This window comes from Cyclobacteriaceae bacterium, from assembly GCA_030584025.1.
Classification (GTDB): Bacteria; Bacteroidota; Bacteroidia; order Cytophagales; family Cyclobacteriaceae; genus UBA2336.
The window spans coordinates 3,891,714-3,949,384 of the sequence record CP129487.1 but is presented as its reverse complement, the minus strand read 5'-3'; the positions used below and the strand labels follow the sequence as shown (position 1 = coordinate 3,949,384).

The following is a 57,671-nucleotide window of genomic DNA, read 5'->3' as shown; positions in this document are numbered from 1 at the left end:
TAAGAATAGCTATTGCTTCTATCTCAATCAAATATTCCTTTCTGAATAATGAGTAAACCCCAACCAAGGTACTGGCCGGCATATTTGTTTCGCCCATAATTTCCTTACGCACACCACGAAATACATCTAAGTCCTTTTCTTCATACTTCACAATGTACCAGTTCATCTTCACCACATCGGCAAAAGATGCACCGGCCTGCTCCAGTTGCTTCTTCACATTCAACAAGGCCGAGCGTGTTTGCTCCTCCAGGCTCTTGCCTTCGCCCACCTGGCCGGAAACATAAATGGTTTTTACTCCGTTGGCTGTTGCGGTAACAACCTGGGTATAGCCAGGGCCTGGGTTGATGTATTCCTTTTCGATTTTTTGTGCACTGCTCGTGAGTATCATGATGAGGAGCAGACAGTTAATTAAGATGACTTGTTTCATAGTGGAGTATTAAGTAGTAATGATAGGCAAATTTCACGCAAACCTGCCTGTGCAAACAGGTCGTCAAGCGCGAAGTGAAACGCAAAGATGTTAGATGTTGAATTGGCCTACAGAAACAATGCGCAGCACTTCCGTACTACGCATTTTAAACGATTGCCTCGGGGGAGCATTGTAAGTTCTTTACCCGTCCTTCCAACTCCCGCACATTGCGGGAGTGGAGGGTTGGGAGCCAACTAATGTGCGAATACACGCATTCGCTTGAGAGGGTTTTGCGTGGCATGGCATTATGGTCTTACCGCACTGAAATATCAATGCGGAAAATGTTCTCCTACTATTACCGGCAGTTGTTCAGGCATGTCGCGCATGGCCAATGTGCCGGCAGCTTTTAATGATTTGGTCAAATGTTCAGTCCGAACATCTGGTTCATCGGCCAGAAACACTACCGCGGTATTGGCATTAACCGAACTGTTGCGCAGTGAGCGCACCAATTCAAACCCGGTGATCACCGGCAAATCGGTGCCGCATACGATCAGGTCAAACTCCTGCACCTTTGCCTGCAACAAACCGTCAAGTCCGGATTGAAAAAACCGGATGTACGGTTCTGTGCTGCTCAGTGCCAGACGCACCTGGTCGACAACTTCTTTTTGCCGGTGAACCACAAGGACTTTCATAAAACCTAAATAATTAACCTGAAACGCCTTTGAAGATCAGCAATTGAGAAATGATGTTTGTGCCGCATTGAAGTCATGTCAGCACCTCTCAACATACCTGCCCACCTAACAGGCTGAAAATGAGGGGCAAAACGAAGCTTTGGAAAAAACTCGCGGGTAAGAGGAGTAGTAAAATTGTACTATTAAAATGGTAGAATGTTACCAGGTTAAATTTTGCCCATTATTTCCTCAGCGTGCTAACTTTCTGAAGGTTGAGGGAGTGGGATATTCAATCAAATCTTACGTCAACAAGCCAGACTCATACGCAAAACGCACCAGGCCAATGGCGTTGTCGGTGCCAATTTTCTCCATCAGGTTAACCCGATGGTTGCGTACCGTATTTTCACTGATGTTCAGGTGAAGCCCTATTTCCCGAATGGTCATTTCCTTACAAATCAGGTGCAGTATTTCCTTCTCCCGATCGGTAAGGCTGATTCGCGAAAACTCTGGCCGTCTGGCTTCCAATTGTTCACGTATACTTTTGCGCAGCACATTTGCCACCAGGTCGTTGTGGTAAAAATCCTTATCGTGTACGGTATAGATGGCACGCTCCAATTCTTCAGGTTCGGTGTTCTTTAACAAAAACGCATGTACACCCAACTCCACCATGTGCAGAATATATTTTTCGCTGTCGTGCATGGTGAGCATAATCACTTTTACATCCGGGAATTTTCTCACCAGAATTTCGCTTGCTTCTACTCCATCCATGATGGGCATCTGTAAATCTACAACCACCACTTGTGGTGGCTCTTTCTTCACCAGTTCCAGCAATTCTTTTCCGTTCTCTGCATCTTTTACTTCATTCACTCGGCTAAACGTACGCAGCAGGTTCACCATCGCTTTGCGAAAAAGCGTATGATCATCAGCAATGTAAACGTTTATATCGCGGGTAATTTTTTTGTTCATGCTAATGGAACGGTTAGGGTTGCTTTTGTACCGGAAGATGTATTGGATTCTATAATAAACGTGCCGTGTAAAACACGCGCCCGGTTTTGCATGTTGAACAAACCAAGGCCTTTGGGTTGTTCATCAGCTGAAAAACCTTTACCATTATCGGTTACAACAATGGTAAGCTGAGTACCCCAGCTTACCTGTACAGAAATGGCACTTGCGTTGGCGTGCTTCAGCGCATTGTTGATTAACTCCTGAACAATTCGAAACACAAAAATTTCACGCGATTTCTCCATCGGAACAGCCTCTCCTTGCTCAGCATAGGTGATGCCGGCATCCGTTAAACTTTGAAAGCGCTCACACATTTCTTTCAAGGCAACATTAAGTCCGAATTTTTCCAGGGTTGAGGGTAATAAGTCGCGACTGATTTTACGAACCGACTCGATGGTTTCATCCAGCATGGTTTTTACCGGTTGAATGGTCTCTGCACTCACCGATTCGGTGCGGGCCAACGTACCCAAATTCATACGCACAGCCGAGAGCATGGCGCCAATGCCATCGTGCAGGTCGGCTGCCACGCGCTTGCGCTCACTCTCCTGCGACTCGAGGGCCGCCTCCATCATTTTTTGCTGGTACATCACTTCCAGGTTTTGCTCACGCAGGCGTGCTTCGAGCATGCGCTTTTTATAAAAGAGCACAAAAAAAACGATGCCTCCCGCCAGGATGAGCATGCCGGATGTGACGAATATGAAAAGGATAGTGAAATCGGAAAGTGCCTGTTGTTCCACGACAACAAGTATACAAAGCGAACACAAGAGCGCCTAATGGCGTTAACCGGATTTTTGTGCGCGAATGGATTGCAAGTTGAGCCAACCCGCATAGGCCAACACAAGGCAAAACGCAAAACGAAAGAAATTTCTAAAGGTCCAAATATGAGCAAACTGATCCCGCATTACCGTCATGATGTAATCCATCAGGTATGATAAAATAAACGTGCCCGAAAAGAAGATCAGCATAGCCGTGTTGATCCAAAACATCGGAAACTTAAGCAAATCCTCTTCCGGCAGGGTCCGCATTAAATAGATGAAATAACTTATTGACAAAAGAATCATCAACAAATCCCGTGCACCACGAATGATCGAATAAAAATATTCACCAAAGAAAAAAAAAGCGCTGCCATAAATTATCACATAAAACAAAATACCGGCTATGATCCACCTGCGATATGTACGGATTTGCAGTGCATAATAAAACGCAAGTGGAAGAAGTATTCCTTCAAATAAAACAAATGTATCTCCTATTTCATTTACCCACCTGTTTTGAAATAACGAAGTGGCAATTGTCAAAAGGATTTGAAAAAAGACGCTGGTCATTGCATAGAACCCAAGCACCCTAATATAAATCGGTCTTTGACTATAGTAAAAAACACAAACAAGCATTACAATGATACTTCCAAACCATTGTGAATAGATAGAGAATGTGTAGAGGAACAAATTATCCAAACGCAAATAGACTAAACGTGGGTCATCTCATAAATCATTCGGTGGACAATTAGGTGGGCACCTTTGCCCCTCATTCTCAATTGAATACGGATAGCCATCCTCCAACTCGTCTATGAAAGTAATAGTTAAATTCATATTCACCATTTCCCAATCAATTTAAGCTTTGATTTGCGCGAATACTCTTAAGATTAAGCCAACCGCCATAGGCTAATACTAGGCAAAAGGCAAAACGAAAGAAATTACGAAATATCCAATAGTCTGCAAACCTATCACTCATCATAGCAACAATGTATTCTCTGAAATAGGATAATACAAAAGTTCCGGAAAAAAATATAAGCAAAGCAGTATTGATCCAAAACATTGGGAATTTCATCAAATCATCCTGAGGTAATTCACGAAGCAAATAGAAGAAATAACCTAAACAAAAAATTATTATCTGCAAATCACGGACAGACCGGATAATAGCATGTGCTGATTTCGGGAAAAGCAAAAATGAAAAAAGGAAAACAAGAATGTAAAGTGAAATTGAAAAGAGGATAGCCTGCCGAAATCTGCTGAATGGTATTACTAAATAAAACAACCAGGATAGAATGATTGACTCCAACAATACATAGGTATGTCCAATGGTGTTTATATGTTGGTTCTGAAACAAAAGTGAGGAAAGCTCCTGAAGAAGAGAAAATATTACACTATTCAGTCCATAAATACCAAGCACTTTTACATAATCTGGTCTTTTTTTAAAGTCTATCAGGCAGATGATGGAAATAATCAAACTGCCCAACCAAGAAGCGTAATGTGAAATATTATTTAATGACAGTATACTCACAGGTCATTCGGGGGGCAATCTGGCGGACAAGTTTTGCTGTCATTTTCAATCGAATACTCCTCTCCCTCTATCAAATCGTCACTACTTGGAAGCAAGTTATTTCCGTTAGCATCAGTTCCTACTAAAAACATAGTAAAATGCTTCTTGTCTTCATCATATGCATTATATACCCGGATGCCCTTGCAGTTTGATTGCTTTAGTAATGTTTCAAACTGATCTGCGGCAAACATTGCAGAATGCACGCCCTTTCCATTTTTCTTGAACTTATCGGCCATCTTCCTGGCCTTGGCTTTTGAAATTTTCTTGCTCATAACTTTCGGGGTTGGTGTTTGTGGCGAGTAAAGTACTAAAAAAAGGTGAGCCTTTTTCATTCCACAAACAGAAAACACCTCTGCAACATCGCTTCAACCCTTTATCTTTAGCGCAAACTTATCATGCACCATGGCACACGGCTCATCCAAACTGACACAAAGCGTTCATGCAGGCTCACCCGGAGATTCTCTGTACAAAGGAACGGTTAACCCCATCTTCCCGGCCTCCGCATACGACTATGAAGGCACAGGAGAAACGCAGTACCCGCGCTATTTCAACACCCCAAACCAACGAGCCGTGGCTCAAAAAATGGCGGCCCTCGAAAACGGAGAAGATGCGCTGGTGTTCAGCTCCGGCCTGGCCGCAATCATGACTTCCTTCTTTGCTTTTCTTAAACAAGGTGATCATGCCGTGCTCCAAAACGATTTATATGGCGGCACATTTAACGCGGTGGCCGTAGAGTTCCCCAAATTCGGCATCGACTATACCCTGGTGGATGGCACTAACCCCGAAGCATTCGAGCAAGCCATCCGGCCCAACACGAAAGTGATCTATATTGAAACACCCTCCAACCCAACACTTACCATTACGGATATTAAAGCCGTTGCCGCCATTGCCAAAAAACATAACCTCATCACCATCATCGATAATACGTTTGCCTCTCCGGTTAATCAAAATCCAATCGACCTGGGCATTGATGTGGTGACGCACAGCGGAACAAAATACATTGGCGGGCACAGTGATTTGTGTTGTGGTGTGGCCGTGGCCTCAGCCGCACACATCAAACAAATCTGGAACAGCGCGTTTCACTTTGGCGGATCGTTGGATGCGCACACGTGTTGGATGGTGGAGCGCAGCTTAAAAACCATTGTGCTGCGCGTGCGGCAACAAAATGAAAATGCATTGAAACTGGCACAATGGCTGAAGACGCATAAAAAAGTTGGAAAGGTGTATTATCCCGGTTTACCCGATCATCCCGGACACACAATTGCCAAAGCGCAGATGCCGGGTGGCTTTGGAGGGATGCTCTCGTTTGAAGTGATGGGTGATCCACATGCTTTTATGGGCCGATTGAAATTGATCAAGCGGGCATTGAGTTTGGGTGGAGTGGAAAGCACGATTTGTTCACCGGTAAAAACATCGCATGCCAAAATGAGTGCTGAAGAGCGCGCCAAGATTAACGTAACCGACAACCTGATAAGGTTCTCAGTTGGGATTGAAGAGGTGGAGGATTTGATTCAGGATTTGGAACAGGCGCTATCATAATCATACACCAAAAATCCAAAACCACAGAACGCACAAAGTTTTACACGGAGTAGACAGAGAGTCTAGGTTTTTCTCCGTGAACTTGGTGCCATCTTTGAGTTCTTTGTGGTTAATGTCTTTTTGAGATTCCGTTACTTCCGCTCCACACCATGTCCACCAAACTCGTTGCGCAAAGCGGCTACCAGTTTGCCGGAAAGGGTGTCATCGGTTTGGGTGCGGTAACGCATCAATAACGAAAGGGTTATCACCGGTAGCGACACGCCCATGTCCAATGCACTTTCTACCGCCCACTTGCCTTCGCCTGAAGAATGCGCTACTCCTTTAATTGATTCCAGGTTCTTATCCTTTTCGAGCGCACGTTGTGATAACTCCATTAACCAACTGCGTACGACAGAGCCATGATTCCATACACGGGCGACCGAAGCCAGGTCCAGATCGGGATTGAATTTGTTCATCAACTCAAAGCCTTCGCCTATGGCCTGCATCATGCCGTACTCTATACCGTTATGCACCATCTTTACAAAATGCCCGCAGCCGATGGGGCCGCAATACAGGTATCCGTTTTCAACGGAAATGGATTTGAACAATGGTTCACAGTAACTAAATACATCTGGGGCTCCGCCAATCATGGTGCACACACCATGCAACGCGCCATCAACTCCTCCGCTGGTTCCACAATCGAGTAAATGAATGCCGACTTTTTCAAGCTCACGCCCACGCGTTTGTGAGTCTTTATAATTCGAATTGCCTCCGTCAATAATTACATCGCCCGGCCGAAGGTATTGCGATAAGTTATTGATGATGATGTCAACCGTTTTCCCGGCAGGTACCATTATCCAGATTACTTTTCGCGCAGGTAAGTTGTGCACCATTTCTTCCAGCGAAGAACACGTTGACACGCCATCGCCTTTGAGCCGTTCCAAAGCAGCCGAACTGGTGTCGTACCCATACACTTTATGGTTGTTCCGCGTAAAGTTGAGGGCAAGGTTGTGGCCCATTTTACCTAAGCCGATGAGTCCGAGTTGCATGCGAACAGGGTTTGGTGAACGCTAAAATTAAAACATTCTTGCTTAAACCCCGACTCAAGACCGGAACGATTGACTCAATACCTGTAATTTTTTGAATTGCTCCCACTGGATTTTGTATTGCTGATGCACGGATTCGTTTGGATAAATGGTGGTCGTCTGTACTACACCAACATGAGTGGGGATATCAAGGGCGCTGAAGCCCAACAAGGCTGCTCCCCATGCCGAGGCATCTTCGCGCTGAGGAACATGAACCGGCTTGCCGAAAACATCCGCCACAAGTTGCAACCACTTGTGCGAACGCACAAAACCTCCACTTGCAATAATGTGCCCGTATGCTCCGCTGTTGTTTTCAATCAGTGTGGCAATATCGTAGAGCGCAAAAACGATCCCCTCCAGCAAAGCGCGCATAACATGTTCCTGCCGATGTTGCTGGTGCATCCCCAAGAAAATACCGGATGCATCCGGATCATACAGTGGAGCGCGTTCTCCATAGATATAAGGAAGAAAAAGAAGTCCGTTAGCGCCCGGAGGTGCCGTGAAAGCACGCTCAATAAATTCTTCTGTGCTGATTGTTTCGTTCAAAAAACTTTTTTGAAACCAATCGATTAATACCGCACCGTTGTTGGTAGCGCCTCCCTCAATTATAGTGTCTTCATCGAGCAGGTATCGGAACACGAGCGGATTATACGTGTCATTCTTTCCTCTTACCACTCTTCTTACCGCCCCGCTTGTGCCGATGGTTAAGGAAAGTGCATTTGAATCCATCGCTCCGCTGCCCAACTGCGCCAGGCAGCCATCACTTGATCCGATTATTACAGGAACCGCTGAAGACAATCCCAACTCAGTCAATAAGGTCTTGTTAGTAATACTACGATGATGATAAACTGAAACGGGTGATGATAATTTGTCGCTGTTAATGCCAGCCAATTCAAGAGCCGGACCAAACCACGATTTCTTTTCTATATCCAATAAGCCGGTTGCGGATGCAAGGCCATGATCCACTTCATAGCAGCGAAAAAATCTGAACCAGATGTATTCTTTAATGCCAATGAACTTATGCGCGCGCTCAATTATTTCGGGTTGATGCTTCTGCCACCACATAATCTTGCATAAAGGCGACATGGGGTGAACCGGGGTTCCGGTTCGGGCAAGTTGATCAACAAGATGTTTGTTCTTGCGAATGCTGTTACTTTCATCTTTGCTGCGCAGGTCAGACCAGATAATCAACGGAGTAAGTGGATTACCTTCTTCATCTACAGCCATCATGCTGTGCATGGCACTACTCAGACTAATAAACGAAATGTCTTTCTTGATTTCAGTTGGGCACAATTGAATTGCCCGACAAACGTCTCCAAAAATTTTCTCCGGATTCTGCTCTGAAAAACCTGCTTGAGGATGATGCGTTACGCAGGGCAATTGGTTTGAAAATAATTCCCTGCCTTCAGCATCAACAACAAGTGCTTTAATGTTGCTGGTGCCGATGTCGATGGCAAGACCGATTGAAGAATGACTGCGCAAGTAAGCAGAACGCTTATTCCACTTCTACAATCATTTCAATCTCCACCGATATGTTGGAGGGTAACGCGTACATGCCTACGGCTGAACGGGCATGCTTCCCCTTTTCGCCAAACACGGCTACCATCAGGTCGGAAAAACCATTGATCACTTTGGGTTGGTCTTTGAAATCTTCCGTGCAGTTTACCATGCCCAGCACTTTTACAATGCGTTTGACTTTGCTCAAATCGCCTACTTCCGATTTTAAAGTTGACAACAACGCAATGCCGGTTTGCCGCGCAGCATCGTAGCCTTGTTCAATCGTTAAATCCTTGCCCACTTTTCCCTGAATGTTGGTGCCGTCTGCTCGCGTTGGGCCGTGACCGGCCAAGAAAATCAAGTTACCGGTGCGGACCGCCCGAACATAATTGGCCATGGGCGCAGCCGGCTTAAACAATTCGATATTTAGCTCTTTAAGTTTTGCCTCAGGTGTTTGGGCAAACACAGAACCGGAAAGCAGAACAAGGCAAAAGAGAAAGGTATACTTTTTCATAACGATTTATTTACATGTAATTTGGTACTGACACAGGGTTGTCACTCCATTAAACTTACTTTGTTCTGCTAACAATCACAACTTATGCCTGCAAAAGAAAAGACGCGTTGCCCCTGGTGCCTGAAATTCGATCAATACGTTGAATACCATGATACAGAATGGGGCGTTCCGGTACACGATGACCGCACCCATTTTGAATTTTTAATCCTGGAAGGCGCTCAGGCCGGTTTAAGCTGGGAGATTATTCTTAAAAAACGCGAGGGTTATCGAAAGGCATTTGCCGACTTTGATCCGGAGAAAGTTGCCCGATTTACCGAAAAGCGATTGGAGAAACTTTTACTTGATCCCGGCATTGTGCGCAACCGACTGAAAGTGTACGCGGCTGTTAATAATGCCAAACGTTTTCTGGAGGTTCAGAAAGAATTTGGGAGCTTCAATAATTATATCTGGAGTTTCGTGAATGGTAAACCGATTGTAAACAAATGGAGAACCATGAAACAGATCCCAGCTACCTCAAAAGAATCGGATGCGCTGAGTAAAGATTTGCTGAAGCGTGGATTTAAGTTTGTCGGCAGCACGGTAATCTATGCACACATGCAGGCCTGCGGACTGGTGAACGATCACCTGGTGGATTGCTTTCGCTACAGGCAGGTATAAAAACTTTGCGCCTTCACATCGTTGCGGTTGAAAGATTTCACCGCAAAGACGCGAAGGCGCAAAGCGTTAATCAATCCTTTCTTGGAAACAACTCATCGCGGTTAGCGGCCAGCCAGGCAAATGCGGCTGTCATGACTGCGTTGTGTTTTAAATCCTCTTCAATGGCTTTATCGTACAAATCCATGCTGGTGTGGTGTGTACGGGAAAAGTATTCAATCGGGTCCTGAATAAACTGGAAACCGGGCAAATTGATGCCATCAAATGCCAGGTGATCGGTGCCACCTGTGTTACGCAACGTCAATGTAGAGGCGCCTAACTTTTCAAACGGCTTCAGCCACTCGCGAAACACTACGCGCGCTTTTTCATTGCCTTGCATGTACACACCGCGGTATTTACCGGTGCCGTTATCCATGTTAAAGTAAACGGAGAATTTCTCTGCTCCTGGTTTGTAAGCAATGTTTTCACCATCACGAACACCATACACACGTTTCACATAATTACGTGAACCGATCAATCCCTGCTCCTCACCTCCCCACAGGCCAATGCGAATGGTTCTTCTTGGGCTAATTCCCAACGATTTAATGATGCGCATCGCCTCCATCATTACGGCTGAACCAGAAGCATTATCCGTAGTACCCGTTCCGCTGTGCCACGAATCCAGGTGGGCACCAATCATCACCACCTCATCTTTCAAATCCGTACCCGGAATTTCAGCTATCACATTAAAACCTTTTTCATTTGGCGTAAACTCTGTTTCAAGTGCCATCTCGAGTTTCACGGGGATGCCTTGCTGAATCTGCCGCACCATGCGGTTGTAGTGCTCTGCTGAAACAACAACTTGCGGTAAAATTTTTGGCGCATTTGCACTACGTGATTGTAACCGTCCTTCAAAAGGAGCTTCCGGTGGATAGGGAACCGTTGCTGCTGAAGCCATAACAGTACCATCTTCAAGGCGAGAACTCGGACTTGCTTCAAGGATAGCTAATGCTCCCTCCTTCATACACATATCCCACTTCTTGAATGCCAACCGCTGCGGTTCTGTTGGTGCAAAAAATCTCCTGCCACGAAAAGCTTCAGTCGGGCCTGAGTTAGCCATGTCCAACAAATCCTTCTCTTCCCACCTGCGGGCATCGGGTTCAAAACCAGGCTTCACCGGTGTAGGTAAACTGAACAACACAATCTTTCCTTTCAACTTTCCTTTATACTTCTCCAGGTCTTCTTCCTTCTGAATATCCAGGTAAACAGCTTCCGCCTGAACGTTACCTTTTATCCCAGGTGTCCATGCTTTCGGGAATGCAATCACCGGAAAGTAAACCGGTGCCGTAGCATGCAAGCTGAATTTTTTCAGGTACCAGCCTCTGCCAAAGTCTTCATCCCAATAGTCAAAGTGGGCATTTTGCAAACCCCATTTTTCCAACTCAGCCTTGGCATAATTTGCCGCGCTTTTATAACCGGGCGAATTGGTTAAGCGAGGGCCATGCACATCGGTAAGCATACCGAGTATGTTCATGACCTGTGAATTTTCAAAGCCTTCTTTTTTAATGCGTGATACCATTGCGGTATCTACTTTCTCCTGCGCCACGGAAGGCAGTACCAGCAACAGAATGAGCAATGCGTTAAGTAGAATCCTCATAGTTAAAGATTTAAAATTTTGGTTGGTTAAAAATAGGGAAAGCCCGACAGAACAAACCTACCGCAGGTGGAAATATTGAGGTGTAAAAAAAAGGGGCATCTAGTAGCCCCTTGAATTGAAATTAATTTTTCTTCTTTTTCTTCAGTAAGTTCTGGATTGTTTTCACACCTTCATCAACCACCTTCTGCTTTGGATCAGTGGTTTTCGTGCTATCGGTTTTGGTGGTATCTGATTTTGTACCCAACAATCCTGAAACCAACTCGGTTGCTTTTTTCTCTGCTTCTTGCTTCACTGCCGAAGTAACAGCTTGCTGTACTTGTTGCTTTTGCTCACTCATCAACAACTGTGGCTTCGGATCAAGAAATGTTCCATCCAACCCAATGTTCACCGGAATCATCGCATTCGGATCAGATGTGCCCCCGGTGTATTGGCTTACAAAACTGTTCAATTGTGCACCCATCTTCCCGGCCGGCACATCCATTTTCAAGGCATAATCGATCGACCCATCAATACCGGTGCTGCCTGTAACTGAAGTGGTATACTCACCAAACTTTACATTGAATGGTTTAACACTCAGTTTACCATCCTTTATCGATGCCGACATCAACACATCTTTCATGGTCACCTCTTTGGTGTCATCCAATTTGGTAAGAGAGGTGATCCCTGAAATAAGTTTGGATTCTTTCAGGGCCGCCTGTGCCACTTTCACCAAGCCTTCACCATTCACGGTTTTCAAATTCGGCATCATGTCTTGCAACAACTCGCCTGAGAGCTTAAAGTCGGTTGAAAAATTGCCACTCATTAAACCGGCTACCGGTGCATAGTTCTGAACAATTGAAAATGAAGAAGCGGCCTGTGCCAGCGCCATGTTTTCAATCTTTAATGCAAAGTCATACTTCGGATGCTCCATATCCTTTGTATTATACGCTCCGTTTACCGTGAACGCTCCCCCCAATAAATTAAAGGACAACCCACTCAGGTTAGCTACACCATCTTTCACCACGATATCACCTTTGGCATTCGAAATATTGAAGTCCATCATTTTAACCGTAGCAATGCTCGACTTCAACAGGAAGTCGATGTTTTCAGGTACTGGTATAACACCATAAGGTTCTGTTTCTTCTGTTGTTTCTTCTGTTTCGGTCATGAACTCATTCAAATCAAGCAGGGTTGATGAAAAATTCATGGAACCCTTCAGCAACTGATTGGGGCTAAACAGATAGCCCATGTAGTTGGACACCGAACCGTTTACATTGAAATCGCTTTTGCCAATTGTTCCGGTTACTTGTTTCAAATCAATTTTTCGTGGATCAAAACTCATATCCGCCTGAGCCAGTGTAACGGCATAGGGTAAATCAGTGGATTCGTATTTGAATTCACGCAGTGAAGCATTGCCGCTTGTAGGAAGTTTGTCGTAACGCTCCGCTTCCAGGTCCGACATCCTTCCTTTGGTTTGCAGATCGGCCTTAACTTTTCCAGCTAATGTCATGCCCTCTACAGGAAATATCTTTGTGATTTTTTCAAGATCAATGCCTCCGTTTGCTTTCACATCCCAGGTGATGTCTTCCAGGTTTTGAATGAGCATATCAGCAGAAAATTTTTCACCATCCATCACCATCGAAAAATCATTTACCGCAATGAACGTTTCAGCCATGCGGCCTGAGGTATTCTTTACGCTCGAATTGAACTTTAAATCTTGTAGCGGTAATGGGAACTCCGATGTTTTTACATACCCATTCGCCAGCGACATGATGGCGTTGATGGAAGGAATGGTTTTCTTCAAACTGTCATACACACCTTTTGCTGTTAAGTCGATGGCGTAATTGCCGCGCATTTCCATTCCTTCAACCGGAAACATTTTTGAGAGTTCGGCCAGGTTAAGTTTTGCATTGATGTTCGCATCCACTTCCGTGGGATAGAGTTTGCTGATGAGGGCACGCGCATCGAACGGATTGGAACCAAAATCCATATGGAATTTCTTCACATCAATTACGGTGTTGTCGATGTTGCCGTCTCTGTTATCCACCAACATGTTCAGGTTAATGTTATTTACAGCCGTTGGCAGATCAGGATATTGAAACATGGCTTCCATCACATTCAGGTTTACCTGGAAGGCCGGCATTTGAGTTTCACTGTACGTGCCTTTTACAAAACCAGCAAACTGCAACTCGCCATCTGTTTTTATGTCAGTGAAACTTTCAGAATACATACCCGGCACCAACGACAATAGACTTTTGAATGTATTCTTCGGACTGTTAAATGAGATGTCCATGCCATAATCATTCTCATTCATTTTAAACCAGCCATCAAAGCTCATGGCAAAGTCGTTGATCTTTGCGCTGTTTTCCTTGAAGGTATATTTTGTGTATTCTTCGCTGATAGAAATTATGGCATCAATAGCAGCACGTTTATTAGTCAGGTATTCCATGCCATCATATTTTACTGTTACCGTATCCGCTGTAGTGGATGTTTTCAGATCGAAGACATCCTGGGTAAAATCACCACTACCTGAATGATTTACGTTTTTCAATGTTAACAAAAACGGCAAGGAAAGGTCATCGTAAGTAATGTCACCATCGATCACTTCCCAGTGATCGATGCCAAATGAAAAATCACCCGATTCTTCCGTAGTTACTTCCTGCTCCTCCGAAGCAATGGCAATGTCATAGTTTGCTCGGCCATCTTCCAATACCTTAACATTGATCAGCGGGCTGACCAACGTGATGCCCTTTAACCGAAGTTGATCGCCAAACAATACATCCTTTAGGTTTACTTCAACTTCCAGGCGTTCGGTTGCGAATAACACTTCACCGGCAAATGGTTCGCGGTTGATTACGCCAAAGTCGCGCATCTCAACGGTAATGTTGGGGAAATTCCGGAAAAGCGTCAGGCTGAAATTATCTGCATCAAATACCACATCGGCATTGATGGATTTTGCCAGCTCCTTATCAATGGCAGCCTTAATATCATCTTTAAAAACAACCGGAAGAATAAGCGCAGCGGCTAACAGCACTACGAAAACAATTCCAATAACAATCAGGATTTTCTTCAACATAAACGGGTCATTTATAACGTGAAAACGTAAGAGATTACAAAATTACAAAACGGATTGATGTAAAAACGTTCGTTTAACCGGATGAAAAACGTCCTGTCGTTAAATTAATTTTAGCAGCCAGTCCATGATTCTTTTAACGCCCGGGGTATAAGGTGGATACAACGGGCTGATGGAAGTAAGGCCGCTTCGCTGACGTAAAACGGGCTTTTCGTTGGAAAACGCCAGAAAACCAAAATACCCATGCGATTTGCCAATACCGCTGTTGTTTACACCCCCAAAAGGTATGTTGTGATGTAAAAACTGAATGGCACAATCGTTAATACAAACTGTTCCGGCTGATGTTTCCCGTAACACCTGTTTTCTTTCACGGGTATCCGATCCGAAAATATAAAGTGCGAGTGGTTTTGGTTTGCTGTTAATCAGCCGAATGGCGTCATTCAGATTTTTGTAGGTAAGGATCGGCAATAACGGGCCAAATATTTCCTCCTCCATAATCTGTGCTCCGGCCGGTATATCCGAAACAATAACCGGGTGAATGAACTGATCGGCTGCATCCACTCGTCCACCGAGATGAAGTTGTGCGCCTTTCTCCACCAATTCTCGCAGCATGTTGCTTAGCCTGGCAAAATGTTTTTCGTTAACGATTCGGGCGTAGTGTGGCGATTGCTCAAGCGGCTTATCCCCTTCTTGAAATAACGTCTTCACTTCTTCCTTCAGGCGATCGATTAATTTATCTTTAATGGATTCATGAACCAGCACATAGTCGGGCGCAATGCAGGTTTGTCCGTTGTTGATAAACTTGGTTACCGCTATACGCCTGGCTGCATCTTTCAGGTTGGCTGATGGCGTTACTAATGTGGGTGACTTTCCGCCTAACTCAAGTGTAACTGAAGTAAGGTTTTCGGCTGCGGCTTTCATCACCACCTTACCGATGGCCGGACTACCGGTGAAAAAAATATGATCGAACGGAAGTTTTAATAAATGTTGCGAAACCTCAAGGCCTCCTTCGCACACAGCAACCACACGATCTTCAAACAGATCATCGCACATTTTCTTTATCAAGGCAGATGTGTTTGCTGTTGCTTCAGATGGCTTAATAATAACACTGTTACCGGCAGCCAATGCAGAAACCAATGGGCCCACGCATAGGTTGAACGGATAATTCCATGGGGCAATAATCAGGCAAACTCCTTTCGGCTCGGCAACAATTACGCTGCGTGTGCCCAGCATGGTTATGGGCGCATCAACTTTTTTGGGCTTGGTCCACCGATCAAGGTTAGCCAATGCATGCGCGATTTCATCCACCACCGGAAATATTTCGGTGCCATCAACCTCAGCCGCAGGCTTTTTAAAATCGGCATAAACGGCCCGCTGAATCATGGGCCGATGCGACAAGACCCACTGCTTCAGTTTTTTCAGATGAGCCTTCCGTGTTGAAACAGGCTCCTTTCGAAGGGTAGGCAAATACTCCTGCTGACGTTTAAAAAGGTCGTTAATCCAGTCAGAAACCAGCTTTTCTTCGAGGTTGGGCATCATTTCACCAAGGTATATAAAATCCTGAATCCATGCTCATGTTAAGTTAATGTTAAGTCCCTTGCGCATTATTACTGCCATGTTAATTTTGTTAACAATGGCTTAACATTCAGGTAATGTTGTCAAAGCGAATCACAACATATCGAACCTTTTTACTGATCCTCTTTGCCGTGGGGATGAAGTGGTGCTATGCTTCAAATGAAATTCCGCGAGAACGGGCACTATTGGAACCCTACCTGGCCACAGCCGATTATGCTGAAGTTGACCTAACCCGCTGGGAAAACTTTTTGAACAGGCTTTCGTCCAAGCGCGAACAATTTAAAGATGACCGTCAGTTTCTGGAGTTTGTTTTCTATCGTACACATCAATTGTTTTTGAAACGATATTCGGAAACTGGATCTTTTGCAGATGTTTTTGCACGTGGAACCTACAATTGTTTGTCGGGCACCATTCTCTACTCCACTATTCTGAATCACTTCGACATTCCGCACGATGTTATCGAAACAAATTACCACATATTCATTATTGCCCATACCTCCAAAGGCGATGTGTTGCTGGAAGCAACCAATGGCATGAATGGATTTATTCATGAGAAAGAAAATATCGATGCCCATATTGCCCGCTATCAAAATGATACACCGGACAATTCGAGTCGGATTGAATCCTATTACGATTTTTCATTCTCAACCTACAATACCGTAACCGAAGAAGAGCTGATTGGTTTGTTGTATTTCAACTACGCGATAGAGGCTTACAACAAAAAAGATTTACAACGTGCGGCCCTTCAATTGGAAAAGGCTACCGGGTACTACACGTCAGCACGAATTGAAGAATTCGCGTCAGTAATGCTGACAGCACTTGGTACAATTTCGATTAAGGAAGAAGAAAAGGTTAACCTTACAAACCGGTTGCAGAAGATTCGTTATAAAGCCATGCCCACGATGGTTAGCGCTAAAAACTAATCCTGCAAAATCCGAACCTCTACCCTGCGGTTCAGCCGGTGACCTTCCGGAGTATTATCCCGCGACAGCGGCTGCGTTCCACCAAAGGCTTTTAGTTTAATTCTATTCTTGTGGATTCCTTTGCCCACAAGATAATCGCGCACAGCATCCACTCGCTGCTCCGATAATTTCATGTTCTTCCCCGGATCGCCCAGGTAGTCCGTGTGTCCTTCCAATTGAATAACCATACTCTTATGCTCATTCATCATCTTCACCAACAGATCAAGTTCAGCATACGAATCCGGATCAATTTTCGATTTGGCTACTTCAAAAATCAGGTTATCCAACCGCATTACATGTCCAACCGTATGCTTCTTGGACGCACCTGTCGTATGATGTAATTCAATGTCCTTTACAATTCGATTGTCGCCATTCGCTTCGGTTGGGTCAAGCATATATTTGGCAGACGCAAACCCGGAAGCTTCTACCGTTATGGAATAGCGCTCACCATCAAACAAGGGAAATGAAAAGCTGCTGTTATTAATAACGCCCATTCGGTTACCATACGGAAGATTTTGATAGGTGATGCGTGCCACAACAGGCTCTTTGGTTTCGGCATTGATGATTTTTCCTTCTGCAACAACCAGGCTATCGGTTTGCGACCACAATGTGAACGTCATGAAGCAGAGCACACCAAGAATTAAAACTCTCATGTTCATGTCAGTTTATATTTTCACAATTTTAAATTCAACGCGTCTGTTTTTCCGTCTGTTTTCCAGGCTCGTATTCGGAACAGTAGGCTGGGTTTCACCAAAGAATTTCACGGCAATGCGTTCCGCAGAAATACCTTTATCCAATAAATACTTGCTAACGGCTTTTGCCCTCCGCTCAGAAAGACCCATGTTGTAATTGTCTTCTCCAATATCGCAGGTGTGGCCGGTAATCTCTACCTGCATGCCTTGGCGTTCATTCATCAGGGTTACAATTCGGTTTAATTCCGAAAACGATTCTGGCTTCAGAACAGCTTTATCAAAATCAAAGAAGATATTGTTCAAGGTAATGGTTACGTTTTCATCAATACGTGCAACCTGTATAGGTTGCAGCGTAAAGTTCTTATTCTCAATCACCATGTCGGAAGTGATGTTGCGCAAATCCAGGTTTTGGCTTTCGCTGATGTGATCTTTTGCTTCGGCCCGTACGCCATACAAATGACCAGCTGGAAGTTTTACTTCATACTCACCAGTTTCCGGGTTTGACTGCGCTATCCCCACATCCGTGCCATCGGGCAAACGTTCATAAATAATTTTTGCACCAATGGGCTTACCCGTTTCAGCATCAATAAGCTTTCCTTTAACCGTAACCCAGATTTCAGGGCTACGCAAAATCGGCAGCTTTACTCGAAAGATATCCAGGTTGGTTTCGGTTACGCCACGTGAGTAATAGGCGAAGTCACTATTGTTCGGAATGTTAAAGAAAAGGTCCTCCAATGGCGAGTTGATCTCTGGCCCAAGGTTCTCCGGTTCAGACCAGTTCGTCCAGGTATCATCCAGTCTTTTTGTTACGTACACATCGGTTCCGCCATAACCGCTGAAACCGTTTGATGAAAAATAAAGGGTTACATCATCGGGTGACAGAAAAGGTGCCGACTCTTCACCTGCTGTATTCACAATGTTTCCAAGATTCAGCGGTTCGGTCCACACGCTGTCATCTTTCATAAATGAAACATATAAATCGCGATCACCATTGGAATCTTCCCGTTCAACAGAAAGAATCATGGTTTTCCGATTATTGGCCAGAAAGTAATTGGCCTTTTCGTTAAAGTTATAGTCGTTGGTAATATTCAGTGCAACCGGTTTTGTCCACGTTCCGCCCACATTTGTACTCACAGAAACACCCGCCTGCATCTTATCATTATCAAGGTACTTGTTTCCCAACAACATAATGGCGGTGCGGCCATCAGGTGTCATGGAGCTTATGGAGTTAACGAAGTTAGGATATGCGTTATTGAACTGCGGCCCCATATTCCTGGCCAAAGTCCACTTTCCGTCTTCCCCTAATTCCGAATACCAGATGTCTTCTTTGTCATTAACACCTCCAGCATTTTCAGGGTGATTTCTTCTACTGAAGTATAACGTCTTTCCATCGGGTGAAAGAATTGGATTCAGTTCAGCGTACTCGCTGTTTACATTTTCATCAAGCTGTTCAATCACAATACCTGATGCGAGCAAAGCTGGTTTAGGAATAAAGGCTACGATGGGATAATTCGAATCTGAAATTGCCACAGCATCAATACCAAAATAATCCGGAATGGCAGCCCCATCAAATTCAAGTTTTACAGCCACAACTTTGTATGTGGTTTTTTCAATGAAGATATTCCGCATCATGGCTTTGAGCGGCACAGCTCCCGGGTTCAGGGTCATTGCTTCATACTCTCGCCCTGCTTCGTCATACAAGAGTATTCGACTCAAAGCACTGGGGCTATGCGATTCGGCAATAGCAACCTGCTGAATTTGAATCGGATTGTCGAATCCCAATTTCAAAAACTCTTTTCGGTTAGGTCTGTCGGGCGCCCAGGCATTGGGGTTCTGACCGCCAGCAGGCAATACATTGGGTTTGCCCAACACCTGCTGTGCTGAGTATTGAATGGGGGTTAATTCCGAAGAAAACTCGATAACTTTTGAAGCCCACTGAACAACCTGAGCCTGGGTATAAAAGAGGGGCGCGCTAAGCAGGAACAGGATTGCTAAACATCTTCTCATGAAGCCAATATTGGTTAGAATGAAGGGATAAACTTACCTAAAAATTTCAAAATTGATTGAAAACAATACATGCCTTAACCGGATGCATTTTCTAGCAATCTGCCGCAAGGTCGGGAAAATTCTATAAAAACAAGCGATCAGTCCTCCAAGGTGTGCTTGTTAAACATCAAAAATCCTACATGAAATAATACCCCGAATTTGTTCTCCTCATCGTCATAATAGTTGGCGCTGAGACTTATGGGGCCTACCAACGAATGATATACCAGCCCGGCCGTTCCTGCAAAGAATACGGTAGTTAAATCGCCATTCTTAATAGCTTCCTGATTAATGCCTTGTTGAACATAGTCAAGGGGCTTAAAGATGTAGCCCTCCAGCCGTAAATCCAGTTTTCGGGGACGAACAACGATCACATTTTTGGCGCCCAGTGCGAGGTAATTGGGCGAACGAAAGTTTTCAAGAATCAGCGTGCGGCTATCCTGAATGGGAAAAAACCCCGGAGTGTTCACGATTGTTCCGAAATAGTTTTGAAAGAAGGGTTGATTTGAAAACACGGCTTCGGCATAATAACCCGGGCGAAAGGTGCCCCGATTAAAATACTGCTCAACCGTTGCACGCACCCGAAACCATTGATGATTCCGCTCAAACGGAAGGTCGTTAAGGGATGTGGTTCCGGGAACATAATCTTCGTGCACATCAAAATAAAAAGCACTTAACGAAATGCTTTTACCTGCCGATGCATATTGCTTCCTGTCCAGGTTACTGGTGGTAAAGATGAATCCTGTTTTAAAACCACGTAGACTAAGCTCATCCAATGTATCCAAACTATTAAATGCTTTAGTGTTTGAGTACCGATCCTTATTGGTAAACCCATTAAACACAACTGTAGATTTAATTGTATTGCCTAACGGCCAGCCCAGGCGTACGCCAGCCTTCCTGTCGAAACGCCTCAACACCGTTGGCGTTGTTTTTTGTAGAAGATCGGTACCTTCAACATAATCATAATCGCTCAACACTACCTCGGGTTGAACATAAAACCGCCCGAGGTAAGGAAGATCAATACGGGTATTAGCCATGAATGATTTGTAGAAGCTACCTGTTTGTGCGCCTATAAAAAAATGCGTTAACGCATTGTTGAAATAATAGTAATCAAGGCCGAGGTAAAGATTACTAATGTTTCGGGAAGCCATTGCTCCACCAAAATCTACCTGAAAGTTTTTCTGTGGCCGTTGTGTCAGTTGAAGTTGAAAATTAGATTGAGTTGTGTCATAACGAATACTCGGATACATATTACTGAAATACGGTTCCGTAATCAATTTAAAATATCCCTTCTTCGCTTCCTGAATAGTCAATGGTTTTTCCAAACCGTCAGCTTTTACATTAAAAATTCTTCGGATGTATTTGCGTTGCCGCGAATTCAGATTTCTAAACGTAAGGTCGTTGATCGCTAACGGCTGTTTCTTTTTCAAAAAAGCTTCTCGCCTCGACTGAACAGTAGGCTCACCGGATCGGGCAGGCATTTTCATTTTCAATTCATCCAGTTGCCTCAACGTTTGAACGTAACCGCTATCAATCAATGCTTTTGCGCGCACAAAATCAAATGACGTATATCCGTCTAGGTTTGGTTGGATATAAACTCCGTTTTCCGGAATAGCAGCCGGATCGGATTTATCCAAGAGCATATACAACAACGAACGGTTAATCAACTTATCATCGTCCTTATAGGGATACTCTTTAAAAATCTTAGACGATACATTTGATCCAATCAGTACATCGGGTTCAAACTCCTGTTGGGCAACATCTACCGGAAAGTTATTGTACACACCTCCATCAAACAGATATTTATCATCCACGCGTATGGGTGTGTAGAAAAAGGGAACCGTTTGTGTGGCCCGCAACGCATCACTTAACGATCCACGTTTTAAAATAACCTGTGATTGCGAGAATACATCGGCAGCCATTACCCGCAAGGGCACAAACAGACTGTCGAAATTGTTTCGCGATATGGCAGAGGCCTCAGCCATTTTTTCAGTAATCGCAAAATTCAAGGAGGCATCGCTGGCAATACTGGTATTAAACTGAACGGAGAGTGTCGAATCCAATGAGAGATCAAGCCGGATAAACCCCGGGCTTATCTCATCGCTATAATAATGAAAGTTGTATCCTCTTTCGGGCGAGCCGGTTATCCATCGAAGAAAGTCATCGGATAAAATCATTTCTTCAATTTGCTGCGGACTCATGCCTGCCGCATAACAGCCGCCCACAATGCCGCCCATAGAGGTTCCTACAATATAATCGATGGGTATGTTGTGCTCTTCCAGTGCCTTCAGTACGCCTACGTGTGCAATACCTTTTGCCCCCCCTCCACTTAATACAAGGGCTACTTTTTGCGCATACAAGCTTGTCGATGAAAATAAAATAAGAAGGAAGAGGGACTTTCGCATACCAACGATAACGTTAGGTTAGACGAAAATAGTTGAATAAAGTTGAAAGAAAGTTATTTTAATTTTACTTCCGACAACAATACGCCTACAAGGCCGAAGCAAACGTATTCGGAAATACGGAAGGGATCGCATTAAGCTTCTCGATCATCGCATTGCGGGCTGCATTATACGCTTCCAGGTAAGCCTCCGTTATCGGCTCAGATGGTGGAAGTTCTACGCGCAACGCATCAACCTGAACACCATTTTTCCAGAATCGATAGCAAACGTGTGGTCCTGTAGCTAAGCCTGTGCTTCCCACATTACCAATCCATTGCCCTTGCCGGACGCGTACACCCGGCTTAATGCCCGGTGCAATTTTCGACATGTGCAGGTACTGCGTGGTGTAAGTGCCGTTATGACGTATCTTTACGTAGTTGCCATTGTTACGCTTGTATTGTGCTTCCTGTACAATGCCATCACCAACCGATCGGATGGGCGTTCCGGTAGGTGCGGCAAAGTCGGTACCCAAATGTGCTTTGTAAACTTTTTGTACCGGATGTAACCTGCTTCGGCTGTAGCGCGAACTGATTCGGGTAAATTCAATCGGATATTTCAACAATGCTTTCCGTAAACTCTTTCCTTCTTCATCAAAATAATCCAGGCCATTACCCTGATCAAAAGCAATGGCATAGTAACCACTGCCAAAGTGGTTGAAGTAAATTCCGTTAATCTGTTTTATTCCAATCGGCCTTCCATCTACCTGTTGTTCTTCATAAATCAGTTTAAACTGATCGCCTTGTTGCAAGCGCTGAAAATCAACCTGCCAGGCAAAAATATCTACAAACTTATTGGTTAACTCATGCGATAAGCCGAGTTCATTAATCGTTTGTGAAAGTGAGGACATGATTACCCCGGAAATGGATTTTTCAACTACCGTTACTTCGCGTTGGCAAACATCCACAAACAACGAATCGCCAAACCGAAACACCACATAATCTATCGGATTGGGTTCATACACAAAAGCCTTGGGCACGCGCAGCGAATCGGCACTGCGGATAAACGTAAACTTCTTATCGGGAATGATTTTACGGGCATCAAAAACATGGCGCGGAAGTGATGACACCTGGTTGATCAGGTTCACCGGCACATTATATTCGCGCATAATGTCCGAAAGAAATTGATTTCGCTTAACGCGATCTTCAATCACTTCATGATTATCCACCACCATTCCATACAGCATGGTTGGGGGAGTCCAATCAAAATCAAGCGCAACAGGATTTTGAACTATGCCTGCATCATGACGAAATACATAATCGCTATAGATGAGCACGCTCAAAAACAGAAAAACACATGCACGTAAAAGCACCCGCTTTATCATGATTGCTATTTAATCCGTTAAAAAAATCAGCCTAAAGTTTAAAAAATTCAGGTTCAGAACCTGTAATACTCAGGTAAATGTAACAGATTTTGACAAAATGTTCAATTTTGAGGCCTTAAGGCCATATGGAAAAGCATGCACTGATAGAACTCACCACCATGAAAATGCCCTTTGGCAAGTACAAGGGTACATTGCTTTGCGATTTACCCGAGTTTTACCTGGCGTGGTTTCAACGAAAGGGTTTTCCTAAAGGAAAGCTGGGTGAATTAATGGCTACAGCCTACGAAATAAAACTTAATGGGCTGATGCATCTGTTGGAACCGCTGAGAAAGAGATGATGCTTACTTATACAGCTCTTCGTACTTCTTCTTTCCGCTTTCCAAAAACTCTACGAATTTCTCAACGCTACGGTCGTAGCCATACGGCCACGCCAACACACGTTCATCCGGCCCAAGCAGCACATAAAAAGGTTGCGCGTTATTATCCAGGTTTGCGATTTGAAGGTCCGCATTCTTTTTGCCGATCGTCTTTTTCACTTTGCCATCGTAGCGCGATGTAATCCATTCACTTTCCGGGAGTGGAGTTTTGTCATCTACGTATAATGCCACGATCACGAAATCATTTTTCAATCGCTCGAGTACAGCAGGGTCGCTCCACACCACCGCTTCCATTTCACGACAGTTGGTACAACCATGACCGGTAAAATCAATAAACAACGGTTTGTTCTGTTGACGCGCACAAGCCAACGCTTGCTCATAATCAAAGTATCCGTTTAAGCCGTGAGGCAAATGAAGGAAGTCGGTGTACTTCGGTAAATCACAAATTTCATTTGCACGCGTGCTGCGTGTCATCGAAACCAAGTCGAAGTCGTGCGTGTATTGTGGTGGTAAGTATCCGGCTAATGCTTTTAGCGGAGCGCCCCACAAGCCAGGCACGAGATAAATCACGAAAGAGAATACCAAGGTGGCCATTAACAATCGCGGCACGGTAACTTTCTCCACCGGACTATCATGCGGCATGCGAATTTTTCCGAGCAGGTAAAATCCAAGCAACGCAAAAATTACAATCCAGAGCGCAATGTTGGTATCGCGATCCAATAAGCCCCAATGATAAGCCTGATCGGCAATGCTGAAAAACTTTAATGCGAGTGCAAGCTCAAGAAAACCTAAGGTAACTTTTACGGCATTCAACCAGCCACCTGATTTCGGCATGCCCTTCATCCACTCCGGAAAAATAGCGAAGAGTGTAAACGGAATGGCGAATGCAAGCGAGTAGGAAAACATCGCCAGAATGGGTTTTAAAATTTGCCCACCGGCAGACATCACCACCACGTTCCCCACAATAGGTATGGTGCATGAAAACGAAACCAGCACCAAGGTTGCGGCCATGAAGAAGATACCTGCCAGTCCGCCCTTTTCGGCTTTCTGATCGGCTTTGTTCACCAATTGGTGTGGTGCATTGATTTCAAACAATCCTAAAAAGGAAAGCGCGAATACAATAAAGATGATGAATACAAACAGGTTAGGTGCCCAGTGTGTAGCCAGTGCATTCAATCCTTCTGCGCCCAGCAACACTGCGAACAACGTTCCGGCTAATGTGTAAATGGTAATGATGGATATTCCGAAAATAATGGCATTGCGAACACCTTCTCTTCGCGACTGGTTATCGCGAAGGAAAAATGTAACCGTCATGGGTACCATCGGAAAAACGCATGGAGTAATCAGCGAGATCAAACCCAGTACAAAAGCAAAAACCAGGTACCCGAAAAATGAACTGTCGTCCAAACTGTCATCACCTTCCAGAATGGTTTTATCCAACACAGGGCCTGTAAGTGCGCCATATTGAACAGGCGTTTTCGATGCTTCTGTTTTTGCAGTATCTGCAGGAATAGGCTCCTCCTTTATTTCAGGTTGATCGTTTTGCTTTGGCTTTTCAGGTGTTTTAGTTTCAATGGTTTTTCCAGAAACAGTTATTCCGGTAAACGAAAACTCGCCATCAAACGGAATGCATTTTCCGTCTACTTCTGTACAGGTTTGTCCATCATACGTTCCTGCAAGTTTCAGATCGGTTGACAGCACACGAATGGTTTGTCTGAATTCACCTTTGTCTTTGAATATCTTTACATCGCAACCAAAAATCTCATCGTACTTGTCGGTTGGATTGATTGCCCTGAGATCGCCTACCAATTCAAAACTGGCATTTGGTTCAAGTGTGATGGTGGTCAACATGGGTCCGCAATCCGGATCAAAGTCATTGGCATAGACGTACCATGTTTTGTCGGTGGTTACGGTAAAAATCAGGTCGAGCTGATCACCGGTTTTCACCGATGTTTTGGAGGGTGCCCATGTCCATTTTGCAGGGGTTAAAATTTGTGCGTATGCCGCGTTAAAAATGAGCCCCAGAAAAAGTACACCGAAGAATCTTTTCATAAACCTGAATATTGGAACGGTACGATAACGCATTCACCAGCAAAATAGTTGATGGAATGTAGTGTATCGTTTAAAATTAAAGAATTATGACAACCCCCTGACACTTTCGACACAACGAAAACCATCAATTAAGTTTTGGCATAGTGCTTATAAAAGGCCGTGATGGTTTCAATACCCAGCAAAAAGTTTTTCACCCCATAATGTTCATTTGGTGAATGAATGGCATCTGAATCCAAACCAAAGCCCATTAATACGGTATCCAAACCAAGCTCCTTCTTGAACAATGCCACAATCGGAATACTTCCGCCATCGCGGGTTGGAATTGGCTTTTTACTCCACACTTCTTCAAATGCCGCACTCGCAGCTTTGAACGCTATAGAGTCAGTTGGCGTAACCGCGGGCTGCCCGCCATGCAAAGGCGTTACTTTTACTTTTACTGATTTGGGCGCAATGGATGTAAAATGTTTGGTGAACAGTTCTGTGATTTCGGCATTGTTTTGATCAGGCACCAACCGCATGGAAATTTTAGCGTACGCTTTTGACGGCAATACGGTTTTTGCACCCTCACCGGTATAGCCACCCCAAATTCCATTCACATCCAACGTGGGTCGGATGCCTGTGCGCTCTAAAGTCGTGTACCCTTTTTCTCCTTGTATGTCATCAATGCCTAACTCCTTTTTATACTGATCCAAATTAAAAGGCGCTTTGTTAATGGCTTCACGATCGGCTGCACTCAACTCCACCACCCGATCATAAAAGCCGGGTATGGTTACGTGGCCATTCGCGTCATGCAAGGAGGCTATCATTTTGCTCAATACATTTACCGGATTCGCTACGGCTCCTCCATAGACTCCCGAGTGCAAATCGCGGTTTGGGCCCGTTACCTCAACTTCCACATAGCTTAATCCGCGTAAGCCGGTTGTAATGGATGGATGATCCAGCGAAATAATGGCTGTATCCGAAATCAGAATAATATCTGCCTTTAATTTCTCTTTATTCTCTTTTACAAAAATATCCAGGTGCTCAGAGCCCACCTCTTCTTCACCTTCCACCATAAATTTCACATTGCACGTGAGTGTGTTCAGCTTCATCATCGCCTCAAATGCTTTTACGTGCATATACACCTGGCCTTTGTCATCGCAAGAGCCGCGTGCATAAATTTTTCCATCTTTAATCACTGGCTCAAACGGAGGGGAAGTCCACAGATCAAGCGGATCGGGAGGCTGCACATCGTAATGGCCATATACCAATACAGTGGGTAGTGAAGGATTCACAATCTTTTCAGCATACACAATCGGGTGACCGGGCGTTTCACAAAGTTCAACTTTATCCACACCGGCTTCCTTGAATTTATTCACCAGGTATTCTGCTGCTTTGCGCACATCGCCTTTGTGGCGGCTATCTGCACTTACTGACGGAATGCGGAGCCAATCGAAAAGTTCATCCAGAAAACGCTGTTGATGGGTATCAATGTATTGCTTGATCATAAAATAGTATATCGTTTAAGCGAGGCGTGAAATTAAGTTTTATTTGGGCATGACGAAAACCGGATATCAAAATCCGTCATCATCATCTTTCTTCTCTTCCTTCCTCTTTAATACAGATCCGCTGTTCAGGTTGTAGGGCACTTCAATGCCATAGTATTGCTTGCGGAACCCGTTTACAAAAGCAAGTGCTTCTTCTTCCGTACCGGGAATAAATACCATCTCGCCAATTTTTGCCTTACCTGAATTGGTGCGCTTATACACCGTGGTATTGAATTCTTCATTGGACGAATACATCAACAGGCGGTTGTCTTCAAATCCAAAGTAATACCATGAATCAGGAGAGGCTTTAATGAACACATTAAACACGGGCAATCCATCTTCATCTTTCCGGATTTCCATAAAGCCTTCGAATGAACCATTAATATCGTTTCGTCCAATATTCGAAAGACCCAAGTTACCCTCGCTATAAAAAGCTTTGTGTTCAGCCGACCACTTGAGGTTTACATTTGAAAATGTTAGTGGCTTGGCCAAGGCCGGATAAGATGCCAGCGGAACATGACCCTGAGCCGTTCGTGTTTCATAATCCTTTACTGCACGTTCGCCAATGAGATCAGCGATTTTATACAGTAACTCGGTTGGATCACCCAGGCCTTCATCCACACTTTCATTTTGAATAACCAACTGGATGTCGCGTGCCATAATGTCAAATGCTGTGGAAATGGCCGTAGTGTTCACCGCTACCAATGAATTCATTTTAATCTCATTCGTTTCCATGTTGCCTTGGCCAATGGCGCTGGCGGTGATGTCAAAATCCTTATACCCATTAAAGAATTTGATCGGGCCTTCAAAACGAACGCTTGCGGTTTCATCGTTGTACGCAAAAACTTTTCCGGAGAGTTTGTTTCCAGCCGCCTTTTCAAGATCTTCAATCCGGTACTCTTTGCTTTCTACATCGTAGTACAAGGTACCGCTGGGCACAAAGAAGTCATCATCATCGTCAAGTTTTTCATTCAAAAACGAAATGTAAAGCGAATTATCAAGTGCAGAGAAGTGCAGGCCCGCATCCACTTTTCGACCTTCTTCGTTCAGTGCATTATCAAAATCAATGAATACTTCTGTTTCGTCACCGGTTTGCTCGTAGCGTATCCAGGTGTTGTAATCTTTGATTTTCTTAATGTCCAGTTTTATACTTCCGCTAAGCGTCAATGCGGGTTTAGTAGCATACATAATCATGTCGCCCCGGTAAAACATACCTGCACCCAATACCAGGTGATCTTGCTCTGAAACCGAACCCGTAGCAACGGTTTGTTGTGAGGCTGTAGACTGCTTTCGCCCAAAAAGTTTGGATGTTTGCACAGGCGCAACTTCTTCCAAGTGGAAGTCAGTCATTTTAATAGCAAACGTGTCGTTCAAAAAGTTTACATACTGATACGTAGCATAACCCGAAAATTCATTTCTGGAAATAACATCCACTACGCCTTCCGTTAGCCGGTGATAGCCATTTAGCGTATCAATGACGATGGTGGTGTTTTTAAGTGTGCCGATTTTTGCGTTCTCCAAAATAAGCACCTCACCATTTTCTGGGGTGATCTTGGCATCAGCCACAATGATGTATGGAATACCACTCACCTTAAGCTCTTGGGTTTTCAAATCATACTCTGCTTTCTCAGCATTGAAGTTCAGAGAATCCAGGTCTTTTCGGGTGGTATAGAAATAAGAATCTTCCAGCGGAACATTCTCCCCTTTGGTCATAATGATTTTCTGATTTGTGAGATCCCATCGCGCGTTGGGTATTGATGTTTTGAATTGCGCGTATGGAAAATCAATCGCAGCTTCACCGGCAATTTCCGGGCTGATGTCCGCGTAATTCTGCGCGAGATTAAATTTCACCCGCACATCAGTACCATCAATAAGTGGCTTGTTCGGGTCGGCCGACTTTGCGCGGAAACGCGCATGACGTGCTCCAAAATCTTTTCCATTAAAACTCATTTCGCGTGAACGCAACTCGGAACCACGTGTGTCTAACCGCCCGGCACCGGTTACACCATTTTTCGAAACAATCAATTGACCGGTTAATTGCGCGGTGGAATCATAAAGGTTAAATGGTGAGCGTGTGTTCCGGAAGCGCATCTGATCTTGCTTGGGCTTCCATAACATCTGGTAATCGGGCATGGAGGCTTGCGGAAAGGTAACTGCTCCAAATTGTTTCTCTTCAATGAAAGCGCGATCGCCTCGTGTAACTACCGAATCCGGATAAAAAACGAAATCATTTGAGCGAACCGTAGCCGCAAAGAAATTTATCGTGCCGACTGAACGTATCCCACGATTGTCAAGTCGAATGACACCATTTAGTTTTCCATCGCCCTTGTATAATTGATAGCCTCCTTGTGGAACAATGTGCTCAAAACCCAACGATTTATCGGGCATGGTGTGCAGCTTTTCTTTGAAGCTTGGGAACATACCACTCGAAACAAACGTACCCTCAAAGTTGATCGAGGTTGGGTCAGCATCATTCAAACTATCCAGTTTAAACGGGGGTATCGCAAAAAAAATCGATTGATCGTAAACACCATTCAATACTTCCGGCCGGTTGAAATAAATCACGCCACCGGTTGTTGCATCCAGTCGTGGGTAATTCGGAACTCTTTTTCTTCCTGATTTATTATCGGGTCTGTTGATGAATAATGTTCCGGATGATTTTGATAAATCACCCAAGCCACCCTCTGCAGCAGCAAGTGAGTCGGCTCCCACCATGGAATTGTTAATCTTCTTGCGGATCATCTGACCCTGGGCATTGCGCTCCATCGCAAAGAAATTAATGGAGTCAATGTGCGTCAGGTTAATGAAGAAGCTGTCGTATTTAAACGTAAAGTCATGACCGGTAATTTCGAAGTTACCCGCAGTGATGGTTCCGTTGAATTTAATGTCGCGGTTTTGAAGAATGGTGATTACACTGCTATCAGGCTTAATCACCACGTTCAGTGAATCACTCACGCTGAATTCTTCCACACCACGCACTACCATGTTGCGATCGGCAAAGTCGATAGTGGCATTTGAATAAACTGGCTTTTTAATGTCCAGTGTAGCATACGATCCTGCCACAGACTGTACTTTCAGGTTATCGTAATCGGCCTCACCTTTTGCTGCCAGGTATTGCGTAATGGCCTTTTCTTTAACGATCACCAAATCACCATTGGGCCAATATTCTACCAATCCTTTTGAAGCAAGAAATTCAATGGCCTTTTGCACGGCCAGAATATCCAGCCCATAGGTTTGTGCAATATCCCCTGTATGCGTTTCGCGTGTATTGTTTTCAATACAATACTTAGCCACAATACCCAATGGATGAAAGTTAAATCCAACACCTTTGGCCAGTTGAAAATCTATCGGACTGTAGTAATCATACGATTCAATAATCATGGGTGCCTGCCCGCTTCCCAGTTGTGCATAAACATCCAGGCTATCGGCTTTCATGTCCCATCGAATCATGTTGGCGGAAAAATCCATTCCAAAAAAAGTTGCCGTGAATGGCGCGTTACGCATAGCACCTTTTTCGCTCAATAGTACAAGTCTCTCTTTGGCATAATCGTACCGCATTTGCAATGAGCGGTGGTGAATCGAATCGTTTTCCTGAAAGATGGTAATTGTTGCCCGATCAGAACTGATCAGGGAATCTTTGAACACAAACTCCTTTGCACGGGCTTTGAATTTTTTACTATCCAGGCTATCGAGAATGGTAACAGAACCCAGGTCGCCAGCTACGTTGGTACTTTTTATTGTAGCCCCTTGAAGCGAGAAGCCACCCTGATACACGATATTCTCAGGACCAAGTCCATTTATTTTCAAGTTACCTTCATAGGACGTAAACCTCGGATAGGAAGAAGCAACAGAATCTTTTCGCTGTTGTGATTTAAACTCAAAGGTACCAGCAATCAGTCCGGGGGTTTTGCCGGTATAGTTCAGCATTACCAATGATGATGTAAGCTCGGTCTTCTTTGTATTGAAATTGTACTCCTTAAAATTGCAGTACACCTCCTCATCATTAAGTCCGGCAGGCGACCAGCCGAACCGCCCACCTTCACCCACAAAAAGATTTTGCGTGAGTGCGAAAATTCCTTTCGTGTTTCGCAGCAACACCGAGTCGTAAGGGGTTACAAAATTCAGTGACACACTGTTGAACCGGATAACCGGACCTTCCACATAAGGCGGTGGCGGTTGAGTCATCCAATACGGGGTGATTTCTGGCATGTTGGTACTGTCTGGTTCTTGCCAGTCACTCCAGTCATCGTAATTCTCATCTACTGCTGTTGTGTCAATTGGAGGCGGAATATATTCCAGAAACTCAAATGTATAATCATCATCCCTGGCATAGAGCCGGTTCGACTTATCGAAATGCAGCGCATGATGCTTAAAGAATGTATTAGCAGCTACCAGAAAGATGGATGTCTTATCAGATTTGTAGTTTTCTACAACCTTATCCACTACGTTCAAATAATTGTTTAGCTGTTGTGGGTCAATTCCCTCAACACTGATGGCATTAACCAAAGCCCCAAAATATTGTACAAAGTGCGGACGCAGTTTATACCCCTTCTTCTTCATGGTATAAAACTGACGTTGAATACGCTGTTGCTGATCCAAGCCCAGGTTATTCCATGCCGTTGGTAAAGCACCTCCAATAACCATGGCTTCGGTATTGCGTGTATTTTCCAATGCCAACCCAATGCTATCGGGGAAATTCAATACCACCGCGGGGGTTTTGCTTGCCTGGGCAAAGGCAAAAGCAGAGACCAGCATGAGGCCAAAAAACAGGTATGTAGATGTGCGCTTCACAGAAACTTAAACCTTCGAAATTCGCAAATAATGCCGAATAAAGCTAAACGGCCGGTTTGTAAAGGATTAAACGTTGTACCCCGGTTTTCTGTACAAATCAAGCGTTGTTCTTTTGGAGCAGCAGACAGGCCCAGTCATCGCGGGTATCCGACAGCACCGGATGCAGGTTATACTGCGAGGCCTTTTCCGTTAAGTCGGCAATGTCCTTCTCATAAAAACCACTTAACAATAACTGACCTCCGGATTTCAGGTGAGCAGCATAGTGGTGCATTTCACTTAGTAAAATATTCTTGTTGATGTTCGCGAGGATGATGTCGAAAGGCTCTGCAAAAGTAAGCTCATCAATTTTGCCCTGACGGATGTGAATATTGGAACACTGGTTGATCGCTGCATTTTCATTTCCGTTCTCCACACTCCAGCTATCAATATCAAAGGCTTCAATTTTTTTTGCTCCACGTTTTGATGCCATGATAGCCAGCACGGCTGTGCCAGTTCCGGCATCCATCACCATTTTATTTTGATGATCCAGTTGAAGTTGTGCCTTCAGCATCAGGTACGTGGTTTGATGATGCCCGGTGCCAAACGACATTTTCGGAGTGATGATGAGTTCAATCGGGTATTTCTTTTCCGGTTGGTGAAATTCAGCGCGAACGATAATGATGTCTTCAACAATTATCGGCTCATAATTTTTCTCCCATTCTTCATTCCAGTTTTTCTTTTCCACCCGATCGATGTAAAAAACTACGGGCGTGTGTGCCGTGTACCGATCTTTGATCTCCTGCAGTTTTTGTTTGTCGTACTGATTCTGCTCGGCAAAAGCTTCAAAACCGGTTTCCGTTTCCATAAACGTATCAAAGCCAACCTCTGCTATTTCGGCCATGAGAATTTCCGCGAAGTCGGAGTTGCAGATTACCTGGAGGCGGGTGTAGTGCATAAATTTAATTTGAAAATGGTTTAATTTGAGAATGAGTCGATTAGACACCTACTTTAATTCTCAATTTTCTGCAATCTCAATAGTCAATTGGCTATAGCAATTTCTTGAGCTTTACTATCAAGGCTTCTAAAAACGAAATATCTCCCTGATCTTTATCACGGTTAGTTTCGCGCTTCTCTTTCAGTAAATCTTCAGCATTAAGTACAGAGATATCAACACCATTGTAGTTAGCTCGCTGCACACGTGCATAGCACTGATTAAAATCAATTTCTTTGAATGCTTTAAGGTTATGCATTAAGTCAATTTGAAATCCGGTTTCCATTAAGTTGAACACCGTGAACCCGCCTACCAACTGCATCGTATTACGCATGATTTGTGCTTCCGCAACGCCACTGTCCAACAACGCTTGACGCAATTTATCCATATTCTCCGGAGTGTTCTCTATCCAAAAATCAATATCATTCGTTGCCCGCACATGCCCATGAAAAGCCATCGCAAATCCACCAATAAGGATAAACCGAACACCATGTTTGTTGAGGTTACCTACCAATAGGGTAACATCATCTTTGCTGGCCATTGTTTTCATTTCGTTAGCTGGATTTGAATTGTATAATGCCCAGGCGAGTTCATTTACCTGAAAAATAACATCCAGTGAATTTGATTTTGCCTGATTCATCACACATGAAGATGAAGTAAAGTTAACGCATTTAAAAGGAAAGCATACATGTTAGAATCTTCAAATTTTCAACTCCATACATTTTCAAATCGACTTAATAATTTCCACAAACTCCCGCGACTTCAACGAAGCGCCTCCAACCAAGCCACCGTCTACATCTGCGCAAGCGAATAACTCTTTTGCATTGGCTGCGTTTACACTTCCTCCATATAAAATAGAAATGGAATCGGCTACGGGCTGACCATACTTACTAGCCAGGTGCTTACGAATAACAGCGTGCATGTCTTGTGCTTGTTGTGCGCTGGCGGTTTTTCCTGTACCAATGGCCCAAACCGGTTCGTAAGCAATGACAATCTTCTTTATCGTTTCTGAATCCAGATGGAACAAGCTTTCTTCTACTTGTTGTTTCACCAGGACTTCATGTTCATTGCGTTCACGCACTTCAAGCGGCTCGCCACAACAATAAATCGGAATAAGGTTATGCTTCAAAGCCACATCAACCTTCTTTGCCAGCAATGCACCCCCTTCACCAAAATATTGCCTGCGCTCGCTGTGGCCCAGTATCACGTATGGAATATGCATGGACGCCAACATGGGTGCAGATACTTCACCGGTGTATGCACCGGCTTCATGCTCACTGCAGTTTTGTGCGCCCACAGCTATTCGGGTTTGCTCGCCAATCAATTTTTTCACCGGCAACAAATACGGGAAGGGTGTACACAACACCACCTTTACATCACCCCGAACTTCATCGGCTACCATGCCCGCGATTTCCGAGGTTAACGTATTCGCTTCTTCCAGCGATTTGTTCATTTTCCAGTTACCGGCTACAATTTTTGCTCTCATTATTAATTAGTTTAAAAACAAAGATAGCACAAAGGTGCAACCTGAACCCCACCACCGGAGTCTTAGGGCAAACATTACGGTGTGAAACTTCAACTCAACGCGAAAAACCTTTTCGCCTTTTTTCTTTTTGCCATGCTGATGGGTGAAGCCCACGAAATTTCTCATTTCATTGTGGGCAAATTCATTTGTGGCTGCTGGCCCGAATACCGCGACTTTAACGCATGGCGATTGTGTAAATCCTGCAGGGAAGCGACCGCTTATTGGTATTGGCCTACTGCTGCCGGACCGATTTTTTCGATGACCCTGGCGTGGATCGGGATGTTTCTGCTGCGAAGTGAAACAACAAAACTGCAATCGTTTGGATTTGTGCTGATATGGGCCAACGTACCCCAGGCCCGCATCATGACGGTGTTTATGGGTGGCGGAGATGAAACCGTTGTGTTCAGAAACATGACCTTGGGCACAGAGGCAGAACCTTACTTTCGTTGGCTGGCGTATGGCGTTGTACTGCTCATGGCGCTGCCGCCTATCATTGCTTCGTTTCGCGCGGTAAAAAATAAACGGGGCTGCCTTTACAACGTAGGCTTTATGATTTTACCGCTGTTGATTATCGGCAGTTACGGATTTGTTTTGCTGAACGGTTTGCTGGAGCGTGGATTTCTCTCGGATGTATGGATTATGGGCACACCCGTATTCATTACGTTACACACAACCGTGGTGCTTACCGTATTGATACTCTTTTTTAGAAAAGAACTGTTCCGGTTTGTAAAAGAAAAAGTAATTCCGTTGCAGCTATAAGCTTACGCTGATTTCCGCTCAGGCTTGTATTTCGATTCCTTAAACAACTTATCGGCATCCAGCATCTGCATCAATTCCGGAAGCGTAGTTTCCGGGTTTGCCTTCATGTAGCTTTTCACAATCTCCCAGCCAACCCACTGCCCGATTCGGCCAGGACACTTCTCCCCTACTTCAATGGTTACCGGGCGTTCGCCCAAAAACTTTTGCTTGGTCATGTGGCTGGTAGCATACAGTACCTGGTCTTCTATAAGCCGATACCAAATCAAATCCTGATTCTTTTCTGCGCCTTTTATTTCTTCAGCGGTGTACCAGATAAAAATACTATCGGGCACGCAGGGTAACATGTGCTTGGCAAAGTAGTACGACTTACCAAACGCTACCATATCAGCGAGGGTAGTTTGGTCTTCCGGATTGCTGTAGTTGAAGCGGTTCATGCCATACAGCAGCATCACCGAAGGCACAATGTTATCTTTGGTGTATTGGCGCAATAAATATTCATACATGTTCGGACGATACTTGGCACCGGGTCCAATGAAATAATCAAGACTTACCACAATAAGCGAATCAGACATGAGCATATCATTATCCAATCCGGTTACCAGCGTAATGATTTTTGGCGGAACAAAATCCGGATAATAGTATTTCAAGTTGCTGAACGCTTCTTCGAACTGTTGCTTTAAATTTTGTTCATCACCAAATACGCGCTTCACATCCGCACGAAGCGTATCCATATAATTGTTGGTGAATCGTTTGTATAAATCCTCCACAAACTCTGCATCACTTGGGTACATGGATCTACGCAGAAAATTATCGCGGATAATCGGGTAGCGGCCGAGGAAGGCAATGACTTCTTCTTTAGTCTCAAGCTGCACTACTGAATCAGAAAGTTGCAGGTAATCAACAGAAACTTTTTCGGTTACCGGAGGAATAAATACACAAGTCTCTTCTTTATCACCTCCGCAACTGCTTAACAGGGCTGCTAATCCAACAACAAAACCCGTAATGTTAAAATATCTTTTCATAAGCTTCTGAATTTATCAGTCAAACGTTAAAGAACCGGCTTCATTGTTCCGCATCAGCCGCATGCTTCTGGTTTTTTCGCGCACGGTTACGTGTACAATATTCGATTGGTCATCGTACGTTTCCAGCAAAACCTGATTTTGAACCGTAATCGATTTCCATTTTTTTACCGGCTGCACCTGAATAAAAAAGACATGCGCATCCCCATCCTGTTCGTGCCCTAGGTATTTCAGGGTTTGTGCTTTCCCATCCAGTTGAATGTTGATTTGTTGAAGCAGATAAGGCTTCACCAGATCATCAAGCCTGGTTTCTGCAGGCAGGTTCAATAATTCCAATTCAGGATCGTTTCGTTGAGTACGTATGGCCAACTCAAGATCATCTGTAAAAATTCGGGTGATGATCTCCAGTTCCTTTTCGCGCTCATCGTATTCAATTTCGGTTACGGAAATATGAATCGGGTGAACCCAAAGGCCAAGCACATATATAAAGGTGTATAACAAACCGCTCATCAGCTGCCAAAAATAACAAAAACCAAACCACCGGGGCTTCCGCTCATCCTCAAGCCGGCAGGATTGTTTCAAAAGAAAATGTATACTTGCAGCGCATTTTTCTGACTATGAGCGAGTTTCAACTGTATTTCGGATTAGGCAAGGATCACATTCTGGATTATGCCAATGGTTACGATCACATTCTTTTCGTGGTAGCCCTATGCGCCATTTATCTGATGCGCGATTGGAAAAAAATTCTGATTCTGGTAACGGCTTTTACCATCGGTCATTCCGTTACGTTGGCATTGGCTACCCTGAAAATAATTGTGGTCAATGCCGAACTGATTGAGTTTCTCATTCCGCTAACGATTTTCATAACCGCAGTATCCAACATCTTCCGCAGAACGGAAGTATCCGATCGTACAACCTATGTCAATTATGGGTTTGCCCTTTTCTTCGGGCTGATTCACGGCATGGGCTTCTCGAATTACCTGCAAGCCATTTTAGGCAAGAACAGCAATATTGTATCCCCGCTTTTTGCCTTTAATGTAGGCCTTGAGGTAGGTCAGATAATTATCGTTTCCATATTTATGGTGGCTAGTTTTATCTTGGTAGATGTCTTTACCATAAACCGAAGAGACTGGAAACTGGTCATATCATCGGCCATTGCCGGAATTGCGTTGATCTTGATGATGGAAAAAAATCCCTGGTAAAAAATTTTACGACTATACTTTAACTACTATGCTGAGACATCTTCTTGTATTTCTGTTTGCTTGCTGTATCCTTACAGCTTGGGCACAGGAGCCTGCCAAATGGCAAGGTAAGTTTGAACAATTAGGCACCACGTTGCCAACGCCTAATGAATACCGTACAGGCTCGGGCGCACCCGGCCCCCGGTATTGGCAACAAAAAGCCGACTACGTGATTAATGTAGAGCTAAATGACGATAATCAATCCATTACCGGATCGGAAACCATCACGTACCACAACAACTCACCTGAAACGTTGCGGTATTTGTGGATGCAGTTGGATCAGAACGTGATTGCGCAGAACAGTTTGAAAAGCCAGACACGAACCAACACCATGCGCGATTCCATTCCCGCCAAATTCGTAGCCGGATCACTTGATCTGTATGACTTTGATGGTGGGTATAAAATCAAATCAGTAAAAGATGCCAGTGGCGCAACCCTGTCGCACACCATTAACCAAACCATGATGCGCGTGGATTTACCGAAAGCACTTGGCCCCGGTCAAACCTATACGTTTTCTGTAGAGTGGTCGTACAACATTGGCGATCGCATGAAAGACGGTGAGCGCAGCGGGCTGGAATATTTTCCGGAAGATGGAAACTACGTGTATACCATTGCGCAATTTTTTCCGCGCATGTGCGTGTTCGATGATGTAAACGGTTGGCAGAACAAGCAGTTCTTAGGTCAGGGTGAATTTGCCTTGCCTTTTGGCGATTACAAGGTTAAGATTACTGTTCCTTCCGATCACATTGTTGCTTCTACCGGAAGTCTGCAAAATGCAAAGGATGTATTGAGCAAAACCGAACTGGATCGCTTCGAGAAAGCCAAAACTTCGTTTGATAAACCCGTGATTATTGTAACGCAAGACGAAGCCACGAAAAAAGAAAAGACAAAAGCGAAGACGAAAAAAACCTGGGAGTTCCATGCCGATAACGTGCGCGACTTTGCCTTTGCTTCTTCACGCAAATTTATCTGGGACGCACAGGCCGTGAAGATCAATGATAAAACGCCATTGGCGATGTCGTTCTATCCGAAAGAGGGCAATCCGCTTTGGGAAAAAGAATCAACATTAGCAGTAAAGAATACGCTCGAAGTTTATTCCCGCATGACCATCGACTATCCTTATCCGGTAGCGATTTCCGTTCATGCGGCTTCCATTGGTATGGAATATCCGATGATCTGCTTCAACTTCGGTCGCCCGAACAAAGATGGTTCATACAGCAACAACACACGCACCCGCATGATCGGTGTGATTGTACACGAAGTGGGACACAACTTCTTCCCCATGATCATCAACAACGATGAACGCCAGTGGACGTGGATGGATGAAGGCATTAACAGCTTTGTGCAATTGGTAACGGAACTGGAACGCTACCCGAACGACAACTGGAACCGCGGTTTGCCCGAAGGATTGGTGGGTTACATGAAAGGTGATCAATCGTACATGCGCCCGCTCATGACCAACTCGGAACAGATCATTCAGTTTGGTGCGGAGCAATATCAAAAAGCAGCTACCGCGTTGTACATCCTGCGTGAAACCGTAATGGGTAAAGATTTATTCGACAAATCCTTTAAAGAATATTCGCAGCGTTGGGCGTTCAAACACCCACAACCGGCTGACTTCTTCCGTACTATGGAAGATGCATCCGCTGTTGACCTGGATTGGTTCTGGAGAGGCTGGTTCTACACCACGGATAATGTTGACCAAACGGTAGACTATGTGAAGTGGTACAAACTGCGCAACGAGCAAACCAAAATTGAAAAGCAGGTTACTGCAAAGAAAGCCGAAGCGGGATCAGGTTCTGGTAAAAAGGAATTCAATGATTTTTCATCCGGCCCCGAACCGATTAGTGTGTTGCCAACCGATGATCGCTTTTATGGCGAGTTCCAGGGCAGAGTTGATGACAAAGCACTCATCGGAAAACTGCAGGATAAAAATATTTACGAGATCAAGCTTTCCAACAAAGGCGGCCTGATGATGCCGGTAATCATTGAGTGGACATTTAAAGACGGCTCAAAAGAAATTGATCGCATTCCGGCTGAGATCTGGCGTAAAAATGAGAGCACCGTTACCAAAGTTTTTGTGAAGGAGAAAGAAGTGGCAAGCGTAGTGCTCGATCCATTGAAAGAAACAACTGATGTAAACACAGCCGACAACGTGTTTCCGAAACGCACTACTGAATCAAAGTTCGATCAGTTTAAGAAGGGAACGAACTAATTTCGAGTTAGAGAAAAGTAGAAACCCCGGCTGAAGAGTCGGGGTTTTTTATTTGTACACGTTCTACTTATACTCGATAAACAAATTGCACGCCCGTTCCAGATCAACATTACCGCCCGATAGAATAATGCCTACATTTTTTCGCGCGAATTTTTTCTTGTCCTTGAACAAGGCTGCCAACGGAACCGCGCAAGAAGGCTCAATAATTATTTTCATGCGTTCCCACACCATGCGCATGGCCGCAATAATTTCATGATCGCTAACGGTTATAATTTCCTTTACATGATCCCGAATGATGGGAAAAGTTTTATCACCTAATGAAGTAAGTAAACCATCTGCTACCGATTTTGCTTGCGAGGGTTCTATCTTTCCACTCTTCAACGAACGATAAGCATCATCCGCGCCTTCGGGCTCACCAGCAATTACCTGAGTACTTGATGAAAAATATTTTGCAGCCAACGCTGTCCCACTCAACAATCCACCACCGCCAACGGGAGCCAGAATCACATCTAGTTTATCGGTATCTTCAAATAATTCTTTAGCTGCCGTTGCCTGGCCGGCCATCACATCATAATTATTGAATGGATGGATTTCTGTTGCGCCCGTTTGGGCAATCACCTCTGCCAAAGTGGTTTCACGCGCAGCGAGTGTGGGCTCACATTCAAAAATCTTTCCTTCAAAGCCTTTTACGCCACGCTTTTTCACTTCGGGTGCAGTGGAAGGCATAACAATGTAAGCCGGAACGCCTAACAGTTTTGCTGCTCGCGCCAGTGCCTGCGCGTGGTTTCCGGAAGAATGCGTGGCCAATCCCTTTTCCAGGTCTGCTTTACTTAACGAAAGTGCGGCATTCATAGCACCACGTGCCTTGAAGGCACCAATCTTCTGAAAGTTCTCACACTTGAAAAAGATTTTACAGCCCGCCTGCTCATTGATACCAGCCGAGCTGATAACCGGTGTGCGGTGGATGTAGGGTTTAATCCGCTCGTGGGCTTGTTCGATTACTTCCTTAGAAATGCTCATAGTCAATCAGGAATTCCTTTCACTGCATATGTAAGTAACAATTTGTTATTAACAAACTGTTATTACCCTGTTTAATGCGCCTCCAGCCAGTTTTTACCCACGCCCACCTCTACTTCCATCGGCACTTCCAGGCGAACTGCACTTTTCATGAGTCGGGTAACCTGTTCTTTCAGCACGTCCACTTCATCTTTATGCACATCAAACACCAATTCATCGTGTACCTGCATGATCATGCGCGATTTCAGGTTTTCCTTTTCCATCCAACGGTGAATGTTCACCATAGCAATCTTAATAATATCTGCTGCACTTCCCTGAATGGGTGCGTTAATGGCATTTCGCTCGGCAAAACCACGCGTGGTGATGTTGCGCGAATTAATGTCGCGCAAATACCTGCGCCTGCCGAGAATGGTTTCTACATATTCTTTCTCGCGTGCATCCAGTATGGAATTGTCCATGTACCGTTTAATGGCCGGAAACTCTTCAAAATACGCGTTGATAATTTCGGCTGCTTCTGAACGAGAGATGTTCAGGTTTTGCGATAATCCAAAAGCGGTGCTGCCATACAAAATTCCAAAGTTCACTTCTTTGGCTTTGCGCCTCATGTCTGGCGTAACCTGTTCCACGGGAACCTTGAAAACCTTGGCGGCTGTGGTGGTGTGAATGTCGCGTTTGTTCTTAAACGCTTCAATCATAATTTCATCTTTCGCAAACGATGCGGCTATGCGCAATTCAATCTGCGAGTAATCAGCCGACATGAACACAAAGTTTTTGTCGCGGGGAATAAACGCTTTTCGGATTTGTCTTCCCTTCTCCGTACGGATCGGAATATTCTGAAGATTGGGATTGTTTGAACTTAACCTGCCGGTTGCCGCTACTGCTTGTCGGTAGTCGGTGTGAATTCTTCCATCGCGCTTGTCGATCAACCTGGGTAAAGCATCAACGTATGTAGAGCGAAGCTTTTCATATTCGCGATAGTCGAGAATTTTTCGCGCGATTTCGCTTTCGTTAGCCAGCTTCAACAACACATCTTCACCAGTTGCATACTGCCCGGTTTTAGTTTTCTTGGGTTTATCGCCCAACTTCATTTTTTCAAATAAAATTTCTCCAAGCTGCTTCGGTGAATTGATGTTGAATTCCTGCCCGGCCAGTTTGAAAATTTCCGCTTGCACATGCTCGCTGTCTTTCTTCAAATCATCCGACATCTTACTCAGTACATCTTCATCCAGCGTGACGCCTTCATATTCCATGCTGGCAAGCACCTGCACCAGCGGCATTTCTACATCGCGCATCAGACTGGAATGCCCGCGCTTTTCCAATTCAGGTTGAAGCTTCTGTTTCAGCTGAAGGGCATAGTCGGCATGCTCACACAACCGATCAGCCAGATCGCCTTCACTATCTTTCATTACAAGATACCCGAAATACAATTCGGTAAGCGTTTGCATATCATGCGCTGATTCCGGTTCCACCAGGTAGTGCGCAATCATCGTATCGAATAAAGGGCCGCTTACGGAAATTCTGTGTTCGCGGAATGCAAGCAAAGCAGATTTAATGTTATGACCGATTTTCAGTTTAGAAGAATCGGCAAACACACCCGCAAATTCCTGCAACTGCTTTTCACTTTCGATCGGTATATAAAAAGCTTCACCTGGCTTTATCGAAAATCCCAAACCGATTACCGTCTTGTCATCCGATGTTTGTATCGTCCAGGCAAAGGCTGTACTATTCTTTAGGTCGTGGATCAGATTCTTCTGTTCTTTTACAGTAAGGGAATGATACTGCACGGCCTCTTTTGAAAACGTACGATTCTCTCCGGTTACCGGAGTTGCTTTTTCTTCCGCCACCTCCTCTGCTGCTGCGTTTCCAAACATGGAAAGCTGTGATGCCTTGGGTGCAACGGGTGCTGCGACTGCCGCATCGCCAAAGACGCGGTTCATAATGGTTTTGAACTCCAACTCCTGGAAGATAGGCTTCAGCGCAGACTCATCCGGACCATTGTACTCCAATTCTTTCTCATCAAATTTTACCGGAACATCGGTAATAATGGTGGCGAGCTTTTTTGATAGCAATGCCTGCTCGCCATATTGTTCCACCAATTCTTTCTGCTTACCTTTTAATTCTGATACGTGCTCAATGATGCCTTCAATGTTCTTGTACTTCTTCAATAGCGTTGCTGCTGTCTTGGGACCAAAACCCGGTATTCCCGGAATGTTATCGGAGGCATCGCCTTGCAGGCCCAACATTTCAATCACCTGACTTACATCTTCAATATCCCATCGGGCACACACTTCCTGTGGGCCCATCACATCAACTGCATTGCCCATGTAAGCAGGTTTGTACAACTTTATGTTATCAGTTACCAATTGCCCAAAATCTTTGTCGGGTGTCATCATGTACACCTCAAAACCTTTTTTCTCCGCCTGCTGGGCCAACGTACCGATAATGTCATCGGCTTCATAGCCATCCATTTCGAGTACGGGAATATTAAATGCCTTTAAGATTTCTTTCACCTTGGGAACGCCATAACGGATATCTTCCGGAGTTTCCTGTCGGGTGGCCTTGTACTCCTCAAAAATTTCATCGCGAAACGTTGGCGCTGATGTATCAAAGGCCACACCGATGTGCGTAGGCTTTTGCTTTTGTAGTACTTCCAGCAAGGTGTTGGTAAAACCAAACGGAACCGAGGTATTATGACCCTTGGAATTAATTCGGGGTGTTTTGGTAAACGCAAAATGTGCGCGGTAAATCAGCGCGTAGGCATCCAGTAAAAAGAGTTTTTTTGAAGCAGTGCTCATACGGGCGAAGGTAGAAAAGAAGACCTTTTATTTTAACTGTTTTCTGAGTAAATAGTCATGCCTAACGCCAAACATTATGAGCTCATCTCCATTAAACCAATTTCTAAAGTGGGAGAAAGAAATCCCGCAACAATTGTTTCTTCGCCAGCCGTTTAACGGCCAATGGAAAACCTGGACGTACCAACAAGCCGGGGATGAGATCAGGCGAATCGCCAACGGCATTCAATCACTGGGCCTCCCGCAAGGGAGCAAAGTGGCCTTGCTTTCAAAAAACTGTGCACACTGGATTATGGCCGACCTGGCGATTATGATGGCGGGTCATGTTTCGGTTCCGCTCTATGCCACCATTACCGCTTCAACCATTCATCAAATTCTGGAACACAGTGAATCCAAACTGATCATAATCGGAAAACTTGATGATTATAGTCCACAGCGACAAGGCATACCCGCAAACGTAGTGAAGCTTGGCATTACTGCTTATGGCGTTGATGAAGATCATAGCTGGGAACAATGGGCAAAACAATTCGAGCCATTGAAAGATACATACACCTGGAAGCCCGAGGATTTGCTTACACTGGTTTACACATCAGGCACTACCGGAAAATCAAAGGGCGTTATGCATAATGTTTATGCGTTTGATAGTGTTGTGACAGCGGGTATCCGCGAACTTGAAATACAAAATCATCCCACGCTGTTTTCATACCTGCCGCTTAGCCACATTGCCGAACGAATGGGCATTGAAATGATGGGTATTTACCAGGGCGGTAACTTTTCGTTTCCGGAAACGCTCGAATCCTTTCCAAAAAATTTAGCGGACACACAGCCTACACACTTCTTTGCTGTTCCACGTATTTGGGCCAAGTTTCAGGAAAAAATTCTGGAGAAGCTGCCACAAAAGAAACTTGATACGTTGTTATCCATACCGTTGATCAGCACCTTAATAAAAAACAAAATCAAAAAAGGATTGGGCTTAACACGGGCTAAACAAATCTTTAGTGGAGCTGCTCCAATTTCCGTAGAACTTTTAAAATGGTATGAAAAACTAGGCGTGCGTGTTTTGCAAGCATACGGCATGACGGAAGATTGTATTTATTCCCACTACAATCGGAATAATGATAATCGACTAGGAACAGTTGGGAAACCCTTGAAAGGCGCGCAAGTAAAAATTGCTGATAACGGAGAGATTCGGATTAAATGCCCCGGACTTACCTTGGGTTATTATAAAGAGCCAGAGATGACCAAAGAACTCTTCGATGAAGAAGGATATTTAAAAACCGGTGACCAGGGACAAATTTCCAGCGATGGATTTTTAACCATTACCGGCCGGGTGAAAGATTTATTCAAAACCGACAAGGGAAAATACATTGCACCTGCCCCGATTGAAATGCGCATTTTATCCAACGCGGATTTGGATCAGGTTTGTGTGGTGGGCATGGGTGTGCCACAACCGATGGCTTTGGTGGTGCTTTCCGCTAATGGAAAAACAAAAACCAAGGAACAACTGATTCACAGTCTGAGTGCAACACTGGAAGAAATAAACCCAGCATTGGAAAGTCATGAGCATGTTGAAAAAATGGTGGTGATGAAACACGACTGGTCGGTAGAGAATAATCTACTCACACCTACTTTAAAAGTAAAACGCAACGAGGTGGAGAAAATACACCTACCGCATTATCCGAAATGGTATAATACTGAAGGAAGAGTAGTTTGGGAGTGATGAAGATCACGTCTCTCGCCTGACCTTCGTCAGCCGCAATCTCCTGTAACGAGCGTACTTTGAAATACTAAATCAAAGTACCATGAAAAAGCGCGAACCCGTGAGCAGCATCATGACCAAGCATGTAGTGGCTGTTCAACTTGACGATACCTTAATCAGTGCTAATAACCTGATCCGCAAGCATCACATCCGGCACCTGCCCGTTGTGCATGGTGATCAGCTCGTTGGTATGCTTAGTAAAACCGATTTGAACCGGTTAACCTTTAGCGGATTGTTTGCCGGAGAAGGCGATGCCGATGAAGCCGTGTTTGACATGCTCAACATCAGCCAGGTGATGTCGCACAAACCGCGTGCGGTGAAAGAGAGCGACACCATTAAACACGTTGCAGAGATTTTATCTACTGAAGAATTTCATGCGCTGCCTGTAGTGGCCGATGATGATGAAAGTAAACTGGTGGGCATCGTAACCACAACGGATGTAATTAAATACATGCTCGATAGTTATTGACTGAGTTAACAATTGGCAATTAGCGGTTGACATAATGTCTACCGGTCTATTGCCAATTGTCAACTGTTAATTGTCAATTGATATTCTATTTCAATCTCGCCCTAAAGAATTCTACCGTGTGCTTATTGGCATCAGCCGTGAATTCCTTGTTGTGTTTTGGATTGCTCGGGTTGGCAAAGGCGTGATCCGCATCATACGACTTAACGGTTAAGTTCTTTCCGGCCGCTTTCATGTTTATTTCGAACTTATCCATAACGGCTTTATTGATCCATTGATCCTGTGTCGGCCAGATGTTCAGCACATCACAATTCAATGTCTTCAATCGATCCACATTCTCTTCCGGCATACCGTAATACATCACACACGCAGCGGCTTGTTTGCCGACCGTCAGCGCAGCTTGAATCGACTGGCCACCGCCAAAGCACCAGCCCACGGTTCCGATCTTTGCATTCTTTCCGGCATAACTCAAGGCGCCCTGAACAATGGCGTTACCGCGATCTTGCTTAAAGCCACCCATCAGCTGACCGGCTTCTTCACGTTTATCGGTTACTTTTCCATCATACATATCTAACGCCAGCACGTTTACGTTGCCCAAGGCATTGTACAAATTTTCTGCTTCGCGCTTGATGTGGTCGTTTAAGCCCCACCATTCCTGGAACACAAAAATCCAGTTGTTGCTTTTGCTTTTCGCCTGAAGAAAATACGCGTTTGCTTCTTTTCCATCGGGTGTTTTGAATGTAATCATTTTTCCAACCGCACTCTGGTGCGTGTACGGAAGCGGATCAGCATGTGCCATATTGAAATCTTTATTGGAGGCCAGCAAGGCAAATTTTTCAGTTGCAGGTGTGTGACAAACGGTTATACCATCCTGTGCACGAGCAGCCAACACAACAAACATCGTTAGAATAAGTAGTTGAATCTTTTTCATCTGTTTAATCTGGTTAGTGACACATAAAACCCGAAAACATTTCGAATTGTTTAGCTCAATTTTTCAATTGACCGGTCATTACCCGATCGTACGTAATAAAATCGGTGTTAACCGGTTCGTAGCCACGCTCGCGCATCAGCAGCGCCACTTGTCCGCGATGATATGTAGCGTGATTTACTGTATGGATCATGATGTGCTCGATATTATTTTCAAACGAATGCCCCACATAATTGTGGTAACGGAGTTGCCGGTTAAAATTGTCATGGTCTTCAATGAATTGCAACCACCGCGAAGAGCCTTCTTCGCTGAGTTGTTGTAACCGTTCAAGCGAATATTTTTTCCACAGCTCCACATCCGGTGCCGGCAGGCCAAGTATGCGGTGAAGCCACAACAATTGGGCGGCCATAACATGGCTCATCAGCGTCAGAATTTTATCGTCTGTCACCTTCTGTTGCGCCAAGGCACCCAATACCCTTGAATTTGCCCACGCATTATATTGGTAGAGTTTTAAGAAATATTCCTTCATATCTTGGAGAAAAAATTACGTATGAACCGGAGTTCAATTTACAGGCTTTTCACCACAGTTGCATTCACTTTTTTAACAATGGTTGTTTGTGCGCAAACACAACACCCAACACAGGAAATAGAGCCCTTTTATGATTTGAATTTTACAACAGCTGAGCGCGACTCCTTGTTGCAAGGCCTTCGCGACTATCAGCGCTCCATTGAAGCCATACATCGCTATCAACTGGAAAACAGTGTGCCCATGTCGTTGTGGTTTGATCCTGTGCCCACGGGATTCAAAAAAGAGACCATTCAAAAACCAATTGATTGGGGATTGCCGAAAGAAGTAAAGGTTCCTGAAAACCTGGAAGAACTGGCGTTCTATCCGGTTCATAAACTTGCTGTGTTGTTGAAGAGTAAGAAGATTACCTCCACACAGTTGACTAAAATTTATCTTAATCGCTTAAAGAAATTCAGTGACACCTTGCAATGCACGGTTTTATTACTGGAAGAACGCGCACTGGCGCAAGCCCGCAAAGCAGATGAAGAAATCGCTAAAGGCAAGTACCGCGGACCGCTGCATGGCATTCCGTATGGTGTAAAAGATTTACTGGCTGTAGAAGGAACAAAAACAACCTGGGGTGCAGAGCCCTATGTGGATCAGGAAATAAAAACCACCGCTACGATTGTTAAAAAATTAGATGAAGCCGGTGCTGTGCTCGTGGCAAAATTCACACTCGGTGCATTGGCTATGGGCGACATCTGGTTTGGTGGCGTAACCAAAAATCCGTGGAACTTAAAGCAAGGTTCAAGCGGATCATCAGCTGGCAGTGCATCGGCAACTGTGGCAGGCTTGGTGGCCTTTTCAATTGGAACAGAAACGTTGGGTTCGATCGTTTCGCCTTCTACACGCTGCGGTGCCAGTGGCTTACGCCCAACATTCGGTACGGTAAGCCGGCATGGTGCTATGACGTTGAGTTGGAGTATGGATAAGATCGGCCCGATTTGCCGGTCGGCATTCGATGCCGCGCTTGTTTATGAGGTGATTCGTGGTGCAGATGAACTGGATAAAAGTACACGATCCGCTGTGTTTAACTATGCTGCAAAAACTGATCTGAAGAAATTAAAAGTTGGTTATGTAAAATCTTTGTTCGATGCCACTTATCCGAATAAAGAAAACGATCAGAACGTTTTGGAGGTAATCAAATCACTAGGCGTTGAGTTGGTTGAAGTGGAGTTGCCTTCCTCCATTCCGGTTGGTGCCGTGCGCCTCATGCTCACTGCTGAAGCGGCCGCTGCGTTCGATGAACTTACCCGCTCGAACAAAGACAGCTTGCTCTCCAATCAACTTCGTTGGGCCTGGCCGAATACGTTTCGTACCGCACGCTTCATTCCGGCAGTGGAGTACATCAATGCATCACGCATGCGGCAGCAACTCATCGAAGAATACCACCAGGTCACAAAAGATTTTGATGTGATCATCAGTCCGAGTTTTGGTGGCACACAATTATTAACCACCAACTTAACCGGGCATCCGTGTGTGGTGGTGCCAAATGGGTTTAACAATTCAGGCTCACCCACCAGCATTTCGTTTTTAGGAAAACTGTATGGTGAGGCTGCTCCGTTGTTGTTGGCGCGAGCCTACCAGGAAGCGACTGAGTGGGAAGATAAACAGCCGCCATTGTTTCAGGTGAAGAAATAATTGGTTTAATAACTTCTAATTGTCCGTTATAACCATTGAAGCAGTTTAACTGTTTCAATACTATGCTTCAGCAAGAAGACATCGACCGAATTATTGAAATGGCCTGGGAAGATCGCACTCCCTTTGAGGCCATTGCACATCAGTTTGGATTGTCGGAACAGGATGTGATTGAGCTGATGCGCAAAAATTTAAAACCAACCAGTTGGAAACTGTGGCGCAAGCGCGTGCAGGGAAGAAAAACAAAACATATCGCAAAGCGGGATGAAACCATAACGCGCTTTAAGAGTTCCCGGCAACGTTCCATTTCGTCCAACAAAATCAGCAAGCGAAACTCATAAGTGCTTAAGTGCCGCAAGCCGGTCCAACATCCAACCGGTAATGCTCAGCCGTTCGCGCGTGGCCGGCAACACTTCGTGTTCAATAATATCCGATCGAAAGCAAACCAGGCGCCCGGCTTCGGGTAATACATCCAGGGTTTTATCCAACAGGTACATCCGCAAGGCTCCGCCCTCGGCTTCCTTCCAATCGGGGTTGAGGTAACAGATGACTGACAGCCTGCGGTGGTCATCGTATTTAAACTGATCGAGGTGGCGTTTATAAAATGTACCCGGAGGATACTTGGTAAAATGTGCTTCGTAATCTTTTAAGCTTAAATAAAGCGACTGGTTTAAAAAGGCAATCAGCTCATCCAGTCGGGTGAGGTAAACTTTTACCGGCTGAGGTGCCGTTTCCCGATCAAGCCAATTAATATAATCACCACGAACGCCCTCCTGAACCTGAAGCGACTGACTATTTCCAATACCGGCCCGCTTCATATTGGCCGTATCGCGTAATTCTTCCAGGTCCAGAATAGCGCCAACCTCCTGTTGGCTTAAAAATTGATCAATCACGGCATACCCGTGCTCGGCCAGCCCATCGGCAATGGCCTCAAAGTGCGGATTCATGTAACAAAGTTAGAAAGAGAATGTCTATACTTACGATGATGGTTAGTAATAAGAAGTTTCGTCCTTCCGGAATCTCAGGCCAGTGGGTACGGGGTGCAGGTTACGGGTTTGTGTTATTGGTGTTGTTGGCTTTGGCTTCCTGCAAGCCGAAGGAAGATGTCCAGCTTCGGCAGATCCGCGACATCATTGTTGATGCCACTTCCGATCCGATGCTGCGGGCGAATGCCATTCTTTTTAACCCGAACAACCTTCGCATGACCGTGAAAAAAATCGACATGGAGGTTTTTGTTGATGGAAAGAAGGCTGCGATCATCGATCAGCAAATGAAAATAAAAGTGCCGGCCAATGCCGAGTTTACCGTTCCACTTGAGGTAAAGCTGAACATGAAAGAAATTGGTTTACTCGATGCAGTTTTTGCGGTAATCGGTGGTAAACGTATGCAGATTCATTATAAGGGCTCCATCCGGCTTCAATACAAAGGCATTCCCATTAACGTTCCGGTCAATTATAAAGAGGAAGTCCGCATTCGCCTCTGACATTTATCGGGGAAGTTTTTAACTTACCACATGGCTTCTACGCCCCATGATACCGAAGAATTGCTTCGACAGATTGAAGCGCTACAAGAGGAAAAGCGCCAGTTGGTCAGCATTGTATCGCATGATATCAAGTCGCCTTTAAACCGGTTGTATGCCCTCGTGCAATTGATGCAACTGGTAGGCGACAACCTGACGCAGGAACAAAAGGACTACCTTGAAAAAATGCACATCGTGGTGGCCGATGGATTGGACATGATCCGCAACCTGGTGGATTACCGCAACATTGAAAACAACCGGATTGAATTGTTCCCGGAAGACCTGAACATGCAAAGCATCATTCAGCAGGCGGTGAAAAATTTTTCAGGCATAGCCAGCAAAAAAGGAATTACGCTTCTGGTGGACTGTGAAAACATTAAACTGCATACGGATCGACAGTGTTTGCAACGGACCGTAGATACCATTCTCTCAAACGCGTTAAAGTTTTCATTTGAAGGAAAGAAAATCTGGATCAAGGCCAACCAATCCAAACCCGGTACAGCTACGATTACCATCCGTGATGAAGCGCTTGGTTTTAAGTCGGAGGAGTTACCACATTTGTTTGAGAAATTCAGAAAATTCAGCGCACGACCAACTGGTGGCGAAAGCTCTACCGGTCTCGGCTTGTTCATTGCCAGAAGCATGGCAAAAAAAATTGGCGGAAGTATTTCGTGTGTGAATGAAGAAGGTATAGGAGCGACTTTTATTATTGAAGTACCAACATCCGTTGCCTGAGGCACCCGAAGGCAACATCAATTAAACAAATAGTAGTCGTCTTCTTTACCCTCGAGAATGGCTTTGAGGGATTCGATTACAGTATCGTCTTTGATCACATAATCGCGAACACCTTTTTTAATGAAGCTGAGCACGAGGTTGCCATCATCAATGGCGCTCATCATAATCATGTGTTGTTCTTCTTTTAGCTTATCCTTGATCTCATCAAAGAATTCAATTCCGCTTTTTCCGGGAAGTTTGTAATCAACGATAAATCCATCCGGCATGGGGCCACCATTCAAGGCCTTCAGGCACGCTTCTGCAGAGCTAAAACTTGTAACGGTATACGCAGGACTTAATGCGCGCTTGATGAACTCCGCATAAATATCATCATCTTCAATGAGGTGAATGGTCATGGGTGCAGGCAAATAAGTCTCGCAATATATAATAAAGAAATCATTTTGAGGCACGCAAAACCTGCTGAAAATGCAGCCCTGAAATAGAAAATCTGGTTTGAATTCTACCCTTTCCCGCTTACCTTAAGAAAAAATAAATCCCCAATGAAATCCCACGCTTTTCTGCCACTGCTCCTGCTGGTCTGCATGTTTTGCACCACTGATTCTACAACGAAATCCGGAGTAAAATTTTCCATTTCTTTTACACAGGAAATGAGTGACCAGGCTCAGGACGGACGTTTGTTGCTCATGCTTTCCAACAACGATAAAAGTGAGCCGCGTTTTCAAATTGTGGATGGGCCTTCAACCCAACTCGTGTTTGGTGTTGATGTAGAAGGCATGAAACCCGGTGACGAAATTATCGTAGATGAAACCGCCTTCGGTTACCCGATAAAGTCGATCGCAAATATTCCATCTGGTGAATACTTCGTTCAGGCACTCATCAATCGCTATGAAACGTTCACGTTAAAAACAGGTCACACGGTAAAGCTTCCACCCGATCAGGGTGAAGGCCAACAATGGAATAGCAAACCCGGAAATTTTTACAGCAAGCCTGTCAAGGTCGCTGTTGATCCAACAAAGAAAGAGACCATCAAGGTTGTAATGGATCAGAAAATTCCACCGGTTACCGAACCAAAAGACACGAAGTATATCCGTCACATAAAAATTCAGAGTGAAAAACTGACGGAGTTCTGGGGCAGACCGATGTATCTGGGTGCACATGTGCTGGTGCCGGAAGGTTTTGATGAGCATCCGGAAGCGCGTTACCCGCTTATGATTTTTCACGGGCACTTCCCTGACGATTTTGGTGGCTTTAGCGAAACACCACCCGATCCGGATATGGATACCACGGATTATGCCGGGCGGTTCGGGATTTATGGATACAATAAAATTCAGGCGCAGGAAGCGTACAACTTTTACAAGCAATGGATCAGCAAAGATTTTCCACGCTTTCTCATCATCGAAATTCAACACCCCACTCCGTATTACGATGATTCCTATGCTGTAAACTCGGCCAGCATGGGTCCGTATGGTGATGCCATCATGCATGAGCTTGTTCCTGAAATTGAAAAACAATTCCGTGGTATTGGCGAAGGTTGGGCGCGCTTTACGTATGGCGGCTCAACCGGTGGATGGGAAGCACTCGCGGTGCAAATGTTTTATCCCGATGATTTCAACGGATGCTTTGCTGCTTGTCCCGACCCGATTGATTTCAGAGCGTATTGTGCTGTTGACATTTACAACGACAAGAATGCGTACTACTACGAAAGTGATTTCAAGAAAACCGAACGGCCGGGTTATCGGAATTACTTAGGACAACTTACCGCAACACTGCGCGAGATGAATTATCGTGAACTGGCCCTTGGTACAAAAGGACGATCGGGCCAGCAGTGGGATATTTGGGAGGCGGTATACTCACCACAAGGTGAAGACGGATACCCGAAACGGTTGTGGGATAAAGTTACCGGTGAGATTGATCCCACCGTTGCTGCCTACTGGAAAGAAAATTATGACCTGCGTTATATTCTTGAACGCGATTGGGCCACACTTGGTCCGAAGCTGGAAGGCAAGATTCACATTTACTGCGGGGATATGGATAATTACTACCTGAACAATGCTGTGTATTTGATGGAGGAGTTCTTGAAGAAAACTCAAAATCCGTTTTACGGAGGTGAAGTTGATTATGGTGATCGTGCCGAACATTGCTGGAATGGCGATCACGAAAACCCGAATTACATTTCGCGGTTGCGCTACAACACCATGTATTTGCCTAAAATCTTAAAGCGCATAGAAAAAAGTGCTCCGAAAGGTGCGGATTTGAAGAGTTGGCGGTATTAAATGTGCAGTAAATGCTCTTTTGAACCACATAGACACATAGGGCACATAGGTTTTCTAAAAATTTTTATGTGGTCTATGTTCCTATGTGGTTATAAAATTTGGAAGCGCATATCCACTCTTCATAAATAAAAAAAACCTCTGTATAAATTATACCAATCGGTATAATTTTACGTATACTTGTGCATGGGTAAAGCCGAAGTCACCAGCCAGTATATTATTGAGACCGTAGCACCGGTTTTTAATAAATACGGCTATGCCGCCACGTCTATGTCGGAGGTGACAAAAGCGACCAGGCTTACCAAAGGCGCCATTTACGGCAATTTTGAAAGCAAGGAAGACCTGGCCCTGCAGGCGTTTAACTACAACGTGCGCCAGGTGGTGATGCTCGTGGCCGATAAGATGAATGCGGAAACATCTCCGGCAAAAAAGCTGCAGGCCATGACCGACTTTTACCGGAACTACTACCAGCTTACCAAAAAATATGGCGGCTGCCCGTTGCTTAATGTTGGGGTCGACTCCAAACATCAAAACCCGGTGTTGTTGAAGCGCGTGCGTGAAATCATGCGCAAGCTGCAAAAAGGCATTGCGGATATCATCCGCGAAGGCATCCAACAAAAACAATTTAAAAAATCAGTAGAACCCGATGCCATGGCGCTGCGTATACTCGCCCAGATTGAAGGCGGCATCTTCATCACCAACCTGCTGGATGATCAGAAACACATGAACGATGTTATGGATCACATTGACCGCATGATTGAAACCGAAATGAAATTGTAAATTTTTTTTACCATAAATATACCGATCGGTATAAAATACTGTACCCCATGAAAACACTTATGCTCTCTCTCGTTCGACTCTATTATTCATTGTATTCGGTGATCAATCCAAGGCGGGCAGGAGCAAAGGCCTTCCGGTTGTTTCAGAAAACACGAAAACTTCCTCTCAAAAAAGCTGAGTTGGGGTTTTACAACCAGGCACGATCATTTACTGTAACATACCCGCATGAAAATCTGCATGCCTACGAAACCGGAAATCCGGAGGGCAAACTTGTAGTGATCGTACACGGCTGGGAATCGAATGCCGGAAGCATGGGCGCCATTGCGAACATGCTGGCCCATGAAGGCTACCGCGTGGTGGCGCTTGATCTTCCGGCACATGGCAAATCAACACTTACGCACACCAACCTGTATGCTTGTCGTGAGGCATTGCGCGCGTTGATCTTTCACCTGAATCCAACAGCACCTTTTTCAATTGTTTCACACTCCTTTGGTTCGGCTGTAAGCACCTACGCTTTATCCGGCTCGCGCTATGAAGTAGATCAGTTTATCATGCTCACTTCCCCCAACCGCTTAATCGACATTTTTAATGAATTCAAAAATATTATTGGGTTAGGAAATAAAGCATACCAGTACCTGCTCAATAAAGCCGAGTCTATTTTAAATGAACGTGTGGAAACCGTAACGGTAGAAGACAAAGCACGCGACATCCGCGTGAAGGCAATCACCATCCTCCACGACATCAATGACAAGGTGTTGCCCTACGCAAACTCGTTACGCCTGGGCAGCAAACTGCCACAGGCTGAACTGATCACGCTTAAAGATGTGGGACATTACCGTATGTTGTGGAATGCAGATGTGATTAAACGCATTCAAACGTCTTTGAAAAATGTGACAAAAGCAGAAGAGGTGGAGTTGGTGTAGGCCCATCCGCGCCCCCTTGTCCCCAAAGGGGGAACTGCCGCGCGCGGTTAAGCGTAACTCAAATGCAGAACCGTTACATCATGCAAGTCAACATCACAACTCCAATAATCCCGAAGGGATTAAATGTGCTAACCCGGAGTTGCACTCCGGGTTAAGCGCACAAAACAACTGTGTAGACTGCAACTGATCAGCGAACTACAATAATTCACCGACACACCGGCACGACAAAAGATCAACGCGAGGCAGGCAGAATCGTTACATCATACTAAGTCAAGCATCACGACTTCACAATCCCGAAGGGATTGAATGTGCAAACCCGGAGTGCAACTCCGGGTTAAGCAAACAAGCAACTGTGTCGACTGCGACTGATCAGCCAACTACAATCGCCCACCGACACACCGGCACGACAAAAGATCAGCCTCCCCACGCCCCTTAACCCCTGCCCGTACGGTCAGGCGGGCCCAAAGGGGGAACAGCCACGCGCAAGAAGTCACCTCACCTTTTCCACCACCGGCACCTGCGCTCTCAATCAAAACTGTTACCTTCATCGTGATTTAACCTTCACGCTTATGAAAACGCTTTTACTCCTCTTCATCACTTCCTTACTCTCTTTTCAAGTCTTTGCACAGGGTACCATGCTCCTGCGCCAGCCCACCATCAGCAAGGAGCACGTTGCCTTTGTGTACGCCAACGATTTGTGGATCGTAAACAAAGACGGAGGCGATGCGCGCAGACTCACCTCCAACGAGGGCATGGAAGCCAACCCGCACTTCTCGCCCGATGGCAAACACATCGCCTTTACCGGTCAGTACGATGGCAACACCGATGTGTATGTCATACCAACCGAAGGCGGCCAACCCGAGCGCCTCACCTGGCATCCGTTTAACGACCAGGTAACGGGCTGGACACCCGATGGCGAATTCATTTTATTTTCATCGGCACGTGAAGGTTCTTTGCCCACCAAAGAATCAAAAATTTTTAAAGTGAATAAAAAAGGCGGCATGCCCGAAGCACTGGCCATACCGCGTGCCGTATCCGGAGAAATTTCAGAGAATGGCAATCACATCGCCTACCAGCAAATTGGTTTCTGGGATCCGGAGTGGCGCAACTACCGCGGTGGCCAGGCCAAGCCCATCTGGATTGTGGATTTAAAAACCTTTGCGTTGAAGATGACGCCTCAAACCGATAACGAGCGCCACACTGATCCAACGTGGTTGAACAACGTGGTGTACTTTTTATCGGAGCGCGACTACGCCAACAACGTGTGGTCGTTTAATCCGGCAACCAATGAATTGAAACAACAAACCTTTCATGCCGACTTCGATGTGAAGAGCCTCGATGCCGGTGGGGGTTTGATCGTGTACGAACAAGGCGGATATTTACATACACTCAATCCGGCAAACGGCACCACCAAAAAATTAACCATCCACGTGCGTGGCGATTTTCACTGGGCGCGTGAACGCTGGCAGGATGTGCGTGCCAATGCACTGCAAAATGCTTCGCTCTCACCAACGGGACAGCGTGCGTTGTTTGAACACCGCGGAGAAATCTTTACCGTGCCAAAAGAAAAAGGCAACTGGCGCAACATCGCCAACACATCCGGTGCAGCCGATCGCTTTCCCGTATGGTCACCTGATGGAAAGCGCATTGCGTATTTCAGCGATGCCAGTGGTGAGTATCAACTCTATATCACCGACCAAGAAGGACTGGAAAAACCAAAAGTGATTTCCATTCCCAATCCTACGTTCTTCTTCCGACCCGAGTGGTCGCCTGATGGGAAATACATTGCCTACACCGACACCGATTACAACTTGCTCTACACCGATGTAAACTCAGGCGTAACCAAGAAGGCCGACACCGAACGCTATGCACACCCGAACCGTTCGATGAACCCGGTGTGGTCGCCCGACAGCAAGTGGATTGCCTATGCACGCCTCATTGAAAGCAACTACAAAGTAATTAAAGCACATAATGTAGAAACCGGTCAAACGCTGCAACTCACCGATGGCATGGCCGATGCCATCTCACCCGTGTGGGATGCCACCGGAAAATATTTGTACTTCCTTGCCAGCACCAATTACGGATTGAATACCGGTTGGCTTGAAATGAGTTCATACGATCGTCCGGTTACGCGTGCACTCTATTTAATTGTGCTCAGCAAAACCGACACCTCACCACTGGCCCCGCGCAGCGATGACGAAAAAGAAAAACCAAAAGAAGAACCATCAACACCACCTGCATCGGCCAAAGGCAAAACCACACCTGCAGCGGCAACGCCAGCAAAATCGAACACCGTAAAAATTGATATGGACAACCTGGCACAGCGCATACTCGCTGTGGATATTCCGCAGCGCGACTACACCGCACTCTATCCCGGTCCGGAAGGCTATGTGTTTTATGCTGAAAATATTCCCAA

49 protein-coding genes (2 of these 49 cut by a window edge) are annotated in these 57,671 nt (G+C 45.0%); 17 read left to right on the top strand and 32 right to left on the bottom strand.

The window, feature by feature from the left end; all coding sequences use genetic code 11:
- The 7 genes from QY309_17890 to QY309_17860 all read right to left on the bottom strand — a co-directional run.
- Positions 1-427: the 5' portion of a RidA family protein gene (locus QY309_17890; GenBank protein WKZ59718.1), read on the bottom strand. The gene continues 8 nt to the left of window position 1, outside the view; the window shows 427 of its 435 coding nt (coding positions 1-427); it begins with the start codon at positions 425-427; the stop codon falls past the left edge of the window.
- Positions 428-735: 308 nt separating this feature from the next.
- Entirely contained in the window at positions 736-1,098 is a 363-nt protein-coding gene (locus tag QY309_17885; GenBank protein WKZ59717.1) for a response regulator, read from the bottom strand.
- A 279-nt stretch (positions 1,099-1,377) separates the two neighbouring features.
- Positions 1,378-2,043 carry a response regulator transcription factor gene (locus QY309_17880; protein WKZ59716.1) on the bottom strand — a complete coding sequence of 222 codons (666 nt, stop codon included), beginning with the start codon at positions 2,041-2,043 and terminating at the stop codon, positions 1,378-1,380.
- Positions 2,040-2,816, bottom strand: a complete 777-nt coding sequence (locus tag QY309_17875; protein WKZ59715.1) for a sensor histidine kinase — start codon at positions 2,814-2,816, stop codon at positions 2,040-2,042. The genes QY309_17880 and QY309_17875 overlap by 4 nt, the downstream gene beginning before the upstream one ends.
- A gap of 42 nt (positions 2,817-2,858) precedes the next feature.
- Positions 2,859-3,374 carry a hypothetical protein gene (locus QY309_17870; GenBank protein WKZ59714.1) on the bottom strand — a complete coding sequence of 172 codons (516 nt, stop codon included), beginning with the start codon at positions 3,372-3,374 and terminating at the stop codon, positions 2,859-2,861.
- 307 nt (positions 3,375-3,681) lie between these two features.
- On the bottom strand, positions 3,682-4,356 hold the full coding sequence (locus QY309_17865) for a hypothetical protein (GenBank protein WKZ59713.1): 675 nt from the start codon (positions 4,354-4,356) through the stop codon (positions 3,682-3,684).
- Positions 4,353-4,667 (bottom strand): hypothetical protein, encoded by a 315-nt coding sequence (locus tag QY309_17860; GenBank protein WKZ59712.1) that lies wholly within the window; start codon positions 4,665-4,667, stop codon positions 4,353-4,355. The genes QY309_17865 and QY309_17860 overlap by 4 nt, the downstream gene beginning before the upstream one ends.
- A gap of 130 nt (positions 4,668-4,797) precedes the next feature.
- Here QY309_17860 and QY309_17855 point away from each other — a divergent pair, with 130 nt between their 5' ends.
- Positions 4,798-5,934, top strand: a complete 1,137-nt coding sequence (locus QY309_17855) for a PLP-dependent aspartate aminotransferase family protein (GenBank protein ID WKZ59711.1) — start codon at positions 4,798-4,800, stop codon at positions 5,932-5,934.
- A gap of 131 nt (positions 5,935-6,065) precedes the next feature.
- Here the strand turns inward: QY309_17855 and gnd are convergent, their stop codons facing one another.
- The 3 genes from gnd to QY309_17840 are packed head-to-tail and all read right to left on the bottom strand — an operon-like array spanning position 6,066 to position 9,009.
- The gene (gene gnd / locus QY309_17850) at positions 6,066-6,962 is read right to left on the bottom strand and encodes a decarboxylating 6-phosphogluconate dehydrogenase (protein WKZ59710.1); all 897 of its coding nucleotides are present in this window, start codon (positions 6,960-6,962) and stop codon (positions 6,066-6,068) included.
- 54 nt (positions 6,963-7,016) lie between these two features.
- A complete protein-coding gene (locus QY309_17845; protein WKZ59709.1) occupies positions 7,017-8,480 on the bottom strand; it encodes a gluconokinase in 1,464 nt (487 codons plus the stop codon).
- Positions 8,481-8,493: 13 nt separating this feature from the next.
- Positions 8,494-9,009: a RidA family protein gene (locus QY309_17840; protein ID WKZ59708.1), complete on the bottom strand. Its 516-nt coding sequence runs from the start codon at positions 9,007-9,009 to the stop codon at positions 8,494-8,496.
- 84 nt (positions 9,010-9,093) lie between these two features.
- On the opposite strand from QY309_17840, the gene QY309_17835 reads away from it, so the two are divergent.
- Positions 9,094-9,666 carry a DNA-3-methyladenine glycosylase I gene (locus QY309_17835; protein WKZ59707.1) on the top strand — a complete coding sequence of 191 codons (573 nt, stop codon included), beginning with the start codon at positions 9,094-9,096 and terminating at the stop codon, positions 9,664-9,666.
- A 70-nt stretch (positions 9,667-9,736) separates the two neighbouring features.
- On the opposite strand, the gene QY309_17830 is transcribed toward QY309_17835, so the two are convergent.
- From QY309_17830 to QY309_17820, 3 genes are all read right to left on the bottom strand, one after another.
- Positions 9,737-11,299, bottom strand: coding sequence for a M20/M25/M40 family metallo-hydrolase (locus tag QY309_17830; GenBank protein ID WKZ59706.1), 1,563 nt, complete (start codon positions 11,297-11,299; stop codon positions 9,737-9,739).
- A gap of 121 nt (positions 11,300-11,420) precedes the next feature.
- Entirely contained in the window at positions 11,421-14,354 is a 2,934-nt protein-coding gene (locus QY309_17825; GenBank protein ID WKZ59705.1) for an AsmA-like C-terminal region-containing protein, read from the bottom strand.
- A 99-nt stretch (positions 14,355-14,453) separates the two neighbouring features.
- Positions 14,454-15,887 carry an aldehyde dehydrogenase family protein gene (locus tag QY309_17820; protein WKZ61722.1) on the bottom strand — a complete coding sequence of 478 codons (1,434 nt, stop codon included), beginning with the start codon at positions 15,885-15,887 and terminating at the stop codon, positions 14,454-14,456.
- Positions 15,888-16,003: 116 nt separating this feature from the next.
- On the opposite strand from QY309_17820, the gene QY309_17815 reads away from it, so the two are divergent.
- The gene (locus QY309_17815; protein ID WKZ59704.1) at positions 16,004-16,849 is read left to right on the top strand and encodes a hypothetical protein; all 846 of its coding nucleotides are present in this window, start codon (positions 16,004-16,006) and stop codon (positions 16,847-16,849) included.
- On the opposite strand, the gene QY309_17810 is transcribed toward QY309_17815, so the two are convergent.
- The 4 genes from QY309_17810 to QY309_17795 form a co-directional block, all read right to left on the bottom strand.
- Positions 16,846-17,541 carry an OmpA family protein gene (locus QY309_17810; protein ID WKZ59703.1) on the bottom strand — a complete coding sequence of 232 codons (696 nt, stop codon included), beginning with the start codon at positions 17,539-17,541 and terminating at the stop codon, positions 16,846-16,848. The genes QY309_17815 and QY309_17810 overlap by 4 nt on opposite strands.
- A gap of 12 nt (positions 17,542-17,553) precedes the next feature.
- Entirely contained in the window at positions 17,554-19,587 is a 2,034-nt protein-coding gene (locus tag QY309_17805; protein WKZ59702.1) for an OmpA family protein, read from the bottom strand.
- Positions 19,588-19,724: 137 nt separating this feature from the next.
- The gene (locus tag QY309_17800; GenBank protein ID WKZ59701.1) at positions 19,725-22,028 is read right to left on the bottom strand and encodes a patatin-like phospholipase family protein; all 2,304 of its coding nucleotides are present in this window, start codon (positions 22,026-22,028) and stop codon (positions 19,725-19,727) included.
- An 85-nt stretch (positions 22,029-22,113) separates the two neighbouring features.
- A complete protein-coding gene (locus QY309_17795) occupies positions 22,114-23,385 on the bottom strand; it encodes a peptidoglycan DD-metalloendopeptidase family protein (GenBank protein ID WKZ59700.1) in 1,272 nt (423 codons plus the stop codon).
- A gap of 125 nt (positions 23,386-23,510) precedes the next feature.
- Here QY309_17795 and QY309_17790 point away from each other — a divergent pair, with 125 nt between their 5' ends.
- Positions 23,511-23,723 carry a DUF3820 family protein gene (locus tag QY309_17790; GenBank protein WKZ59699.1) on the top strand — a complete coding sequence of 71 codons (213 nt, stop codon included), beginning with the start codon at positions 23,511-23,513 and terminating at the stop codon, positions 23,721-23,723.
- Positions 23,724-23,726: 3 nt separating this feature from the next.
- Here the strand turns inward: QY309_17790 and QY309_17785 are convergent, their stop codons facing one another.
- From QY309_17785 to tpiA, 6 genes are all read right to left on the bottom strand, one after another.
- Positions 23,727-25,814, bottom strand: coding sequence for a cytochrome c biogenesis protein CcdA (locus tag QY309_17785; GenBank protein ID WKZ59698.1), 2,088 nt, complete (start codon positions 25,812-25,814; stop codon positions 23,727-23,729).
- 128 nt (positions 25,815-25,942) lie between these two features.
- Positions 25,943-27,301 (bottom strand): dipeptidase, encoded by a 1,359-nt coding sequence (locus QY309_17780; protein WKZ59697.1) that lies wholly within the window; start codon positions 27,299-27,301, stop codon positions 25,943-25,945.
- Between the two features lie 66 nt (positions 27,302-27,367).
- Positions 27,368-32,131 carry a hypothetical protein gene (locus QY309_17775; protein ID WKZ59696.1) on the bottom strand — a complete coding sequence of 1,588 codons (4,764 nt, stop codon included), beginning with the start codon at positions 32,129-32,131 and terminating at the stop codon, positions 27,368-27,370.
- A 97-nt stretch (positions 32,132-32,228) separates the two neighbouring features.
- Positions 32,229-33,065 carry a 50S ribosomal protein L11 methyltransferase gene (prmA, locus tag QY309_17770; GenBank protein WKZ59695.1) on the bottom strand — a complete coding sequence of 279 codons (837 nt, stop codon included), beginning with the start codon at positions 33,063-33,065 and terminating at the stop codon, positions 32,229-32,231.
- A 91-nt stretch (positions 33,066-33,156) separates the two neighbouring features.
- Positions 33,157-33,741, bottom strand: coding sequence for a nucleotidyl transferase AbiEii/AbiGii toxin family protein (locus QY309_17765; protein ID WKZ59694.1), 585 nt, complete (start codon positions 33,739-33,741; stop codon positions 33,157-33,159).
- A gap of 84 nt (positions 33,742-33,825) precedes the next feature.
- Positions 33,826-34,587: a triose-phosphate isomerase gene (gene tpiA, locus QY309_17760; protein WKZ59693.1), complete on the bottom strand. Its 762-nt coding sequence runs from the start codon at positions 34,585-34,587 to the stop codon at positions 33,826-33,828.
- An 81-nt stretch (positions 34,588-34,668) separates the two neighbouring features.
- Between tpiA and QY309_17755 the strand changes: the two genes are divergently transcribed.
- The gene (locus QY309_17755) at positions 34,669-35,385 is read left to right on the top strand and encodes a hypothetical protein (GenBank protein ID WKZ59692.1); all 717 of its coding nucleotides are present in this window, start codon (positions 34,669-34,671) and stop codon (positions 35,383-35,385) included.
- 2 nt (positions 35,386-35,387) lie between these two features.
- Here QY309_17755 and QY309_17750 read toward each other — a convergent pair whose 3' ends face one another.
- Both QY309_17750 and QY309_17745 read right to left on the bottom strand, forming a co-directional pair.
- Positions 35,388-36,407 (bottom strand): gliding motility lipoprotein GldB, encoded by a 1,020-nt coding sequence (locus QY309_17750; protein WKZ59691.1) that lies wholly within the window; start codon positions 36,405-36,407, stop codon positions 35,388-35,390.
- Positions 36,408-36,422: 15 nt separating this feature from the next.
- Positions 36,423-36,914, bottom strand: coding sequence for a hypothetical protein (locus tag QY309_17745; protein ID WKZ59690.1), 492 nt, complete (start codon positions 36,912-36,914; stop codon positions 36,423-36,425).
- Positions 36,915-37,021: 107 nt separating this feature from the next.
- Here QY309_17745 and QY309_17740 point away from each other — a divergent pair, with 107 nt between their 5' ends.
- Positions 37,022-37,606: a HupE/UreJ family protein gene (locus tag QY309_17740; protein ID WKZ59689.1), complete on the top strand. Its 585-nt coding sequence runs from the start codon at positions 37,022-37,024 to the stop codon at positions 37,604-37,606.
- Between the two features lie 28 nt (positions 37,607-37,634).
- The gene (locus QY309_17735; GenBank protein WKZ59688.1) at positions 37,635-39,860 is read left to right on the top strand and encodes a M1 family metallopeptidase; all 2,226 of its coding nucleotides are present in this window, start codon (positions 37,635-37,637) and stop codon (positions 39,858-39,860) included.
- A gap of 63 nt (positions 39,861-39,923) precedes the next feature.
- Here QY309_17735 and QY309_17730 read toward each other — a convergent pair whose 3' ends face one another.
- Together QY309_17730 and polA are read right to left on the bottom strand one after the other, a co-directional pair.
- Complete coding sequence (locus tag QY309_17730) at positions 39,924-40,880, bottom strand: pyridoxal-phosphate dependent enzyme (GenBank protein WKZ59687.1); 957 nt, start codon at positions 40,878-40,880, stop codon at positions 39,924-39,926.
- A 71-nt stretch (positions 40,881-40,951) separates the two neighbouring features.
- The gene (polA, locus tag QY309_17725) at positions 40,952-43,672 is read right to left on the bottom strand and encodes a DNA polymerase I (protein WKZ59686.1); all 2,721 of its coding nucleotides are present in this window, start codon (positions 43,670-43,672) and stop codon (positions 40,952-40,954) included.
- A 76-nt stretch (positions 43,673-43,748) separates the two neighbouring features.
- Between polA and QY309_17720 the strand changes: the two genes are divergently transcribed.
- Both QY309_17720 and QY309_17715 read left to right on the top strand, forming a co-directional pair.
- Positions 43,749-45,389, top strand: coding sequence for an AMP-binding protein (locus QY309_17720; GenBank protein WKZ59685.1), 1,641 nt, complete (start codon positions 43,749-43,751; stop codon positions 45,387-45,389).
- A gap of 82 nt (positions 45,390-45,471) precedes the next feature.
- A complete protein-coding gene (locus QY309_17715) occupies positions 45,472-45,897 on the top strand; it encodes a CBS domain-containing protein (GenBank protein WKZ59684.1) in 426 nt (141 codons plus the stop codon).
- Positions 45,898-45,982: 85 nt separating this feature from the next.
- On the opposite strand, the gene QY309_17710 is transcribed toward QY309_17715, so the two are convergent.
- A complete protein-coding gene (locus tag QY309_17710) occupies positions 45,983-46,825 on the bottom strand; it encodes a dienelactone hydrolase family protein (protein WKZ59683.1) in 843 nt (280 codons plus the stop codon).
- A 55-nt stretch (positions 46,826-46,880) separates the two neighbouring features.
- Positions 46,881-47,351 carry a DinB family protein gene (locus tag QY309_17705; protein WKZ59682.1) on the bottom strand — a complete coding sequence of 157 codons (471 nt, stop codon included), beginning with the start codon at positions 47,349-47,351 and terminating at the stop codon, positions 46,881-46,883.
- Positions 47,352-47,372: 21 nt separating this feature from the next.
- Here QY309_17705 and QY309_17700 point away from each other — a divergent pair, with 21 nt between their 5' ends.
- Positions 47,373-49,031 (top strand): amidase, encoded by a 1,659-nt coding sequence (locus QY309_17700; protein ID WKZ59681.1) that lies wholly within the window; start codon positions 47,373-47,375, stop codon positions 49,029-49,031.
- A gap of 62 nt (positions 49,032-49,093) precedes the next feature.
- Positions 49,094-49,369, top strand: a complete 276-nt coding sequence (locus tag QY309_17695) for a TIGR03643 family protein (GenBank protein WKZ59680.1) — start codon at positions 49,094-49,096, stop codon at positions 49,367-49,369.
- Here the strand turns inward: QY309_17695 and QY309_17690 are convergent.
- On the bottom strand, positions 49,364-49,975 hold the full coding sequence (locus QY309_17690) for a 2OG-Fe(II) oxygenase (GenBank protein ID WKZ59679.1): 612 nt from the start codon (positions 49,973-49,975) through the stop codon (positions 49,364-49,366). The two genes, QY309_17695 and QY309_17690, sit on opposite strands and share 6 nt — an antisense overlap.
- A gap of 20 nt (positions 49,976-49,995) precedes the next feature.
- On the opposite strand from QY309_17690, the gene QY309_17685 reads away from it, so the two are divergent.
- Together QY309_17685 and QY309_17680 are read left to right on the top strand one after the other, a co-directional pair.
- Entirely contained in the window at positions 49,996-50,511 is a 516-nt protein-coding gene (locus QY309_17685; GenBank protein ID WKZ59678.1) for an LEA type 2 family protein, read from the top strand.
- Positions 50,512-50,541: 30 nt separating this feature from the next.
- The gene (locus QY309_17680) at positions 50,542-51,282 is read left to right on the top strand and encodes a HAMP domain-containing sensor histidine kinase (GenBank protein ID WKZ59677.1); all 741 of its coding nucleotides are present in this window, start codon (positions 50,542-50,544) and stop codon (positions 51,280-51,282) included.
- Positions 51,283-51,299: 17 nt separating this feature from the next.
- Here QY309_17680 and QY309_17675 read toward each other — a convergent pair whose 3' ends face one another.
- Positions 51,300-51,677 (bottom strand): response regulator, encoded by a 378-nt coding sequence (locus tag QY309_17675; protein ID WKZ59676.1) that lies wholly within the window; start codon positions 51,675-51,677, stop codon positions 51,300-51,302.
- A 252-nt stretch (positions 51,678-51,929) separates the two neighbouring features.
- On the opposite strand from QY309_17675, the gene QY309_17670 reads away from it, so the two are divergent.
- From QY309_17670 to QY309_17660, 3 genes are all read left to right on the top strand, one after another.
- On the top strand, positions 51,930-53,555 hold the full coding sequence (locus QY309_17670) for a hypothetical protein (protein ID WKZ59675.1): 1,626 nt from the start codon (positions 51,930-51,932) through the stop codon (positions 53,553-53,555).
- 183 nt (positions 53,556-53,738) lie between these two features.
- The gene (locus QY309_17665; protein ID WKZ59674.1) at positions 53,739-54,332 is read left to right on the top strand and encodes a TetR/AcrR family transcriptional regulator; all 594 of its coding nucleotides are present in this window, start codon (positions 53,739-53,741) and stop codon (positions 54,330-54,332) included.
- Between the two features lie 47 nt (positions 54,333-54,379).
- Positions 54,380-55,255, top strand: a complete 876-nt coding sequence (locus QY309_17660) for an alpha/beta hydrolase (protein WKZ59673.1) — start codon at positions 54,380-54,382, stop codon at positions 55,253-55,255.
- 377 nt (positions 55,256-55,632) lie between these two features.
- Here QY309_17660 and QY309_17655 read toward each other — a convergent pair whose 3' ends face one another.
- A complete protein-coding gene (locus QY309_17655; protein ID WKZ59672.1) occupies positions 55,633-55,803 on the bottom strand; it encodes a hypothetical protein in 171 nt (56 codons plus the stop codon).
- Between the two features lie 21 nt (positions 55,804-55,824).
- On the opposite strand from QY309_17655, the gene QY309_17650 reads away from it, so the two are divergent.
- Positions 55,825-57,671 carry the 5' portion of a PDZ domain-containing protein gene (locus QY309_17650; GenBank protein ID WKZ59671.1) on the top strand. It continues 1,435 nt past the right edge of the window, so 1,847 of the gene's 3,282 nt are visible here — the first part of the coding sequence; the start codon lies at positions 55,825-55,827; the stop codon falls past the right edge of the window.

Excerpts from the sequence above, each read along its gene's own strand:
- QY309_17885 (WKZ59717.1), bottom strand. The coding sequence starts at position 1,098 with ATGAAAGTCCTTGTGGTTCACCGGCAAAAAGAAGTTGTCGACCAGGTG.
- QY309_17880 (WKZ59716.1), bottom strand. The coding sequence starts at position 2,043 with ATGAACAAAAAAATTACCCGCGATATAAACGTTTACATTGCTGATGAT.
- QY309_17860 (WKZ59712.1), bottom strand. The coding sequence starts at position 4,667 with ATGAGCAAGAAAATTTCAAAAGCCAAGGCCAGGAAGATGGCCGATAAG.
- QY309_17855 (WKZ59711.1), top strand. The coding sequence starts at position 4,798 with ATGGCACACGGCTCATCCAAACTGACACAAAGCGTTCATGCAGGCTCA.
- gnd (WKZ59710.1), bottom strand. The coding sequence starts at position 6,962 with ATGCAACTCGGACTCATCGGCTTAGGTAAAATGGGCCACAACCTTGCC.
- QY309_17840 (WKZ59708.1), bottom strand. The coding sequence starts at position 9,009 with ATGAAAAAGTATACCTTTCTCTTTTGCCTTGTTCTGCTTTCCGGTTCT.
- QY309_17835 (WKZ59707.1), top strand. The coding sequence starts at position 9,094 with ATGCCTGCAAAAGAAAAGACGCGTTGCCCCTGGTGCCTGAAATTCGAT.
- QY309_17830 (WKZ59706.1), bottom strand. The coding sequence starts at position 11,299 with ATGAGGATTCTACTTAACGCATTGCTCATTCTGTTGCTGGTACTGCCT.
- QY309_17825 (WKZ59705.1), bottom strand. The coding sequence starts at position 14,354 with ATGTTGAAGAAAATCCTGATTGTTATTGGAATTGTTTTCGTAGTGCTG.
- QY309_17820 (WKZ61722.1), bottom strand. The coding sequence starts at position 15,887 with ATGCCCAACCTCGAAGAAAAGCTGGTTTCTGACTGGATTAACGACCTT.
- QY309_17815 (WKZ59704.1), top strand. The coding sequence starts at position 16,004 with ATGTTGTCAAAGCGAATCACAACATATCGAACCTTTTTACTGATCCTC.
- QY309_17810 (WKZ59703.1), bottom strand. The coding sequence starts at position 17,541 with ATGAGAGTTTTAATTCTTGGTGTGCTCTGCTTCATGACGTTCACATTG.
- QY309_17805 (WKZ59702.1), bottom strand. The coding sequence starts at position 19,587 with ATGAGAAGATGTTTAGCAATCCTGTTCCTGCTTAGCGCGCCCCTCTTT.
- QY309_17800 (WKZ59701.1), bottom strand. The coding sequence starts at position 22,028 with ATGCGAAAGTCCCTCTTCCTTCTTATTTTATTTTCATCGACAAGCTTG.
- QY309_17795 (WKZ59700.1), bottom strand. The coding sequence starts at position 23,385 with ATGATAAAGCGGGTGCTTTTACGTGCATGTGTTTTTCTGTTTTTGAGC.
- QY309_17790 (WKZ59699.1), top strand. The coding sequence starts at position 23,511 with ATGGAAAAGCATGCACTGATAGAACTCACCACCATGAAAATGCCCTTT.
- QY309_17785 (WKZ59698.1), bottom strand. The coding sequence starts at position 25,814 with ATGAAAAGATTCTTCGGTGTACTTTTTCTGGGGCTCATTTTTAACGCG.
- QY309_17780 (WKZ59697.1), bottom strand. The coding sequence starts at position 27,301 with ATGATCAAGCAATACATTGATACCCATCAACAGCGTTTTCTGGATGAA.
- prmA (WKZ59695.1), bottom strand. The coding sequence starts at position 33,065 with ATGCACTACACCCGCCTCCAGGTAATCTGCAACTCCGACTTCGCGGAA.
- QY309_17765 (WKZ59694.1), bottom strand. The coding sequence starts at position 33,741 with ATGAATCAGGCAAAATCAAATTCACTGGATGTTATTTTTCAGGTAAAT.
- tpiA (WKZ59693.1), bottom strand. The coding sequence starts at position 34,587 with ATGAGAGCAAAAATTGTAGCCGGTAACTGGAAAATGAACAAATCGCTG.
- QY309_17750 (WKZ59691.1), bottom strand. The coding sequence starts at position 36,407 with ATGAAAAGATATTTTAACATTACGGGTTTTGTTGTTGGATTAGCAGCC.
- QY309_17745 (WKZ59690.1), bottom strand. The coding sequence starts at position 36,914 with ATGAGCGGTTTGTTATACACCTTTATATATGTGCTTGGCCTTTGGGTT.
- QY309_17740 (WKZ59689.1), top strand. The coding sequence starts at position 37,022 with ATGAGCGAGTTTCAACTGTATTTCGGATTAGGCAAGGATCACATTCTG.
- QY309_17735 (WKZ59688.1), top strand. The coding sequence starts at position 37,635 with ATGCTGAGACATCTTCTTGTATTTCTGTTTGCTTGCTGTATCCTTACA.
- QY309_17730 (WKZ59687.1), bottom strand. The coding sequence starts at position 40,880 with ATGAGCATTTCTAAGGAAGTAATCGAACAAGCCCACGAGCGGATTAAA.
- polA (WKZ59686.1), bottom strand. The coding sequence starts at position 43,672 with ATGAGCACTGCTTCAAAAAAACTCTTTTTACTGGATGCCTACGCGCTG.
- QY309_17720 (WKZ59685.1), top strand. The coding sequence starts at position 43,749 with ATGAGCTCATCTCCATTAAACCAATTTCTAAAGTGGGAGAAAGAAATC.
- QY309_17715 (WKZ59684.1), top strand. The coding sequence starts at position 45,472 with ATGAAAAAGCGCGAACCCGTGAGCAGCATCATGACCAAGCATGTAGTG.
- QY309_17710 (WKZ59683.1), bottom strand. The coding sequence starts at position 46,825 with ATGAAAAAGATTCAACTACTTATTCTAACGATGTTTGTTGTGTTGGCT.
- QY309_17705 (WKZ59682.1), bottom strand. The coding sequence starts at position 47,351 with ATGAAGGAATATTTCTTAAAACTCTACCAATATAATGCGTGGGCAAAT.
- QY309_17700 (WKZ59681.1), top strand. The coding sequence starts at position 47,373 with ATGAACCGGAGTTCAATTTACAGGCTTTTCACCACAGTTGCATTCACT.
- QY309_17695 (WKZ59680.1), top strand. The coding sequence starts at position 49,094 with ATGCTTCAGCAAGAAGACATCGACCGAATTATTGAAATGGCCTGGGAA.
- QY309_17690 (WKZ59679.1), bottom strand. The coding sequence starts at position 49,975 with ATGAATCCGCACTTTGAGGCCATTGCCGATGGGCTGGCCGAGCACGGG.
- QY309_17685 (WKZ59678.1), top strand. The coding sequence starts at position 49,996 with ATGTCTATACTTACGATGATGGTTAGTAATAAGAAGTTTCGTCCTTCC.
- QY309_17680 (WKZ59677.1), top strand. The coding sequence starts at position 50,542 with ATGGCTTCTACGCCCCATGATACCGAAGAATTGCTTCGACAGATTGAA.
- QY309_17675 (WKZ59676.1), bottom strand. The coding sequence starts at position 51,677 with ATGACCATTCACCTCATTGAAGATGATGATATTTATGCGGAGTTCATC.
- QY309_17670 (WKZ59675.1), top strand. The coding sequence starts at position 51,930 with ATGAGTGACCAGGCTCAGGACGGACGTTTGTTGCTCATGCTTTCCAAC.
- QY309_17665 (WKZ59674.1), top strand. The coding sequence starts at position 53,739 with ATGGGTAAAGCCGAAGTCACCAGCCAGTATATTATTGAGACCGTAGCA.
- QY309_17660 (WKZ59673.1), top strand. The coding sequence starts at position 54,380 with ATGAAAACACTTATGCTCTCTCTCGTTCGACTCTATTATTCATTGTAT.
- QY309_17655 (WKZ59672.1), bottom strand. The coding sequence starts at position 55,803 with ATGAAGGTAACAGTTTTGATTGAGAGCGCAGGTGCCGGTGGTGGAAAA.